This is a genomic window from Demequina lignilytica (assembly GCF_030418375.1).
Classification (GTDB): Bacteria; Actinomycetota; Actinomycetes; order Actinomycetales; family Demequinaceae; genus Demequina; species Demequina lignilytica.
On record NZ_JAUHPZ010000010.1, the window covers coordinates 1 to 56688 of the forward strand.

54 protein-coding genes (1 of these 54 only partly in view) are annotated in these 56688 nt (G+C 72.9%); 12 read left to right on the forward strand and 42 right to left on the reverse strand.

Annotation, left to right across the window (positions count from 1 at the left end):
* Positions 1-156: 156 nt before the first annotated feature.
* The gene (locus QQX13_RS11670) at positions 157-1680 is read right to left on the reverse strand and encodes a DEAD/DEAH box helicase (RefSeq protein ID WP_301118311.1); all 1524 of its coding nucleotides are present in this window, start codon (positions 1678-1680) and stop codon (positions 157-159) included.
* 272 nt (positions 1681-1952) lie between these two features.
* On the opposite strand from QQX13_RS11670, the gene QQX13_RS11675 reads away from it, so the two are divergent.
* On the forward strand, positions 1953-2231 hold the full coding sequence (locus tag QQX13_RS11675; RefSeq protein WP_301118312.1) for a hypothetical protein: 279 nt from the start codon (positions 1953-1955) through the stop codon (positions 2229-2231).
* A 12-nt stretch (positions 2232-2243) separates the two neighbouring features.
* Here QQX13_RS11675 and QQX13_RS11680 read toward each other — a convergent pair whose 3' ends face one another.
* The 9 genes from QQX13_RS11680 to QQX13_RS11720 all read right to left on the reverse strand — a co-directional run bounded on the left by QQX13_RS11680 (position 2244) and on the right by QQX13_RS11720 (position 12306).
* Positions 2244-2756 carry a hypothetical protein gene (locus QQX13_RS11680; protein WP_301118313.1) on the reverse strand — a complete coding sequence of 171 codons (513 nt, stop codon included), beginning with the start codon at positions 2754-2756 and terminating at the stop codon, positions 2244-2246.
* 35 nt (positions 2757-2791) lie between these two features.
* Positions 2792-3106 (reverse strand): Dabb family protein, encoded by a 315-nt coding sequence (locus QQX13_RS11685; protein WP_301118314.1) that lies wholly within the window; start codon positions 3104-3106, stop codon positions 2792-2794.
* Positions 3103-3681: an HAD domain-containing protein gene (locus QQX13_RS11690; protein WP_301118315.1), complete on the reverse strand. Its 579-nt coding sequence runs from the start codon at positions 3679-3681 to the stop codon at positions 3103-3105. Before QQX13_RS11690 ends, QQX13_RS11685 begins: the two co-directional genes overlap by 4 nt.
* A 51-nt stretch (positions 3682-3732) precedes the next feature.
* The gene (locus tag QQX13_RS11695) at positions 3733-4464 is read right to left on the reverse strand and encodes a hypothetical protein (protein WP_301118316.1); all 732 of its coding nucleotides are present in this window, start codon (positions 4462-4464) and stop codon (positions 3733-3735) included.
* Between the two features lie 106 nt (positions 4465-4570).
* A complete protein-coding gene (pheT, locus tag QQX13_RS11700; protein ID WP_301118317.1) occupies positions 4571-7156 on the reverse strand; it encodes a phenylalanine--tRNA ligase subunit beta in 2586 nt (861 codons plus the stop codon).
* Positions 7156-8244 carry a phenylalanine--tRNA ligase subunit alpha gene (gene pheS, locus QQX13_RS11705; RefSeq protein WP_301118318.1) on the reverse strand — a complete coding sequence of 363 codons (1089 nt, stop codon included), beginning with the start codon at positions 8242-8244 and terminating at the stop codon, positions 7156-7158. The genes pheT and pheS overlap by 1 nt, the downstream gene beginning before the upstream one ends.
* 238 nt (positions 8245-8482) lie before the next feature.
* Positions 8483-9994, reverse strand: coding sequence for a GGDEF domain-containing protein (locus tag QQX13_RS11710; protein WP_301118319.1), 1512 nt, complete (start codon positions 9992-9994; stop codon positions 8483-8485).
* Positions 9995-10099: 105 nt separating this feature from the next.
* A complete protein-coding gene (locus tag QQX13_RS11715) occupies positions 10100-10579 on the reverse strand; it encodes a hypothetical protein (protein ID WP_301118320.1) in 480 nt (159 codons plus the stop codon).
* 29 nt (positions 10580-10608) lie between these two features.
* Positions 10609-12306, reverse strand: a complete 1698-nt coding sequence (locus QQX13_RS11720; protein ID WP_301118321.1) for a sensor domain-containing diguanylate cyclase — start codon at positions 12304-12306, stop codon at positions 10609-10611.
* A gap of 142 nt (positions 12307-12448) precedes the next feature.
* On the opposite strand from QQX13_RS11720, the gene QQX13_RS11725 reads away from it, so the two are divergent.
* The gene (locus tag QQX13_RS11725) at positions 12449-14101 is read left to right on the forward strand and encodes an HNH endonuclease (RefSeq protein WP_301118322.1); all 1653 of its coding nucleotides are present in this window, start codon (positions 12449-12451) and stop codon (positions 14099-14101) included.
* A 68-nt stretch (positions 14102-14169) separates the two neighbouring features.
* Here the strand turns inward: QQX13_RS11725 and QQX13_RS11730 are convergent, their stop codons facing one another.
* The 4 genes from QQX13_RS11730 to infC all read right to left on the reverse strand — a co-directional run bounded on the left by QQX13_RS11730 (position 14170) and on the right by infC (position 16405).
* The gene (locus QQX13_RS11730) at positions 14170-15021 is read right to left on the reverse strand and encodes a TrmH family RNA methyltransferase (RefSeq protein ID WP_301153461.1); all 852 of its coding nucleotides are present in this window, start codon (positions 15019-15021) and stop codon (positions 14170-14172) included.
* Positions 15022-15032: 11 nt separating this feature from the next.
* The gene (gene rplT, locus QQX13_RS11735) at positions 15033-15413 is read right to left on the reverse strand and encodes a 50S ribosomal protein L20 (RefSeq protein WP_301118324.1); all 381 of its coding nucleotides are present in this window, start codon (positions 15411-15413) and stop codon (positions 15033-15035) included.
* A gap of 34 nt (positions 15414-15447) precedes the next feature.
* The gene (gene rpmI, locus QQX13_RS11740; protein ID WP_062294442.1) at positions 15448-15642 is read right to left on the reverse strand and encodes a 50S ribosomal protein L35; all 195 of its coding nucleotides are present in this window, start codon (positions 15640-15642) and stop codon (positions 15448-15450) included.
* Between the two features lie 91 nt (positions 15643-15733).
* Positions 15734-16405, reverse strand: a complete 672-nt coding sequence (gene infC, locus QQX13_RS11745; RefSeq protein ID WP_301118616.1) for a translation initiation factor IF-3 — start codon at positions 16403-16405, stop codon at positions 15734-15736.
* Positions 16406-16643: 238 nt separating this feature from the next.
* Between infC and QQX13_RS11750 the strand changes: the two genes are divergently transcribed.
* From QQX13_RS11750 to QQX13_RS11770, 5 genes are read left to right on the forward strand one after another with little or no spacing between them, the layout of a single operon-like run.
* Positions 16644-17021 carry a DUF1844 domain-containing protein gene (locus tag QQX13_RS11750; protein ID WP_301118325.1) on the forward strand — a complete coding sequence of 126 codons (378 nt, stop codon included), beginning with the start codon at positions 16644-16646 and terminating at the stop codon, positions 17019-17021.
* A complete protein-coding gene (locus QQX13_RS11755) occupies positions 17021-17968 on the forward strand; it encodes a hypothetical protein (protein WP_301118326.1) in 948 nt (315 codons plus the stop codon). Before QQX13_RS11750 ends, QQX13_RS11755 begins: the two co-directional genes overlap by 1 nt.
* Positions 17965-18753 (forward strand): S1 family peptidase, encoded by a 789-nt coding sequence (locus QQX13_RS11760; RefSeq protein WP_301118327.1) that lies wholly within the window; start codon positions 17965-17967, stop codon positions 18751-18753. Before QQX13_RS11755 ends, QQX13_RS11760 begins: the two co-directional genes overlap by 4 nt.
* A complete protein-coding gene (locus tag QQX13_RS11765; RefSeq protein WP_301118328.1) occupies positions 18750-19298 on the forward strand; it encodes a hypothetical protein in 549 nt (182 codons plus the stop codon). Before QQX13_RS11760 ends, QQX13_RS11765 begins: the two co-directional genes overlap by 4 nt.
* Positions 19299-19302: 4 nt before the next feature.
* The gene (locus QQX13_RS11770) at positions 19303-20007 is read left to right on the forward strand and encodes a S1 family peptidase (RefSeq protein ID WP_301118329.1); all 705 of its coding nucleotides are present in this window, start codon (positions 19303-19305) and stop codon (positions 20005-20007) included.
* A gap of 17 nt (positions 20008-20024) precedes the next feature.
* Here QQX13_RS11770 and QQX13_RS11775 read toward each other — a convergent pair whose 3' ends face one another.
* The 9 genes from QQX13_RS11775 to QQX13_RS11815 form a co-directional block, all read right to left on the reverse strand.
* Positions 20025-20750 carry an SseB family protein gene (locus QQX13_RS11775; protein WP_301118330.1) on the reverse strand — a complete coding sequence of 242 codons (726 nt, stop codon included), beginning with the start codon at positions 20748-20750 and terminating at the stop codon, positions 20025-20027.
* 46 nt (positions 20751-20796) lie between these two features.
* A complete protein-coding gene (locus QQX13_RS11780; RefSeq protein WP_301118331.1) occupies positions 20797-21324 on the reverse strand; it encodes a hypothetical protein in 528 nt (175 codons plus the stop codon).
* A gap of 44 nt (positions 21325-21368) precedes the next feature.
* Entirely contained in the window at positions 21369-21977 is a 609-nt protein-coding gene (locus QQX13_RS11785; protein WP_301118332.1) for a hypothetical protein, read from the reverse strand.
* A 52-nt stretch (positions 21978-22029) separates the two neighbouring features.
* Positions 22030-22767: a bifunctional 1-(5-phosphoribosyl)-5-((5-phosphoribosylamino)methylideneamino)imidazole-4-carboxamide isomerase/phosphoribosylanthranilate isomerase PriA gene (gene priA / locus QQX13_RS11790; RefSeq protein ID WP_301118333.1), complete on the reverse strand. Its 738-nt coding sequence runs from the start codon at positions 22765-22767 to the stop codon at positions 22030-22032.
* A 101-nt stretch (positions 22768-22868) separates the two neighbouring features.
* On the reverse strand, positions 22869-23528 hold the full coding sequence (hisH, locus tag QQX13_RS11795) for an imidazole glycerol phosphate synthase subunit HisH (RefSeq protein ID WP_301118334.1): 660 nt from the start codon (positions 23526-23528) through the stop codon (positions 22869-22871).
* Entirely contained in the window at positions 23525-24019 is a 495-nt protein-coding gene (locus QQX13_RS11800; RefSeq protein ID WP_301118335.1) for a hypothetical protein, read from the reverse strand. The genes hisH and QQX13_RS11800 overlap by 4 nt, the downstream gene beginning before the upstream one ends.
* Positions 24016-24615: an imidazoleglycerol-phosphate dehydratase HisB gene (gene hisB / locus QQX13_RS11805; RefSeq protein WP_301118336.1), complete on the reverse strand. Its 600-nt coding sequence runs from the start codon at positions 24613-24615 to the stop codon at positions 24016-24018. The genes QQX13_RS11800 and hisB overlap by 4 nt, the downstream gene beginning before the upstream one ends.
* Positions 24612-25706: a histidinol-phosphate transaminase gene (locus QQX13_RS11810; protein ID WP_301118337.1), complete on the reverse strand. Its 1095-nt coding sequence runs from the start codon at positions 25704-25706 to the stop codon at positions 24612-24614. Before QQX13_RS11810 ends, hisB begins: the two co-directional genes overlap by 4 nt.
* 115 nt (positions 25707-25821) lie before the next feature.
* Complete coding sequence (locus QQX13_RS11815) at positions 25822-27087, reverse strand: Nramp family divalent metal transporter (RefSeq protein WP_301118338.1); 1266 nt, start codon at positions 27085-27087, stop codon at positions 25822-25824.
* Positions 27088-27277: 190 nt separating this feature from the next.
* On the opposite strand from QQX13_RS11815, the gene QQX13_RS11820 reads away from it, so the two are divergent.
* Both QQX13_RS11820 and QQX13_RS11825 read left to right on the forward strand, forming a co-directional pair.
* Positions 27278-29479 carry a RecQ family ATP-dependent DNA helicase gene (locus QQX13_RS11820; protein WP_301118339.1) on the forward strand — a complete coding sequence of 734 codons (2202 nt, stop codon included), beginning with the start codon at positions 27278-27280 and terminating at the stop codon, positions 29477-29479.
* Positions 29480-29551: 72 nt separating this feature from the next.
* Positions 29552-30550 carry an NAD-dependent epimerase/dehydratase family protein gene (locus QQX13_RS11825; RefSeq protein ID WP_301118340.1) on the forward strand — a complete coding sequence of 333 codons (999 nt, stop codon included), beginning with the start codon at positions 29552-29554 and terminating at the stop codon, positions 30548-30550.
* Here the strand turns inward: QQX13_RS11825 and hisD are convergent.
* Positions 30547-31854, reverse strand: coding sequence for a histidinol dehydrogenase (gene hisD / locus QQX13_RS11830; RefSeq protein ID WP_301118341.1), 1308 nt, complete (start codon positions 31852-31854; stop codon positions 30547-30549). The genes QQX13_RS11825 and hisD overlap by 4 nt on opposite strands.
* Positions 31855-31914: 60 nt before the next feature.
* Between hisD and QQX13_RS11835 the strand changes: the two genes are divergently transcribed.
* On the forward strand, positions 31915-32055 hold the full coding sequence (locus tag QQX13_RS11835) for a hypothetical protein (protein ID WP_301118342.1): 141 nt from the start codon (positions 31915-31917) through the stop codon (positions 32053-32055).
* Between the two features lie 20 nt (positions 32056-32075).
* Here QQX13_RS11835 and dnaE read toward each other — a convergent pair whose 3' ends face one another.
* Complete coding sequence (dnaE, locus tag QQX13_RS11840; RefSeq protein ID WP_301118343.1) at positions 32076-35618, reverse strand: DNA polymerase III subunit alpha; 3543 nt, start codon at positions 35616-35618, stop codon at positions 32076-32078.
* An 89-nt stretch (positions 35619-35707) separates the two neighbouring features.
* On the opposite strand from dnaE, the gene hrpA reads away from it, so the two are divergent.
* Both hrpA and QQX13_RS11850 read left to right on the forward strand, forming a co-directional pair.
* Positions 35708-39973: an ATP-dependent RNA helicase HrpA gene (gene hrpA, locus QQX13_RS11845; RefSeq protein WP_301118344.1), complete on the forward strand. Its 4266-nt coding sequence runs from the start codon at positions 35708-35710 to the stop codon at positions 39971-39973.
* 10 nt (positions 39974-39983) lie between these two features.
* The gene (locus tag QQX13_RS11850) at positions 39984-40916 is read left to right on the forward strand and encodes an alpha/beta hydrolase (protein WP_301118345.1); all 933 of its coding nucleotides are present in this window, start codon (positions 39984-39986) and stop codon (positions 40914-40916) included.
* 171 nt (positions 40917-41087) lie between these two features.
* On the opposite strand, the gene QQX13_RS11855 is transcribed toward QQX13_RS11850, so the two are convergent.
* The 17 genes from QQX13_RS11855 to QQX13_RS11935 form a co-directional block, all read right to left on the reverse strand.
* Positions 41088-41579 (reverse strand): GNAT family N-acetyltransferase, encoded by a 492-nt coding sequence (locus QQX13_RS11855; protein ID WP_301118346.1) that lies wholly within the window; start codon positions 41577-41579, stop codon positions 41088-41090.
* A gap of 1 nt (position 41580) precedes the next feature.
* On the reverse strand, positions 41581-42498 hold the full coding sequence (locus tag QQX13_RS11860; protein ID WP_301118347.1) for an RluA family pseudouridine synthase: 918 nt from the start codon (positions 42496-42498) through the stop codon (positions 41581-41583).
* Positions 42491-43042 (reverse strand): signal peptidase II, encoded by a 552-nt coding sequence (lspA, locus tag QQX13_RS11865; protein ID WP_301118348.1) that lies wholly within the window; start codon positions 43040-43042, stop codon positions 42491-42493. The genes QQX13_RS11860 and lspA overlap by 8 nt, the downstream gene beginning before the upstream one ends.
* Positions 43039-43488 carry a TraR/DksA family transcriptional regulator gene (locus QQX13_RS11870; protein WP_301118349.1) on the reverse strand — a complete coding sequence of 150 codons (450 nt, stop codon included), beginning with the start codon at positions 43486-43488 and terminating at the stop codon, positions 43039-43041. Before QQX13_RS11870 ends, lspA begins: the two co-directional genes overlap by 4 nt.
* Positions 43489-43589: 101 nt before the next feature.
* Positions 43590-44432 (reverse strand): DivIVA domain-containing protein, encoded by an 843-nt coding sequence (locus QQX13_RS11875; protein ID WP_301118350.1) that lies wholly within the window; start codon positions 44430-44432, stop codon positions 43590-43592.
* Positions 44433-44541: 109 nt separating this feature from the next.
* Positions 44542-44829 carry a YggT family protein gene (locus tag QQX13_RS11880; RefSeq protein WP_301118351.1) on the reverse strand — a complete coding sequence of 96 codons (288 nt, stop codon included), beginning with the start codon at positions 44827-44829 and terminating at the stop codon, positions 44542-44544.
* Between the two features lie 21 nt (positions 44830-44850).
* Complete coding sequence (locus QQX13_RS11885; RefSeq protein WP_301118352.1) at positions 44851-45330, reverse strand: cell division protein SepF; 480 nt, start codon at positions 45328-45330, stop codon at positions 44851-44853.
* A 60-nt stretch (positions 45331-45390) separates the two neighbouring features.
* A complete protein-coding gene (pgeF, locus tag QQX13_RS11890; protein WP_301118353.1) occupies positions 45391-46125 on the reverse strand; it encodes a peptidoglycan editing factor PgeF in 735 nt (244 codons plus the stop codon).
* Entirely contained in the window at positions 46122-47288 is a 1167-nt protein-coding gene (gene ftsZ / locus QQX13_RS11895; protein WP_301118354.1) for a cell division protein FtsZ, read from the reverse strand. Before ftsZ ends, pgeF begins: the two co-directional genes overlap by 4 nt.
* Positions 47289-47486: 198 nt before the next feature.
* Positions 47487-48437: a cell division protein FtsQ/DivIB gene (locus QQX13_RS11900; protein ID WP_301118355.1), complete on the reverse strand. Its 951-nt coding sequence runs from the start codon at positions 48435-48437 to the stop codon at positions 47487-47489.
* A gap of 142 nt (positions 48438-48579) precedes the next feature.
* Positions 48580-49941 (reverse strand): UDP-N-acetylmuramate--L-alanine ligase, encoded by a 1362-nt coding sequence (gene murC / locus QQX13_RS11905; protein WP_301118356.1) that lies wholly within the window; start codon positions 49939-49941, stop codon positions 48580-48582.
* The gene (locus QQX13_RS11910) at positions 49938-51041 is read right to left on the reverse strand and encodes a UDP-N-acetylglucosamine--N-acetylmuramyl-(pentapeptide) pyrophosphoryl-undecaprenol N-acetylglucosamine transferase (protein WP_301118357.1); all 1104 of its coding nucleotides are present in this window, start codon (positions 51039-51041) and stop codon (positions 49938-49940) included. The genes murC and QQX13_RS11910 overlap by 4 nt, the downstream gene beginning before the upstream one ends.
* Entirely contained in the window at positions 51034-52266 is a 1233-nt protein-coding gene (locus QQX13_RS11915; RefSeq protein ID WP_301118358.1) for an FtsW/RodA/SpoVE family cell cycle protein, read from the reverse strand. Before QQX13_RS11915 ends, QQX13_RS11910 begins: the two co-directional genes overlap by 8 nt.
* A 9-nt stretch (positions 52267-52275) precedes the next feature.
* Entirely contained in the window at positions 52276-53664 is a 1389-nt protein-coding gene (murD, locus tag QQX13_RS11920) for a UDP-N-acetylmuramoyl-L-alanine--D-glutamate ligase (protein WP_301118359.1), read from the reverse strand.
* Complete coding sequence (gene mraY / locus QQX13_RS11925; protein ID WP_301118360.1) at positions 53661-54746, reverse strand: phospho-N-acetylmuramoyl-pentapeptide-transferase; 1086 nt, start codon at positions 54744-54746, stop codon at positions 53661-53663. Before mraY ends, murD begins: the two co-directional genes overlap by 4 nt.
* Positions 54743-56122, reverse strand: coding sequence for a UDP-N-acetylmuramoyl-tripeptide--D-alanyl-D-alanine ligase (locus tag QQX13_RS11930; RefSeq protein ID WP_301118361.1), 1380 nt, complete (start codon positions 56120-56122; stop codon positions 54743-54745). The genes mraY and QQX13_RS11930 overlap by 4 nt, the downstream gene beginning before the upstream one ends.
* Positions 56119-56688: the 3' portion of a UDP-N-acetylmuramoyl-L-alanyl-D-glutamate--2,6-diaminopimelate ligase gene (locus QQX13_RS11935; RefSeq protein WP_301118362.1), read on the reverse strand. The gene runs 969 nt beyond the window's last position; the window shows 570 of its 1539 coding nt (coding positions 970-1539); its start codon lies beyond the right edge, outside the window — the gene reads right to left on this strand; the stop codon is at positions 56119-56121. The genes QQX13_RS11930 and QQX13_RS11935 overlap by 4 nt, the downstream gene beginning before the upstream one ends.

Below are 56688 nucleotides of genomic sequence, written 5' to 3' on the forward strand. Positions count from 1 at the left end.
CGGCTTCCTCACACGCGCCGAGCTCGCCGCATACCTGCGGGCGCGGACCGCGGGCGACGGGTCCTGACCCGAGCCGTGTCCGGAGAGTGCACGAGGGTACGGAATCGATCGATTCCGTACCCTCGTGCACTGCTGGGGCGCAGGCGCGCGGTCGGGTCAGCGACCGCGGCGGCGGCCCCCACCGGCGGAGAACGATGCGGCGCTCGAGTGACCGCCGGCGTGGCGGTTGCGCGCGGCGCCGCCGGAGCGACCGGCACCGGAGCCGCTGCCGCCGTTGCCGCCCGAGCGACCGGCACCCTGGCCCTGGCGCGAGCCCGCATCCTGACGACCCGGACGGCCGTCGTTGGACCGAGCGTTGCCGGCACCCTGGCGGGCGGGACGCGCATCGTTCTGGTGCTGGCGACCGCGGCCGCCCTGGCGGGCGTCGTTCTGGTGCTGCGCGCCGCCGCGGCGGCGACCGCCGCCGCCGGACTGGCGACGCGGCTGGTCGGCGACCGGCGCCGGGGCGACCTTCGGAGCGACCTCGCCGATCAGCGCGACCACCTGCGAGGAGGACGCGTTGACCGCCTCGGGCCTCACCGAGATCTTCGCGCGGCTGAGCAGCTGCGCGGTGTCGCGCTTCTGCTCGGGCAGGACCAGGGTGACCACGTCGCCCTCCGAGCCCGCACGCGCGGTGCGGCCCGAGCGGTGGAGGTACGCCTTGTGCTCGGCCGGCGGATCCACGTGGACCACGAGCTCGATGCCGTCGACGTGGACGCCGCGGGCGGCCACATCGGTGGCGACCAGCACCTTCGCCTCGCCCGCCGCGAAGGCGGCGAGGTTGCGGTCGCGGGCGTTCTGGGACAGGTTGCCGTGCAGGTCGACCGCGGGGATGCCGTCGGCCGTGAGCTGCTTCGCCATCTTCTTGGCCTGGTGCTTGGTGCGCATGAACAGCACACGGCGACCCGTGCCGGAGGCGAGCGCGTGGACCACGTCCCGCTTCGCGCCGGCGTCCGCGACGTGGAACACGTGGTGCGTCATCGCCTCGACCGGACTCTCGGCCGAGTCGACCGAGTGGGTGACGGGCTGGTCGAGGAACTTCTTCACCAGGGTGTTCACGCCGTTGTCGAGCGTGGCGGAGAACAGCATGCGCTGGCCGCGACGCGGGGTCGCGGTCATGATGCGGGTCACCCCCGGGAGGAAGCCGAGGTCGGCCATGTGGTCCGCCTCGTCGAGCACCGTGAGCTCGATCTGGTCGAGGGAGACGATGCGCTGCTTCATCAGGTCCTCGAGGCGACCCGGGCACGCCACGACGATGTCGACGCCGCGGCTGAGCGCCTGCTCCTGGCGGCGCTGGTTGACGCCGCCGAAGATGGTGGTGGTGGTGAGGCCCACGGACGCCGCGAGCGGCGCGATGACCGCGTCGATCTGGGTGGCGAGCTCGCGGGTCGGGCACAGGATGAGCGCGCGGGGGCGGCCGGCCGCGGCGCGACCCTTGCGGTTCATGAGGCGCGCGACCACCGGGAGCGAGAACGCGAGGGTCTTGCCGGAGCCGGTGCGGCCGCGGCCGAGCACGTCGCGGCCCGCGAGCGAGTCGGGAAGCGTGGACTCCTGGATGGGGAACGCGGACGTCTTGCCGTCGCGCTCGAGGACGGTGGTGAGCTGCGTGGGAACGCCGAGCTCGGAGAAGGTCTGGGTCACGTCTGGTGCCTTTCGGGGCAGGGCGCCGGTCGCGCGAGGGCGCGTGGTTCTTCACCGCACGCATGAGCGTGCGGCACCGGCGATGGTGGCGAATCGCGGAGGTGTCCGCGTTCGTTCGCCGAAGAGAGGATTTCTACGAGCCGCGCGAATCTCGGGGACTGGCGCTGGCGAGAAGGAGAAGCAATCTGCGACGCATGCGCTCGCTGGGGCGGCGCACCCGGCAAGGATAGCAGGCGGTTCTGAGAGTCCCCTGGCATGGGAGGATTCTCGCCATGGCGGTGGCGAGCGAGCGCATCATCGAGAGGGCGCAGGACGACTTCGGGGCGACGGCCGCGCAGGTCCTGACCCGGCTCGAGCGGCTGGGCGTGGGGCACGAGGTGGACGCCGAGCGTGTCCAGGCGGCCGTGCTGCTGGTGGCGCGCGGCAACCGCGTGATGCTCGACGATGCGCTGGAGCACGCCCGCGACGACTGGCGGGACCTGCTGGACCGGGCCGGGCTGGCGGGCGAGGGCTGGCGGGCGCGCCTGGACGAGGCGCTCGGGCTCGGCTGACGGGACGCGGCGTCAGCGGTCGGAGCGCTGCTCGTAGCGGACGCCCTGGGACCGCAGCCACGAGCCGAGGTCGCGGAGCTGGTCCGCGCCCAGCTGATCCGCCTTGCCCAGATCCACGCGCCGCTGATCCTGCTCGATGAACATCCGGATCGAGTCGCGCGGGCCCTCGGCGATGAGGAGCACGGGGTGGTCGAGCGAGTAGCGCACCGCGCGGCCGCGGAGCCGGCGCCCGCCGTGGCGGACCTCGAGGCGACCGTCGACCAGCCGCAGGTGGGTCGCATCGTCCCACCACTGGCCCAACGTGAAGGCGAGTCCCAGCAGCGCGAACACGATCGCGGCGGCGGGAAGCACCACGTTGCCCGCGCCGCCCTGCCCGTCGCCGCTGGGCCTGCCGATCGCGATCGCGAGCGCGACCACGCCGAACACGGCGATGGCGACCAGGAAGGCGGCCCGGAGCGCGAGGGTCGCGCGGCGGCCGACGTGGAGGACCAGCTCGGGGTGCACGGGGTCGGACGGGGTGCTCACGCTCTCCACGGTAGCCGCGCCGGCCGGGTGCCCCGTCACCGGGCGGCGAGGTCGACGACTACCAGGCGCGCCGACCACGCGCCGATGATCTCGGCCGCCACCGCGTGGACGGGGTGATCGAGGTAGACATCGCGGGCGGCCGCGTCGACGAAGGCGACGACGAGCCCCCACCCGTAGCCGGCCTCGAGCCCCTCGGGACTCACGCTCGGGCCGACGGTCACCTCCGCGATCCCGGGGATCTCGGCCCTGAACAGCCCGATCTGCGTGTGCAGACGCTCGAGCTCCGCGGCGGGCATCCCGTCCCGCCAGTCGACCAGGACCACGTGCACGATGCGCCCGTCGGTCGTCATGGCGCCACGCTACCGGGGATGACGGTGTGCACGAACAGCGCCGCCTCGTCGAGGTCCGCGGGCTCGATTCCGCGGTCGGGGCGAGGCGAGATGGTGAGCAGCCGGCCGCCGGGCCAGAACTCGGGCGCCGGCTGCCCCGTCGCGGCGAGCTCGTCTCGCCACCCGTCGATCAGATCGTCGATCCAGATCACGCCGGCGTGGGTCGCGAGCGCCTCGCGGGCGCGGTCGGCCTTCCACCAGCCCTCGACGGCGAACGCTCCCCCGCCCTCACCCTCGAGGCACGGCCAGTCCTCGCCGAGGCCGATCGCCGGGCCCAGGTAGCGGGCGGCACGGAACCCCCAGGTGGTGCACCACGCGGGCTCGACGCCGGGCAGGGCGGCGATCCGGGCCAGGCGCTCGACCATCGCACCCGACCAGGTGATCTCCATGCCGAACAGCACCGGCGCGGTGCGCCAGGACGATGCGGGCCACCCCGTCCGCTCGGTGCCCGGGAGGTCGTAGGGCGCGATGACGCCGTCCACGTCGACCAGCAGGGCGACGGACGGGGGTCCCTCACGCGGGGCCGCGGCGGCCATGGTTCCGACGCTACGCCGCGGAGCACGCCGGCGCCCGGAGCGGAGCGGCGGCTACGTCCGCCGGGCCCCGGCCCAGTCGCGTGCGTGGGCCCGTGCCGCGTCGACGGCGGCTCGCCGCGACCGCAGCGTCTCCGCGTCGTCGCCTGGGCGCGTCGCGGCCTCCGCGTCGAGCGCCTGGGACAGCTCGCCCACGACGGCCAGGCCACGCTCAGCGGCGCCCCTGCGGTCGTCTGTCGGCGCCGTCTCGATGAGCCCGTGCAGCTGGCGGTCCGCATCGAGCACGCGCGGGCGCGCGGCCTGCCACGTCTGCGCCGCCTCGGCCGCGGTGGGCTTGGCGAGCACCTGCGGCACCAGCGAGTCCTCGAACCACGAGACCTCGGCCCGCGCGCGCTCCAGCTGCCGGTCCCACGACCGGCGCGCGGCCACCACGCGCCACACCAGGATGACGAGCACCAGCGCGGCGGCGCCCGCCAGCAGCCAGAGCCACCACGGCAGCGATCCGTCGTCGACATCGTCGCCCGTTGCGGGCGACGCGCTCGGGGACGCCGAGGCGGTCTCCGAGGGCGCCGGCGCCTCGGTGACTGTCTCGGTCGGCTGGGCGACGGGCGCCTCGGTCACGGTCTCCGTCGGTTGCGGCTCCGCCGTCTCGCTCGGTCGGGCGGGGAGCGAGATGTCGGGGAGCCGGGACACGTCGATGTCGGGCAGGCTGTCGCAGGCGGACACGCCCAGGACCGCTGAGGCCCCGATGACGCCCGCGACGAGCCCCTTGACGATGCGTCTCACGGTCCGCCCCCTTCGTCGGCGTGCTTCTCGCGAGCGTAGCGGACGGGTGCGACGCGGCGACGATCGCCGCCCCGCGGGAGTCCGCGGCACGACGATCGACGCCGTCTCAGCGCAGCACGGCCCCGAACTTCTCGGAAGCCGCCGCGATGATCGCGTTGCGCACCTCGAGAACCTCATCCGCCGAGAGCGTGTGGTCCGCGTCGCGCATCTTGACGTTGATGGCGAGGCTCTTCTTGCCCTCGCCGATCTGCTCGCCCGTGTAGACGTCGAACACGCGCGCGTCCTCGACCAGGCCGTCGCCCGCGGCGAGGACCACGTCGACGAGCGCACCCGCGGGCACGTCGGAGGCGACCACGAACGCGAAGTCCTCTTTGGCCAGCACCTGGCCGGACACGGGCGAGGCCGTGACCAGCACGCCCTCGCTCTCGTCGATCATCGGGTCGAGGCGCATCTCGAACGCGACCGTGCGCGCCGGCAGGCCCAGGTTCTCGCACACCTTCGGGTGCAGCTCGCCGGCCAGGCCCACGAGCTCGCCCTCCAGCCAGTACACGGCCACGCGGCCGGGGTGGAACGGCGCCGTGGTGATCGCACCGTGCGCGTCGGGCGTGATCTCGAGGACCACGCCGCAGGCGCGCTCGACCCTCTCGGCCATCGCCATCGCGTCGGTCCACTTCCACGGCGTGGCGTGACCGTCCCAGCCGGCGGCGACCTTGTTGCCGGTCATGATGCCCGCCACGCGGCGGATCTGGCCCGGCAGAGCCTCGTTGAGCGCCTCCACGTCGTCGGGCGTGATGCCCTCGCCCGAGAACGTGCTGGGCACCTTGCCGATGCGCGACTGCAGGTAGGCGCGGCCGGTCTCGTAGACGGCCACGTCCTGCGCGCCGCGCCCGAGGTTCACCTTGACGGCGTCGACCAGCGAGGCCAGCAGCCCGGGACGCATGAGCGGAAGCTCGGCGCTCAGCGGGTTGGCGAGGCGCACCACCAGGTCGCGCCGCGCATCGTCCGGCGGCAGCAGCAGGTCGTCCAGCCGCTTCTCGGAGATGAAGGGGTAGGAGAGCACCTGGGTCAGCCCGGCCTCCGCGAGCGAGCGCGCGACCGACTTCCGCACCAGCTGCGAGTGCGTGTAGCCGCGGCCCGGGGGCGCGATCGGCAGCACCGACGGCAGGCCCTCGTACCCCTGCAGGCGCGCGACCTCCTCGACCAGGTTGATCCGACCCTCGAGATCCGCGCGCCAGGTCGGGCGCGTGACGATCAGCACCTCGCCGTCGCGCTCGACGGCGCAGCCCACCTCGGTGAGCGAGTCGATGACCTGCTCCGCGGTGTACGGCACGCCCACGATCCGGGCCGGGTAGTCCCAGTCCATCTCGATCTCGGCGATCGTCGGAACGTCGTCCACGTCCGTGTAGACGTCCTCGACGACTCCCCCGCCGAACTCGACCAGGAGGTTCAGCGCGCGCTGGACCGCGACCGGCGGCAGCGCGGTGTCGACGGCACGCTCGAACCGGCGGGACGCCTCCGAGCCGAGCTTGTGGCGCCGCGCCGTTCGCGCGATGGTGATGGGGTCGAAGTGCGCGGCCTCGAGCAGGATGTCGGTGGTGGTCTCGGAGACCTCCGTCGACGCGCCGCCCATGACGCCGGCCATGCCGATGGGCCGGGCGCCGTGCCCGCCCTCGGAGTCGGTGATGAGGAGGTCCTCGACGTGCAGCGCGCGCTCCGCGTCGTCGAGCGTGACGATGCTCTCGCCGGACGATGCGCGGCGCACCACGATCGGCGCAGTGACCTTCGCGAGGTCGTAGGCGTGGAGGGGCTGGCCCAGCTCGAGCATGACGTAGTTGGTGACGTCCACGGCGAGCGAGATCGACCGCATGCCGGCGGCCTCGAGCCGCTGCCTCATCCACGCGGGCGGCGCGGCGGTCGGGTCGAAGCCGCGCAGGATCCGCGCCACGAAGCGGTCGCAGCCGACGGTCCCGCGCACGGGCGCGGCGTCCTCGATCAGCACCTCGAAGCCGGCGCCGGCGGCGCCCGACACGGGCAGCGCGGCGGGGTCGGTGAAGGCCTGACCGGTGGCGTGGGCGTACTCGCGCGCCACGCCGCGGATCGAGAACGAGTAGCCGCGGTCCGGCGTGACGTTGATCTCGATGGTCGACTCGTCGAGCCCGAGCAGCGCGATGGCGTCCTGGCCGGGGGTCAGGTCGGCGGCGTCGAAGCCCATGTCGGTGAGCACGATGATGCCCGTGTGGTCGTCGCCGAGCCCGAGCTCGCGCGCGGAGCAGATCATGCCGTCCGACCAGTGGCCGTACGTCTTGCGCCCCGAGATCGGGAACGGCCCGGGCAGCTCGGCGCCGGGCAGCACCACGACCACCCAGTCGCCCTCGACGAAGTTGTGCGCGCCGCAGACGATCCCGCGCGAGGACGGGTACTCCACCTTGTTGTCGGGCTTGCGGCCCGGACCGGCGGGGTCGTTGTGCTCGCCGACGTCGACGCGGCAGTAGTTGATGGTCTTGCCGTTGGACTGCTCCTCCTTGACCAGCGACATGACGCGGCCGACCACGAGCGGGCCCTTGACGCCGGAGCCGTGGATGCCCTCCTCCTCGAGCCCGATCCGGGCGAGGGCGGTGACCACGTCCTCGGGGGTGGACCCGGGCACCAGGTCGACGGACTCCGCGAGCCACGTGAGCGGAATCTTGGGCATCAGATCTCCATCCCGAACTGCTGAGAGAAGCGCACGTCGCCCTCGACCATGTCGCGCATGTCGGTGACGCCGTGGCGGAACATCAGGGTGCGCTCGATCCCCATGCCGAACGCGAAGGCCGTGTACTTGTCGGGGTCGATCCCCGCGGCGATGAGGACGTTGGGGTGCGTCATGCCGCAGCCGCCGAGCTCGATCCAGCCGGTGCCCCGGCAGGTGCGGCACGCCGCGTCCTCGCCGTTGCACACGAAGCAGCGCATGTCCATCTCCGCGCTGGGCTCGGTGAAGGGGAAGAAGGACGGGCGCAGGCGCGTGACCGCGTCGGGGCCGAACATCGCCTGGACGAAGTGGTCGAGCGTGCCCTTGAGGTGCGCCATGGTGAGGCCCTTGTCGATCGCGAGCCCCTCGAGCTGGTGGAACACCGGCGTGTGGGTCGCGTCGAGCTCATCGGTGCGGAAGGTCTTGCCCGGGCAGATGACGTAGATGCCGTGGCCGTGCTCCTCGAGGGCCTCGCGGCGCTCGAGGGCGGCGCGCACCTGCACCGGCGAGGTGTGGGTGCGCAGCAGCAGGCCCGAGTCCGGCGGGTCGATGAAGAACGTGTCCTGCATCTCCCGCGCCGGGTGGTCGGGGTCGAAGTTGAGGGCGTCGAAGTTGAACCACTCCGCCTCCATCTCCGGTCCCTCGGCGACCTCCCAGCCCATGGACACGAACACGTCGCACATGCGGTCCTGCATGGTCTCGATCGGGTGGCGGGCGCCCACGGAGGCGCGGTTCACGGGAAGCGTGACGTCCACGGCCTCCTCGATCAGCACGCGCGCGTCGCGCTCGGCCTCGAGCTCCTCGGTGCGGGCGGCCAGCGCCCGGCCGATCGTGGCCCGGGCCGCGCCCATCGCCTTGCCCGCGGCCGCCTTGTCGGCGGGCTCGAGGTCCTTGATGCCTCGGTTCGCGAGCGTCAGCGCCGCCTTGTCGCCCGTGTGGGCGATGCGCGCGTCCTTGAGCTCGTCGAGCGTGGCGGCCTGCGCGAACGCGGCGAGCGCCGCCTGCACGGCGTCCTCGACGCCGACGGCGTCGAGCGGGGAGAGATCAGTCATGAGCGACCCTTCACAGCCTGGAAAAACCTACGGAAGTCTATCGGTCGCGCGGGGCTCTCCGGCCGGCGATGCTGCGGGTGGCACGGCGGTGGGACGATGCGGGCGCGAGCGCGGGTCAGGCCCGGGGGTCCTCCCCGGGCCTAGATAAACAGACGCACGGCGGCGCGCGGCAGGCGGCGGCTCGGACTCGTGGTCATGACCTCACCGTACCAGCCGTCTCGATGCGCCGGCCGGCCCGTCAGAGCCGGCGGCTCTCGTAGGCGACGCCCTTCTCGACCACGCGCCCGGAGACCAGCGCCTCGTCGGCGGCGACGATCCAGTAGCGGAGACGATGGTCGGCTCCCGTCGCCTCGACCCAGCCCGCGCTGACGCCCACGTCGAACTCGGCGCCCACCGCATCGTCCAACGCCCGGGCGGCGGAGCGGCGCATGCGCTCGACCGCCACGGCCGGATCCTCGTCGTCGTCGAGCAGGAGGACCGCCGCGAACTCGTCGCCGCCGAGGCGACCCACCAGGTCGCGCGGCCCGGCGCCGCGCACCAAGCCGTCCGCGACCGCCGCGAGCGCCGCGTCGCCGCTCTCGTGTCCCGCGCCGTCGTTGACGGACTTGAAGTGGTCGAGGTCGAACACGGCCACCACGGAGCGGGCGCGCTTGCGCCGGGCCGTGTAGAGCATCGTCGCGCCGGTCGCGTCGAAGTGATGCCGGTTCGCCAGGCCCGTCAGCGCATCGGTACGCGCCCGCAGCGACATCTCGCCCGCGGGGCGACGCAGCACCCAGAGCACCAGGGCGAGGATGCCCGTGATGCCGATGATCGCGATGGTGAAGAACGTCATGGTGCGATCCACGGCGGCGACCGCGGGCAGCACGTCGGCGCTTTCGATCTGGACGGTGAGGACCCACGGGATGTCGTCCGACACCGGCCGCTCGTAGGACACGAGCGACTCCTCCACGCGCACGATCCCGTTCTCGACCTCGACCGTCTCGGCGTCCGCGGGCATCGCGATGTCGGCATCGCCCGCGAGCAGCGTGCCGTCGGCCCCGGACAGGCGCGCCGCGCCGTAGCCGGCCGCGGGCGACTGCGCGAGCATGCTGGTGAGCATCGCGGAGTCGAGCCGCACGACGGCGATACCGCTGGGCTCCGCCCCCGGGACCGTCACGACCATGGCCGCGGTGATCGTGGTGCGACCGCCAGGGGTGACGACCGGGTCGGCCCACTGCACCCCCGGTTCCGAGACGTCCGCCTGCTCCCACACGACGTCGCTCACCGGCGGCGGCGGGCGCAGGCCCTCGGGGGCATCCGTCGGCTCGAGGGCGGCGTCCAGCAAGGTGGTGGCGACGGACCCGTCCGACGTGGTGACCGAGTATGCGTAGCCGTCCTCGACGCGGGCGAGGTCGTGGGCCGTGCCGTCGGCCGACGCCACCGTCAGGCCGGTGATCGCCTGCTGCGACTCCATCGCCGAGGCGAGCGCCTCCAGCACCCGATCGGCATCGCCCAGCGCGTCCGGCGTCGAGCCCAGCAGCACCGTCATGGACCGCAGCGCGGTCTCCGCGGGACGGGTCGCGGCGGCCACCTGGACCGCCGTCGCGTCGCCGACCAGGGCCACGCCCTCGACGGACACGCGACGCGAGTCCGCGTCGACGCTCGCGCGCACCACGATCGAGATCATGCCGATCAGCGCCAGGGCGCCCAGGACGATCCCGAAGACCCACGCGAGGGGATCGCTGGCCCCGCGCAGCGTGTAGCGCGACATCAGCTCCCCACCGCCATCGCTGCTCCGTCCCCCAACGTACGCCCCCCGACGTTTGCGGTGGAGCCTAGCAGGGGCTTTGTGCGATTTGGGAGGATGTGACCAGCGTCACCACCGAGTGCCGAACAGCACCAGCAGCGCGAGGATGATCACCACGGTGTTGACGGCCGGCATGGCGACGCGCAGGCCCGTGGGGATCGTGGGGTTCTTCACGAACACGATGTTCATGAGGAACATGAAGAAGGCGAGGATGGTGGTGATCGAGAGGACCACCACCGGGATGCTGCCGACGAGGGGCCAGAGCAGCAGCAGCACCGGCGCGAACATCGTGATCTTCGCGCGGGTGGGCACGTGGGCGCCCATCTTGAGGATCGGCTTGCCGTCGAGGTACAGCGTCTGGAAGCCGGGGATCACGCCGTTGGCGGAGAGCTTCGCGACCGACCCGTTGCGCATGGGGATCTGCCACGCGCCCTTGCGGCGCTTCACGACGGTGCCGTCGATGCGCACCTTGTACAGCAGCCCCAGGACTCCGACGACCTCGACCTTGCCACGCGCTCCGGGGATCTCCAGCACGCGGGTGTTGTCCATCGGTCCTCCTCGGTTCGCCGGGGCCGCGCTCAGCGCCGGTCCCCGGGGAGACTACCAGCCGGCGCGCGGCCGTCCTCCCCGCCCGCGGCATCGTCGACCCGCACCACCGGGACCTGCCCGGTGGTGCCCGCGACGTGGCCGAACGCGTACGTGCGGCCCTTGTGCGCGCGCTTGCCCGTGACGAGGGCCTCGTCGGCCGCGCTCACGAGCGCATCGGGGTCGTAGCCACATTCGGCCGTGGTGGCGAAGCCCGCGGTGACGCCCACCACCCCGGCGGCGCGGAGCGACTCGTGGATGGCGATCTCGACGTCGTCGCGGAGCCGGCGGGCGACCTCGACCGGGGACCCCCGCTCCGCGAGCCGGAGCACCGCGGCGAACTCGTCGCCGCCCAGGCGAGCGGCGACGTCGCGGGTACGCAGGGAGGCGAGCATGGCGTCGCCGACCGCCGCGAGCACCACGTCGCCAGCGTCATGGCCCTCCGCATCGTTGAGCCGCTTGAAGTCGTCGAGGTCGAGCGCGACCACCATGACGGTGTCGCCCTGGGTCCTGGCCGAGGCGACGATGCCGCGGAGCCGCCGCGGGAACTCGTACCTGTTCGCCAGGCCCGTGAGCGCGTCCGTGCTCGCGCGGTGCCGCATCGTCCTCACCGGACGCCACATCTGCCAGGCGAGGATCGACGCGACGGCGACGAGCGCGAGGCTCACGGCCGCGATCGTGAAGGTCGCCGTGCGGAAGCTGGCGAGGCCGGGCGCGAGATCGCGCGCGTCGGTCTCGAGGTGGAGGATCCAGTCGAGACCCGTCGCGGGATCGAGCGACCGCTCGAGCGTGACCACCGTGTCGCGGGTCGCGAACACGTCGCCGCCGTCACCGCCCGGCGTGGGGGCGGTGCTGGGAAGCCCGATCTCGCCGGCCAGGGGAACCTCGCCGGTCTCGGACAGGACGTCGCGGACCAGGTCCCGGGATCCCGCGGGAGCGGCGATCACCCGGCGGTCGCCGGTCAGGATGAAGGCGCCGGCGTCCTCGCCGATCGGGATGTCGTCCAGCAGCGCGCCGAGGGAGTCCGGGTCGAGGTCGGCGCCGACGACCAGGATCGAGCCGCCATCGCCGGACAGCGCCTGCACCGGCGAGACGACGAGCTCCCCGGTTCGCACCGAGATGTACGGATCGGTCCACGTGAGGCCCGCGCCGTCGACCGCCGCGTCGTACCAGGGGCGGGTGTCGAGGTCGTAGGCGCCGTCCTCCGCGTCGATCGCCGTGATCGCGTGGTCGGGGCCGAGCTCGGACCGCTCCACGTGGGCCCGCCCGGGATCTCCGTCGATCGGGGTGATCTCGTAGACGGTGTAGCCGGCGTCGGCCGTCGCGACGGCGAGCACCTCGCCCGAGGGCCAGCCGATGAAGATCGAGCCGACGCCCGGCTCGCGGTCGAGCCGGTCCGCGAGCGCGCCGATCAGGTCGGCGGTGTCGGGCACACCCCGCCTGTCGAGCTCGGAGACCGTGCCGCGCACCACGTCCGAGGCGGAGTCGAGCGCGGTCGCCACGCGCTCCGTCATCAGGTCGCCGACGTACGAATAGGTGTCGCGCGCGGCGGCCTCCGCGCCCCGATCGGCGACCACGACCGCGGTGACGGCGATCAACGCCTGGACCACGAGGATCGCGACGACCGCCACGGCGGCGACGAGCATGCCGCGCAGGCGCGAGACGCGCAGGCGGAGCTTCCGGATCCTCATGGACCCAATTGTCGGCCGTGCGGGGACGTGCCTGGTGCGACGGGAGGCGTGGACTTGGTCACATGGGGGTTCCTCGCGGGTTGTCCCCGGCCTTCGTGTCCGGTTTGTCGGGAATGTCAGAGGGTGCTGATGGGATGGTCCCATGTTGATCTCGGCGGACCGGGTGGCGCCCCTCGCGGATGCGGTGGGACGCCTCGACGCGCGCGAGACGTCGGACCTGCGGCGCCCCGAGGTGCTCGAGGCGCTGGAGGCATGCGGGCGGCTCGCCGCGGCGGCGCGGCTCCCGCTGGCGATCATGGCGGCGGAGGTGGCGGCGCGCTCCCCGCGCGACGCGTCGAGCCTCGCGCGGCGCGAGGGGTACTCGTCAGCCGAGCGGCTGGTCGCGGCGCGCTGCGGGGTCTCGATCGCCGAGGCTATCCGGCTCATCGAGGCGGGGCGGGCCTTCATGACGCCGGACGATGCGGGCCCCGGAGGCGGCGGAGAACCCGAGGGCGGCGGCGGTCCGGAAGGCGGGCCGGATGACGGCGGTGGCGGGCCGGGCGATGGCGGCGGGGGTCCGGGCGATGGCGGTGGCGGGCCGGATGGCGGAGGTCCGCCGCCTCCTCCGCCCCCTCCGCTCGGGCCGGTCGCCGCCGCGCTCCGCGACGGGCGCATCGGCACCGACGCAGCCGCCCTGATCCGCGAGACCCTGCGAGCGCTGTCGGACCCGGCCCTCCCGGGAGCGCTCGGGCGGGAGGCGCGGCTCGCGATGGAGCGCGACCTGGTCGCCCGCGCGTGCACGCTTGACCTGCGTGATCTGCGGGCGTGCTGCGCGCGGCTCCGCGCCAGCCACGACGCGCGCAGCCGTGCGGAGCGCGAGCGGCGCCTGCGGGCGCAGCGGCATCTCACCTTCACCGAGCAGTCGGACGGGATGGTGCTGCTCCAGGCTCGGCTCGATCCCGAATCCGCGCTGCCCGTACGCGCGTGGTTCGACGCGCAGGTCAAGCGGACCCTGCAGGCGGCGAAGGAGTCGGACGTGCCGGACTCGCGCTCCTCGGGGCAGATCAGGGCGGACCTGATGGTGCAGCTCGCGAACCACGGACTTCGCTGCGGCAGCCCGGGCGACCGCGCCCCGGCTCAGGTGATCGTCCACGTCGAGCTGGAGTCGCTCCGGAGCGGCCTCGGCGAGGTGCGTCCCGAGACCGCGGGGCTGCCGCTCAGCGTCGAGTCGGTGCGCCGGATGTGCGCCGACATCGAGATCATCCCCGCGGTCCTCGGATCCCGGTCGCTCCCGTTGGACGTCGGGAGGCGGGTGCGGCCGTTCTCAGCCGCCCAGCGACGGGCGTTGGCGGCGCGGGACGGGGGCTGCGCGTGGTGCGGGGCGCCCGCCGCGTGGTGCGAGGCCCACCACATCGTGCCGTGGGCCCGGGGCGGCGGGACCGATCTGTCGAACGGCGTCCTGCTCTGCCGTGGATGTCATCTGCGGATCCACGACACGCGCTGGGAGGTCGAGGTGCGCGGCGAGGAGGTCGTCTTCATCCCTCCGCCCGAGGTCGACGCTGGGCGTGAGCCGCGTCCGGCAGCGCGACAACGCACGGCGGCACCCCGAGGCGGCCGCGACCGAGGCGGCCCGGCGGGAGGAGTCCCGACCGAGCAGGCCCGCCACGCCGTGACCGTCCACGTGTCGACGCGGGACGGCGGAGACGACGGCGAGGACGGCGCGGCAGGTGAGAGTCCCGCGGGAGTGCCACATGACCGGCGGATCGACGACGACGCGACGACGACGCCGCAACCGGGCGCGGGAGCGCTCTGGTGACGGCTCCGCGGCGGCGAGGTGACGCTGGGTACAGGTTCCCGCGTGCCAATGTGCCGCGAGGTACAGGTTCAGGCGTGCTGTGCCGACGCGGAGGCGTACAGGCACACCGTGGCCGCCGTCGCCAGGTTCAGGCTCTCCGCCCGACCGTAAATGGGGATGCGCACCACGGCGTCGGCGAGCGCGAGCTCGTCCTCGCTCAGGCCCCAGGCCTCGTTGCCGAACACCCACGCTGTCGGCGACGCGAGTGACTCCGCTCCCCCGGCGCCCGCGCCGGCCTCGGGATCGCCCAGGAGGTCCTCGCCCGAACCGTCGGCGGCCAGGACCGTCAGCCCCGCCGTGCGGAGCGCCTCGACGGCTTCGCCCAGCGGAGCGCGCGCGACCGGGAGGTGGAAGAGCGAGCCCGCCGTCGAGCGGATCACCTTGGGGTTGCCCGGGTCGACCGACTCCCCCGCGAGCACCACCGCGTCGGCGCCCGCCGCGTCGGCCGCGCGGATCACGGCACCGGCGTTGCCGGGGTCGCGCACGTTCGACAGCACCGCGACCAGGCGGGGGCGGGCGGCGACCACGTCGTCGAACGAGACGCCCGTCGAGGCGAGGACGGCGACCACGCCCTGCGCGTCCGCGCTCATCGCGCCGAGCACCTCGGGAGTGCCCAGATGCACGTACAGCCCCGCCGCGATCGCCTCCGTGGCGATCTCGGGGTGACGCGCGTGCGCATCCTCGGTGAGGTAGACGTCATGCACGCGATCGGCGGCGTGACGCACCGCCTCGCGGACCGACTGAGGCCCCTCGACCAGGATCACGCCTGCCCGGGAGCGTGCAGAACGCCCCGCCAGTGCCGCGACTCTCTTGAACCGCTCGGCCCTCGGATTCGAGAGCGTGACGGAGAGGTCTGCAGGCCCGGCGGGGCGTTCCGACATGGTGGCCGTGCTTACGCGGCGGGCGCGTTGACGTCGGCCGGGAGGGCCTTCTTCGCCACCTCGACGAGCGCCGCGAAGGCAGCCTCGTCGTTCACCGCGAGCTCGGCGAGCATGCGGCGGTCAACCTCGATCTCCGCGGCCTTGAGGCCCTGGATGAAGCGGTTGTAGGTGATGCCGTTCGCGCGGGCGGCGGCGTTGATGCGCTGGATCCACAGCTTGCGGAACTCGCTCTTCTTCGCGCGACGGTCGCGGTACGAGTAGACGAGGGAGTGGGTGACCTGCTCCTTCGCCTTCCGGTACAGGCGCGAACGCTGACCGCGGTAACCCGCGGCGCGCTCGAGGGTAGTCCGGCGCTTCTTCTGGGCGTTGACCGCCCGCTTGACGCGTGCCATTTCAGTTCTCCTAGGTACGTGTGTCGGGGCGGGCTTACTTGCCCAGCAGCTTCTTGATCTTCTTCGAGTCGGCGTCCGACAGGATCTGGTCCTGCGCGACACGGCGCTTGCGCGAGGAGTGCTTCTCCTCGAACTTGTGCACGTTCATGGCCGAGGCGTGCTTCACCTTGCCGGTGCCGGTGAGCTTGAAGCGCTTCTTGGCACCCGAGTGGGTCTTGTTCTTCGGCATTGCTGCCACTCCTTCTAGGTCTGGCTGGGACCGGTGGGACCCAGCACGTTTCACGGGCGGCCAGCGCCCGACATCTGTATGAGGCCTCCGCCTACTCGGCGGCCGGCTCCTCGACCTCCACGGCCTCCGGCTCGGCGCCCTCGGTCTCCGCCTCCTCGGCGGCTCCCCTCGGTGCCTTGCGGTGCTCGCGGGCCTCGGCCTCGGCGGCCTTGCGGGCCTCGCGGGCCTGGCGCTGCTCCTCCTTGGCCTCCGCCTTCTTCTTCAGCGGGCCCAGGACGAGCGACATGTTGCGCCCCTCCTGCGAGGGCATGTTCTCGACGACCCCGTACTCCTCGAGCTCGGCCGCCAGCTTCAGCAGCAGGCGACGGCCCATCTCGGGACGGGACTGCTCACGACCGCGGAACATGATCGTGACCTTGACCTTGTCGCCGCCCTTGAGGAAGCGGATGACGTGGCCCTTCTTGGTCTCGTAGTCGTGCTCGTCGATCTTGAGACGGAAACGCATCTCCTTGATCTCGGTGTTGGCCTGGTTGCGACGTGCCTCGCGTGCCTTCACCGCCGCCTCGTACTTGAACTTGCCGTAGTCCATCAGCTTGACGACGGGAGGACGCGAGTTGGGCGCGACCTCGACCAGGTCGAGCTCGGCGTCCTGCGCCAGACGCAGGGCATCCTCGATGCGGACGATGCCGACCTGCTCGCCCTTCGGACCGACCAGGCGGACCTCGGGGACCCGGATGCGCTCGTTGATGCGCGGCTCGTTGATAGCGGCTCCTTACCGTTGCTCTCGGACCGCCTCTCAGGCCGCCCCTCCCCGACAACGAGAAAGGCCCCTGCTCGAACGCGAGCAGAGGCCACCGCAGCACACGGCCCCCACCCCGCGCGGACGCGTGGCTGACGCCGTGACCGTGAACCCTGGTCCGTGAGGTCCGAGGGTGGGAGGTGGACTCCGCTTGCGCGTTGCGACGTGTGCCGCAACCGGTCGATGGACAAGAATAGCAACCATGAGCGAAGAAGACCAGGCCACACGTCCCGACACGCCGCGCGGCCCCTCCGGGTCGGACGATGCGGCGCGCGACATCGCCGAGGTGTCCGCCGTGGAACTTATCACCACCGTGAGCGTTCATCTGTTGAGCGCTGCGGCGCTCCGGTGCGGGCTGGCCGAGGAGGGTGAGGAGCACAAGGACCTCGACGAGGCACGTGCGATCATCACCGCCCTGGCGGGTCTCGTCACCGCTGCGGCACCTGACCTCGGCGACACGCATGCGCGGGCGTTGAGGGATGGGCTGCGGAGCGTACAGTTGGCATTCCGGGAGGCGTCGGTGATCCCGGACCGGCCCGGAGACGGGCCCGGTGAGAAGTACACGGGGGCGGTCACGTAGTGGCACAAGGGGACGACACCACCCGCGAGGAGACCCAGGTCCGCACGGACCTGGGTTCGCGCGGGCCTGAGGGCGAGCAGGTCTCGCCGGGTGACGTCCCCGACGGCGCAGCCGTCACCGCTCCCAACGACGATGCGGACACGGCGACCGACGAGCTCGCGACGGTGGCCGACACAGCAGACACGGCAGACGCGACCGGGGCCGACGATGCCTCCCGGCGGCCCTCCGTCCTGCCGCCCGACGTCGCCGCCGCTCGCACCGCGATGCACCGGCGCACCACCGAGATCCCGATCGTCACGTCCCGGTTCGCACCAGTCGTGGCGACCGGCTTCGGGGAGGACGATGCGGCGGACCCCCTGGTCGACTCCGACGCCCCGGCCTCCCCCGAGCCCGCCCCGAGCTCGGGCGCGCATCACCGACCGCATGTGGTCATCGAGCGCCGCGCCGGCCTGTGGTTCGCGATCGCGCTGCTCACCGTGCTGCTGATCGGCATCTCGACGCTTGCGGCCTACCTGTGGCATGTCTCGGACGAGTGGAGGGCGCAGGTCGAGGAGCTCACCGACGTGAGCTATGGGCTGGGCGACGACCTCGCGGCCGAGCGCGAGACGCTCGCCGCCGCCGAGGAGCGGATCGACCTCCTCACGGACCAGCTCGCCACCTCGAAGGACACCGTGAGCCGCCTCCAGGCCGAGAACGCGCGGTGGGGCGACGACGCCGCCTTCGCCCAGGAGCAGATCGGCCAGCTCGAGGACCTGATCGCCACCGGCACGGCCGCGACGAGCTCGCTCAACCGCTGCATCGAGGCGAACGACCAGCTGGTCGCCTACCTCGAGGCGCCCGACGACTACGACCCGGAGGAGATCGTGGCCTTCGAGGAGTCCGTCGCCGAGCTGTGCACGGAGGCCAACCGGGCCGCCCAGGAGTTCACCACGGCGGCGGCGCAGTGAGCGCTCGGCGGGTCCCGCGTCGCGCGATCCTCGCGGTCGCCCTCGCCATGGGGGCGGCCGGCTGCGGCGTGATCCCCCAGGCTCCCGACCCGATCCCCAGCGACTTCGTGCCGAGCCCGTCAGCCGAGCCCGGCGACGGACCCGGCGCCCTGTCCCCCGACGGCTTCACCGCGGCGCAGCGGATGACCGTGCGCGTGCGCAGCGTCGGATGCTCCGGCACCATCGTGCTGTCGACCGGCACCGGCTTCGCGCTCGACGAGCACACCCTGGTGACCAACCGCCACGTGATCGCGAACAGCAAGCGCATCACCATCACGACCTACGACGGACGCACCATCAACGTGACCGCCGCGACCACCTCCACCGCCGCCGACATCGCCGTGATCACCACCGAGGAGTCGCTCGGCAACGCCTTCGCCCAGACCGCCGAGGCGGATCCCGAGGTCGGCGACCTCGTGACCGTCGTGGGCTACCCGAACGGCGGACGGCTCACCACCTCCTCCGGCGTCGTGCTCGGCGCGACCGCCGACCCGCTCGGTGGCGCCGTCGACTCGGTCCTCGCCACCAGCGCCACCGTCAAGGTCGGCTCCTCCGGCTCCCCCGCGCTCGACGAGGACGGCCGCGTGATCGGTGTCGTCTACGCCAAGAACATCTCGGACCAGAGCTTCATCGTCCCCGTGTCGACCCTCAACGCCCTCCTCGAGGAGCCCGCCCTGTTCGTCCCCGAGTCCGCGTGCGCGGCCGACGCCGACGCGTCGTCCAACGCCTCGGCGTTCCTGCCATGACGACCCCCGACATGGATCCCGGCGGCCCCTGGCAGCCCACCGCATCGTCCGTGCCCGAGCCCGTCCCCGCGGAGCCCGCCGCGCGGGCGCCTCGCCGCGTCGGGATCGTCGTCGCGCTCGTGCTCGCGATCGTGGTCGCCCTCGGCTTCGCCGCGGCCTTCGCCTGGCAGTCGCTGGCGCGCGCGAACTGGGAGGCGCAGAACGACGCGCTCCGCCTCCGCGTCGAGGACCTCACCCTCACCCTCTCCGATCAGAACGCCCGGATGGCCGAGCTGGAGGAGGCCGAGTCCCAGCTCGAGACGCTCAAGGAGGAGTACTCCGCCGCGGTGAACACGGGCGCGAGAAGCACCGAGGTCGTGACCGAGCTCGAGCAGATCGTCGACGCCTACGGGCAGTGCGTGGAGGCGCAGCAGGAGCACTTCGAGGTCCTCAGGAACGCCGATCGCTACGTGGCGTCCTCGATCGTCAGCTCGGAGCGATCGATCGTCGAGTTCTGCGACCAGGTGCACCAGAGCTATGTCGCCTTCCGCGCCGAGAACGGCTGACGGCGTGACGCGCACCCGCCTGGCCGCGAGCCTCGGGATCGGCGTGCTCGCCGTCGCGGGGTGCGCTCCGCTGACGCCGCCGCCGTACACGACGCCGGTGCCCGTCGAGGTCTCCGCCGCCCCCGCCGTCGGCGACGGCTTCACCGGGGCCGAGCTGGTCGCGCTCCGGGTCTGGACCACCACCTGCGACGCGTTCCTCAACGGCAGCGCCTGGATGCTCGACGAGTCCCACGCGGTCACCAACCGCCACGTGGTCGAGGACGGCGCCGAGATCGAGCTCACCGACTACCAGGGCAACGAGTACCACGGCGTCGCCGCGGAGATGTCGCTCACCGACGACCTCGCCCTGGTCACGATCGAGGGCTCCTTCCCCCGGGCCGCCACCGTCGGCACGGAGGAACCCGCCCCCGGCGACACCCTCAGCGTGTCGGGCTTCGCGCTCGGCGGACCCCTCGCCACCGTCACCGGGCGCTACCAGGGGCTGATCGAGAACCACCTCGACCCCGACGGCGCCGCCATCTACTCGATCGCCGTCGAGGTGCGCGAGGGCAACTCCGGGTCTCCCGTGACGGACGAGGCCGGCGCCGTGGTCGGCGTCATCTTCTCCTCGGACGGTGCGACGATGGGCGGCGCCGTCAGCCTGGACCGGCTGATGGCCTTCCTCGACGGCGACACCGACCGCGCGGACGCGATGACCACCTGCGGCTGACGGGGCCCGCGGCGTCGTCAGGCGGTGGCGAGACGCAGCTCGAGGCTGTCGACCCGCTGCGCGACCACGGGCGACTGCGCGAGCTGGTGCTGAACCCGCCTCACGACGGAGTCCACCTCGGGCTGCGTGAGCCCGGGCACCAGCCTGAGCACCACGGCGACCTCCGCCGACCGCCCGGCGACGGCCTCGACGGCCACCAACGCATCGTCCACGGGCACCGCCTCGGCGACCGCATCCCTGACGTCGTCGGCCACCATGCCGTCACGCACCGCCGGCCGCCATGGCTCGCCCTGCCCGAGCGCCCACACCGCGGGACGCGGGATGAGGACCGTCTCCATCCCGGGGTTGACCACCAGGGTCGACCACTCCTCGTTGATGGCCGCCAGGGCGGCGCGCGGCCCCTCCGCAGGGATCGGGCGGGCGCGCTCGCTCCACGCCTTCATCGCGTCGACGTCGGTGAACACGGGCAGCGCGGTGCGTCCGTCCGCCATCTCGACCGCGACCACGCCGGTCGAGGCGACCGCGTCCTGCTTGAGCCCGTGCGCCCCGACGATCCGCTTCTCACCGCTCGCCATCACCGGGATCAGCACCCGGGCGTACGCGAGCGCATCGACCACGTCCGTGAGCGGCGCCTTGCCACGCGAGTGGCGGATGAGGGCCTGGGCGAGGCGGGCGTCCGCGCTGCCGTCGTCATCGGCGAAGATCGACTCGGGGATCTCCTTGCGCGGCTCGGACTCGCTCATGCCCCCCAGACTAGGGGCACGCGGCGACGACGCCGCGGAGCGACCGTCAGAGTCCGGCGAGGTCCTCGAGCTCCGCGACCATGTCGCGGGACCCTCCGAACAGGCCGTCGTAGCCGTCGATCGTCACGAACCTGCACCCGTACGACTCGATCACCAGCCGCGTGGCGGAGGCGCCGTCGGCCAGCACCAGCAGGTACCGGGGACCGGCCTCGAGGGTGCATCCCTGGGACGTGTCCGCCGGCCCGATCCCGTCGAGCAGCGCGCCGAGCCGATCGAGGTCCTCGATCTCGGCCGGACCGCTGCTCACCGGGCTGCCGTCGCCGATCGGGTACACGCAGATCCACGCCGCGTCGAACCTCCCCAGCTCAGCAGCCGCCGCCGCAGCCTCGAACGCCCCTCCCGGGCTCTCCAGCGCCTCGTCGCATGCGGGCTCGAGCGCGACGGCGGAGTCGACCACGGTCGGCGCAGGGCCGGAGGCGCCCGGGCCCGTCGACGCGTCGTCGGAGGTCCCGCCTCCGGTGCAGCCCGCCAGCAGCAGCGGGAGGCCGGCCCACGCGACAGCGGCGGTACGCACCAGGGGTCGCCCGCTCAGCGCCGCACGCCGCATCGTCGCGCGCCTCATCGTCCCCCGCCGATCCCGCTGAGGTCGCGCACCACCGAGGCCGCGTCGACCCCGTCCGCCATGAGCACCCCCGCGGGGAGGTCCGGGTCGCTCGGCGAGCCCGGTGGGGACTCCCGGGGGTCCTCGGTCAGCCGGATCTCGCGGCACCCGTACTCGTCGATGGTCATCGCGACCTGCCGATCGCCGGTGACCGCGACCAGCAGCAGCCGCGGACCGAGGTCGTCCGTGCAGGCGCGGTCGGCCGGCGGCACGTCGACCGTCGCGAGCAGGTCGCCCAGCTCGACCAGCGCATCGTCCGGCACCTCCGCGAGGGCCGCGTCGGTCCGGCGCCACTCGTACAGGGCGCCGCCGTCCGGGTCCGGGTCGCCCGTGTCCTCAGCGACGTACTCGCACACCCAGGCGGCCTCCGGGACGCCCAGCTCGGGCACGGACGTCGCCGCGTCCTGCGTGCCGAAGCCGTGGTGCGGCGGATCCGCCTGCACCAGCACGTCGGGACACCCCGTGGAGGGCTCCACCGCGCTCGCCGTCGACGGCCCGGCGCCACCCCCGCTCGCGCACCCCGCGAGCAGCATGGCCGCCGCCGCGATCGCCAGCGCTCCCCGCATCGTCGCCCCCTCTCGAGAGGTTCAACGTACCGGGGAACTCGGAACGTTGGGGCTAGGGGCGACCCGCGATGTCGAGCGCCTGCGGCAGGGTGAAGTTGCCGTTGTAGAGCGCCTTGCCGACGATCGCGCCCTCGATCCCGACCGGCGTGAGGGTGCGCAGCGCCGCGATGTCGTCGAGCGAGCTGATGCCGCCCGAGGCGACCACGGGAGCCTGGGTGGCCTCGCACACCTGGGTGAGGAGCTCCAGGTTCGGACCGGAGAGCATGCCGTCCTTCTTGACGTCGGTGACCACGTAGCGCGAGCAGCCGGCCCCGTCGAGGCGGGCGAGCACCTCCCACAGGTCGCCGCCGTCGCGGGTCCAGCCGCGACCCGCGAGCGTGGTGCCGCGCACGTCGAGGCCCACCGCGATCCGGTCGCCGTGGGTGTCGATCACGCGGGCGGTCCACTCGGGGTTCTCGAGGGCGGCCGTGCCGAGATTGACGCGAGCGCAGCCGGTGGCGAGGGCGCGCTCGAGCGACTCGTCGTCGCGGATGCCGCCCGACATCTCGACCTTGACGTCGACCGCCTTCACCACGTCTGCCAGGAGGGAGGCGTTGGAGCCGCGCCCGAAGGCGGCGTCGAGGTCCACCAGGTGGATCCACTCCGCTCCACCCTTCACCCAGTCGAGGGCGGCCGACAACGGGTCGCCGTAGCCGGTCTCGGATCCCGCCTCGCCCTGCGTGAGGCGGACGGCCTGGCCGTCGGCGACGTCGACGGCGGGGAGCAGCTCGAGGCGGGGGGTGTCGGTCATGGTCTCGCTTTCGGGTGGGGCAGGCACGGTGAGGCGTCGCGGCGCTGGCGACGATGCGGGCTCCAGGGTATCGCTGTCATGCCCCGCGCCGTGCGCCGGGGTCAGAGCGACTCGACCCAGTTGCGGAGCAGCTGGAGCCCCGCCTCGCCCGACTTCTCCGGGTGGAACTGGGTGGCCGCGAGCGGGCCGTTCTCGACGGCGGCGACGAACCGGTCGGAGTCGTCCCCCGCGCCCGCGGTCGACCAGGTCACCAGCGGCGCGGCGAAGCGGCCCGTGTCCTCGGTGGTGCCGAGCGGGAACTCGCGGGCCCCGTAGGAGTGCACGAAGTAGAAGCGCTCGTCCTCGACCCCCGCGAACAGCCGGGTGCCCTCCGGCGCCTCGACGTGGGCCCAGCCCATGTTCGGCACGACGGAGGTCTGCAGGAGCTCGACGGTGCCGGGCCACTGGTCCAGGCCGGCGGACTCGACGCCGTGCTCGACGCCGCGCTCGAACATCACCTGCATGCCGACGCAGATCCCCAGCACGGGTCGCCCGCCCGAGAGCCGCCGGCCCACGATCTGATCGCCGCGGGCCTCCTGGAGCCCCTGCATCACGGCCGCGAAGGCACCGACGCCGGGCACCACCAGGCCGTCCGCGTTCTCCGCGATCACGCGGTCGGAGGTGAGCTCGACGCGTGCACCCACGTGCTCGAGCGCGCGGGTGGCGGAGCGGACGTTGCCGAAGCCGTAATCGAAGACGCAGACCAGCGGCGAGCTCATCATCCCTGCTCCTTGCGCAGCCGGCGGGTCTCCTTGAGCAGCTCGCGGTACGCGGCGAAGCGGCTCATCGTGGCCTCGTGGACCTTGTCGGGGTGCGTCGCCGCGATCTCGTCGAAGCTCTGCGCGCCCGTCACCAGCGTGGTGAGCACGCCGGGGGCGTCGTTGAGCGCGAGGCCCGCGGGAACGTCCTTCGCGACCTGGCCGCCCAGCCAGATCTGCGCGGTCGCCTGACCGCCGCGGTTGACCACCAGCATGAACTCGGCGCGCGCGACGAAGGCCGAGACCGTCTTCGCGGCCTTCGCGACGGCCTCCTCGTCCGTGTCCGTCAGCACCGCCACCGGGCCGCCGCTGGTCGACAGGATCCGCGCGTCGACCTTGTTGAGAGCGCACAGCGCCGTGAGGAAGCGCGGGCTGGGGATCGGCGAGAGGATCGCCGCGAAGTCCCGGGTGCCGGGCTCCTGCGGGGCTGACGCCTGCTCCGCTCCCTCCGTCACAGCGCTCCCTTGGTGGACGGGATGCCCTCGACCCGCGCATCGTCCGCCACCGCGAACCGCAGCGCGCGCGCGAGCGCCTTGAACTGGGCCTCCACGATGTGGTGGGGGTCCCGACCCGCGAGCACGCGCATGTGCACGCAGATGCCCGCGTGGTGCGCGATCGACTCGAGCGCGTGGCCCGTGAGGGAGCCCGCGAAGTTGCCGCCGATGAGGTGGGTGGCCTGACCCACCGGCTCGCCGGTGTGCACGAAGTAGGGACGTCCGGAGACGTCAACCACGCACTGCGCGAGGGCCTCGTCGAGCGGCACCAGGGCGTCGCCGAACCGCGAGATGCCGGCCTTGTCGCCCAGCGCCTGCTTGAGCGCCTCGCCGATGCAGATCGCGACGTCCTCCACCGTGTGGTGGCTGTCGATGTGGATGTCCCCCGTGGCCTGGACCGTGAGGTTCATCAGCGAGTGCTTGCCCAGCGCGGTCAGCATGTGGTCGTAGAACGGGACCCCGGTCGAGATGTCGGTGCGGCCCGTGCCGTCGAGGTCGAGCTCGACCAGGACGGAGGACTCGGACGTGGTGCGCTCGATGCGACCGGTGCGGCTCATGACGTGACCTCCAGCAGCGCGCTGCGGAACAGCGCCATCTCCTGCGGCGTGCCGATCGACACCCGCAGCCAACCCTCGGGGCCCGTGACGCGGATCAGCACCCCGCGCTCCAGCAGGCCCTGGAACACCCTCTCACGGTCCTCGAACGGTCCGAAGAGGGCGAAGTTCGCGTCCGTGTCGGCGACCGTCCACCCCTGGGCACGGAGCCACTCGACGGTGTCGTCGCGCTCCGCCCGGATCTCGTCGACCTGCGCCTGCAGGGCGCGGTGGTGGGCCAGCGCCGCACGCGCCGTCGCCTGCGTGACGGCGCTCAGGTGGTACGGCAGGCGGACCACCTTGAGGACGTCGATGAAGGTCTCGTGGGCGATGAGATAGCCGAGGCGCGCGCCCGCGAACGCGAACGCCTTCGACATGGTCCGGCTCACCGCGAGGTTCGGGTGCTGCGGCACCAGGCTCGCCGCGCTCGGGGTGCCCCAGCGGCGGAACTCCGCGTACGCCTCGTCGACCACCACCACGCAGCCCCCGGGGACCTCGTCGGCGGCGCGCATCAGGGCGCGGACCTCGTCCAGGCTGAGCGCGGTGCCGGTCGGGTTGTTCGGGCTCGCGACGATCACCATCACGGGGTGCTTCTCCCGGATCGCGGCGACCGCGGCGTCGACGTCGAGCGTGAAGTCCTCCTTGCGCGGCACCGTCACGTACTCCGTGAACGTGTCGCGCGCGTACTCGGGGTACATCGAGTATGTCGGCGCGAAGCTCAGCACCGTCCGCCCCGGGCCGCCGAAGGCCTGGTGCAGGTGGAGCATGACCTCGTTGGAGCCGTTCGCCGCCCAGATGTTCCGGGGCTCGACGAAGTCGACGTGGCTCTCCTGCGCGATGTACGCCGCGAGGTCCTGGCGGAGCCCCGCGAAGTCGCGGTCCGGGTAGCGGTTGAGGCCCTGCGCCGCCTTCCGCACCGACTGCGCGATCGCGTCGACCACCGCGTTCGGCGGGGCGTACGGGTTCTCGTTCACGTTGAGGCGCGCCCGCACGTCGAGCTGGGGGGCGCCGTAGGGCTTGAGGCCCTGCAGGTCCGGACGGATCGGCAGTGTCATGGGAGAAGTCTAGTGAGCGCGAACACGGCGTGATGCCGCCCGGGTCCCGCCCTCCCGACGGCACCTGGTGCCGTCCGTGGGCGCCCGGGCGGCCGGCGCATCGTCCCGTCCGGCGTCAGACCTGGCCCGTGAACGTCAGCACCAGGAGCGCCAGGTTCAGGGCGACGATCGACGCGACCACCGTCCACGCGATCACCTTGGTCGTCGTGGAGTTCGCATGCTCCCCCATCACCGCCTTGTCGGAGGTGAGGCGGACCAGGGGGATCACCGCGAACGGGATGCCGACAGACAGCACCACCTGCGAGATCACGAGCGCCCAGGTGGGGTTCGCGCCGACGCCGAGGATCACCAGCGCGGGGATCAGCGTGATCGAGCGGCGGATCCACACGGGGATGCGGCGGTGGAGCAGGCCGCCCATGATCGCGGCGCCCGCGTAGCAGCCCACCGAGGTCGACGCAAGTCCCGACGCGAGCAGCCCCACCGCGAAGGCCCCCGCGATGATCGGGCCGAGCGCCGTGCCGATCGCGTCGTACGCGCCCTCGATCGAGTCCGTGCCGGCGACGCCTCGCAGGCTGCCGGCGGCGAGCAGCAGCATCGCGATGTTGACCGAGCCCGCGATCACGAGGGACACGGCGACGTCCCACTTGGTGGCGTGGAGCAGGTGGCGCAGGCGGGGCTTGTCGTGGCCGACGCCGTGACGGTCGCGCGCGAGGGAGCTGTGGAGGTAGATGACGTGCGGCATGACCGTCGCACCGAGCATCGACGCCGCGAGCAGCACCGTCGACGGGCCGTCGAAGCGCGGGATCAGACCCTCGGCGGCGCCGCCCCAGTCGGTGTCCGACACGACCAGGCCCGCCATGAAGCCGATCGCGATGATCGCGAGGAGGCCCATGATGACGAATTCGAAGTGCCGCTGTCCGCGCCGGTTCTGGATCATCAGCAGCGCGAGCGACACGACGCCGACGATCAGGCCCCCGAGCACCAGCGGGATGTCGAACAGGAGGTAGAGGGCGAGCGCTCCGCCGATCACCTCGGCGAGGTCCGTCATGGCCGCCACCACCTCGGCCTGCGCCCAGTAGGCGAGGCGGCCTCGCGTGCGGAGGCGGCCACGCAGCAGCTCCGGCATCGAGCGCCCGGTCACGAGCCCGAGCTTGGCCGACGTGTACTGGATGAGCACCGCCATGAGGTTCGACGCGACGAGCACCCACACCAGCAGGTAGCCGTGCTCGGCGCCCGCGGTGAGGTTCGCCGCGACGTTGCCGGGGTCGACGTAGGCGACGGCGGCGACGAAGGCCGGGCCGAGCAGCGTGACGATGCGGCGGACCGGTCCGCGGTTGCGCTCCGCGCGCTCGCGGTTGCGCTCGACCAGCGTCTGCGTCACGTGGGCTCCCTCCGCCGTCGACGGGGCGTCGGGCAGCCGCGTCGCGTGGAAGTTAGGCTAGCCGAACTTCCACCGGTGTCCAGCCCATGGCGCCCCGCGTCGCACCGATCCGCGGCATCGGCGGCGCCGATGCCGGCGGCCCGGGGGACGGCCGCGCCGCCGTGTCGGACGGGCCGCGTAGGGTCGTCGCATGCCGACCCCGCAGCGCTCCGACGTCGATCTCCGCGAGGCCGCCGAGGGCGCCCTGCGCCGCCTGGTCGGGAGGGACGATGCGCGGCTGCGGGACGACCAGTGGACGGCGATCGAGGCGCTCGTGTCCCGTCAGGCGCGAGCGCTGGTGGTGCAGCGCACGGGGTGGGGCAAGTCGGCGGTGTACTTCGTCGCCACGCGCCTGCTGCGCGACGCGGGCGCGGGACCGACCGTGATCGTGTCCCCCCTGCTCGCACTCATGCGCGACCAGATCGCCGCCGCGGCGCGCGCGGGGATCCGCGCCGTGACCGTCAACTCGTCCAACGTCACCGAGTGGGATCAGGTCCACGCCGCGATCGCCGCGGGCGAGGTCGACGTGCTGCTGTGCTCGCCCGAGCGGCTCAACAATCCGCAGTTCCGCGACCAGGTGCTGCCACGGCTGGCAGCGGACGCGGGGCTCGTCGTGATCGACGAGGCGCACTGCATCTCCGACTGGGGCCACGACTTCCGGCCGGACTACCGCCGCATCCGCACGCTGCTCGCGGACCTGCCGACCGGCATCCCCGTGCTCGCCACCACCGCGACCGCGAACGCGCGCGTGACGGAGGACGTGGCCGAGCAGCTGGGCGTCGCCGGCGACCGGCGGAGCGCGGAGGTGCTCGTGCTGCGGGGCGCCCTCGACCGGGAGTCCCTCCACCTCGCGGTGCTCGACCTGCCCGACCCCGCCGCGCGCGTCGCCTGGCTGGCGCAGTCGCTCGGCGAGATGGACGGATCCGGGATCGTGTACTGCCTCACCGTCTCGGCGGCCGAGGAGGTCGCGTCCCAGCTGCGGGCCGCCGGGCTCGAGGTGGGCGCCTACACGGGACGGACCGACCCCGCCGAGCGCGAGCGGCTCGAGCAGGACCTCAAGGACAACCGGGTCAAGGCGCTCGTGGCGACCTCCGCGCTCGGGATGGGCTTCGACAAGCCCGACCTGGCGTTCGTGGTGCACCTCGGGGCGCCGTCGTCGCCGATCGCGTACTACCAGCAGGTCGGGCGTGCGGGCCGCGGGGTGTCGCGTGCGGTGGTGGCGCTGCTGCCGGGCCGCGAGGACCGCGCGATCTGGGAATGGTTCGGGAGCCAGGCGTTCCCGCCGGAGGACACCGTGCGGGCAACCCTCGCCGCGCTGTCCCCCGAGCGGCCGACGACCGTGCCGGCTCTCGAGGCGGTCGTGGACCTCTCCCGCTCCCGGCTCGAGGCGATGCTCAAGGTGCTCGACGTCGACGGCGCGGTGCGCCGCGTCCAGGGCGGCTGGCTCGCGACGGACAGGCCCTGGGAGTACGACGCGGATCGGTACGCGCGGGTCGCGGCGACGCGGGCCGCCGAGCAGCGGACGATGCTCGAGTACCAGTCCGCGACCACCTGCCGGATGGCGTTCCTGCGACGGGTCCTCGACGACCCGGAGCTGGCGGACGGGTGGACGTGCGGCCGGTGCGACGCCTGCGGCGGCGTGGCGCTTCCGGCGGCACCCACCGCGGAGGCGGTCTCGTCGGCGCAGGCCGGGCTCGACCGCGTCGGCATCGAGGTGGTGCCGCGGCGCCAGTGGCCGAGCGGCGTGGACACGCTCGGAGTCCCGCTCAAGGGGCGGATCTCCGGCGGCGAGATGGCCGAGACGGGACGCGCGATCGCACGCCTCGACGGGCTCGGGTGGTCGGGGTCGCTACGCGACCTGTTCGGGGAGCGGGACGAGGCCGGAGCGCCGGTCGATGCCGAGCTCCCGGTGCCGCTGCGCCACGCGGCCGTGCGGGTGCTCGACGACTGGGAGGACCTGTGGACCGTCGCCGGGGGCGCGCACCAGGCGACCGTCGCCGGCGTCGTCGGGGTCGCCTCCGCCACCCGACCCACGATGGCCGCGCACCTCGCCACCGGTCTCGCGCGCTACCTCGGCGTGCCCGTGCTCGGGACGGTCGCGCCCGTGCCGGGCCGCGACGAGCCGAGCCGGCATGACGTGAACTCGGCCCAGCGGCTCGCGGCCGTCGCGCGACGCCTCGGGCTGGTCCCCGCCCGCGACGCGACCACCGGCGAGGCCGCGTCGCTCGACGGCGCGCGGGTGCTGCTCGTGGACGACCAGATCGACTCCGGCTGGACCGTCACCGTCGCCGCACGGCTGCTGCGGCGCGCCGGCGCCGAGGCGGTGCTGCCCTTCGTGCTCGGGGTGCGGTGACGCGTCCCGATCCCGTTCCGCCCGTGGCGAACCCCGATCCCGCAGCTGCCGTCCGCCCGTTGTGATGGACGCATGAACCTCCTCATCCTCGGCGGCACCGCCGTCCTCGGCCGCGCGGTCGCGACGCACGCCCTCGCACGCGGGTACGCCGTCACCTGCGCGGCCCGCGGCAGCGCCCCGGCGCCCGCGGGCTGCACGTTCGTGCCTGTCGACCGCGACGATGTCGACGGCCTCGCGCCCGTGGCCGACCGCCGGTGGGACGCGGTCGTCGACCTGTCACGCGATCCGCGCCACGTGGCGCGCGCGGTGAACGACCTCGACCCGGCCCATTGGGTGCTCGTGTCGACGGCCAACGTGTACGCACGCTTCGACAGCCCCGAGCAGGCGGAGGCGTCCCCCACTCTCGCCCCTCTCGAGCACCTCGACGACGCCGCGGACTACGGGCGCGCGAAGGTCACCTGCGAGGCATCCGTGCGCGGGGCCCGCGCGTCGTCCACGGTCATCCGCTCCGGCCTCATCGGCGGGCCCGGGGACACGACCGGCCGCAGCGGCTACTACCCGTGGCGGTTCGCCCACCCGACGGGCGCCGACGTCGTCGTCCCCGACGCGCCCGACATGCCCGTCGCCATGATCGACGTCGACGACCTCGCGACCTGGATCGTCGACGTGGCGCAGCGACGCCTGCACGGCGTCTACAACGCGACCGGCACCACCACGACGCTGCGCGAGGCGCTGAGGATCTCGGCCGAGGCGGCGCGCAGCGCCGCGACACCCCTGTGGGTGGATCCGCTCACGCTCGCCGAGGCGGGCGTGGCCCCCTGGATGGGAGAGGCATCGCTGCCGCTGTGGATCGACGACCCGACGTGGCGGTGGTTCGCCACCCTCAACACGACCGCGGCGCGTGCTGCGGGGCTCGCGACGCGGCCGCTCTCCGCGACCATCGCGCGTGCGCTGGCGTACGAGCGGTCGCGCGCGGTGCTGCACGGCCGGTCCCCCGACCGCGCGGGGCTGTCCGACGACGACGAGCGACGCGTGCGAGCGCTCGCCCTCGGTGGGGCTCGCGGTCGCTAGCTCTCCTCGAGGCGCGCCCGGATGGCCTCGCCGTGCGCCGGGAGGTCCTCCGCATCCGCGAGCGCCACCACCTTGTCCCCCACCGCGCCCAGCGCGTACGCGCCGTAGTCGATGTAGGAGACGGCCTTGAGGAAGCTCGTGACGTTGAGGCCGGAGGCGAACCGCGCGGTGCCGCCCGTCGGCAGCACGTGGTTGGAGCCCGCGAGGTAGTCCCCGAGCGGCACCGGCGAGAACGCGCCGATGAAGATCGCACCCGCGTTGCGGATCCGGCCCGCGACCTCGTGCGCGTCCTCCGTCTGGATCTCGAGGTGCTCCGCCCCGTAGGCGTCGGCGACGGCGACCGACTGGTCCACGTCGTCCGTGAGGATGATCGCGCTCTGCCTCCCGCCGAGCGCCGTGTGCGCGCGCTCGGAGTGCTTGGTCGCGGAAGCGAGCGCCGCCAGCTCCACGTCCACCTTGTCCGCGAGCTCCTCCGAGTCGGTGATGAGCACCGAGCCTGCCATCGGGTCGTGCTCGGCCTGGCTCAGCAGGTCCGCGGCCACGAAGCGCGCATCCGCCTGCGCGTCCGCGATCACGGCGATCTCGGTGGGCCCCGCCTCGGAGTCGATGCCGACCAGCCCGGTGACGGCACGCTTGGCCGCCGCGACGTAGACGTTGCCCGGGCCCGTGATGACGTCCACGGGGTCGCACAGCCCGTCCGCCCCGAGCGCGAGCATCGCGACCGCCTGAGCGCCGCCCACCGCGTAGACCTCGTCGACCCCCAGCAGCGCGCACGCGGCGAGGATGGTCGGGTGCGGGAGGCCGCCGAACTCCTTCTGCGGGGGGCTCGCCACAGCGATCGACGGCACACCGGCGGCCTGCGCGGTCACCACGTTCATGACGACGGAGCTCGGGTACACCGCGAGCCCGCCGGGGACGTAGAGCCCCACGCGCCCCACGGGCACCCAGCGCTGGGAGACGGTGGCCCCCGGCGCGAGCTCGACGCTCACCGGCGGCGGCACGGTCGCCACGTGGAAGGTGCGGACGCGGTGGATCGCCTCCTCGAGGCCGGCGCGCACCGCATCGTCCAGCGTCTCGAGCGCGGCCTCGATCCGGCCGACCGGGACGCGCAGGTGCTCCGGGGTGACGCCGTCGAAGCGGGCGCCGAGCTCACGCAGGGCGTCGGCGCCGCGGGTGCGCACGTCCTCGATGATCGGCTCGACCACCGCGAGGGCGTCGCCCACGTTCACGTCGGCACGCGGGACGATGGACAGCAGCTCGCGGGCGGTCAGGTCCTGGCCACGCAGATCGATCCGGTTCAGCACGCGACCACTCTAGTGCGCGGGCGCGTCCGACCCCCGCACGGGAGATGGCATCCTGGAGCCATGGAATGCGTCGAGTGGGAGGAGCGCGCCCGCGCGGGCGAGCCCGCGACGCCGGCGCGGTCGAGGCGCTCCCGCGCGGTCCTGCTGGTCGTGATGGGATTCGTCGGCGTGGTCGCTCTGGCGGTGGTCACGGCGCTGTGATGCTCAGCGCGCCGTCCTCCTCACACGCCGGCGAGGCAGCTCGGTCCGAGCGCGGCCTTGAGGTCTCCGTAGAGGGCCGAGGAGCGTGACACCCGGAACTCGTCACCGAGCCGCATCGTGAGCGGCCGGTCCGGGCCCGTCAGGACCATCCGCACCTCGATGGTGCCCGGGTGCGCCCGGAGGATCCCCTTGACCTGCTCGACGAGCGGCGGGGTGACCCGCGCCGCCGGCACCGTGATCGCCACGGGCGACGTGTCCTGCTGGTTGAGGTTGGGGATCCGCACGTCGACGGCCGAGAACTGCAGCCCGCCGTCGCCACGCTCGCGACAGCGCACCTTCATGGCGAGCACCGAGTCCTCCGCCAGGTCCCGCGCGAAGGTCTCGTAGGTCTTGGCGAAGAACGAGACCTCGGTCTCGCCCGTCATGTCCTCGAGGGTGACGATCGCGTACGGGTTGCCCGACTTCGCGATGCGCCGGTCGACCCGCGTCACCAGGCCGGCGAGCACGATCTGCGAGCCCTCCTGCACCCCGTTGGTGGGCGTGGCGTTGAGGATCTGGTGCGAGGCCTCCGACCGGATGATGTGGTCGAGCCCCGACAGCGGGTGATCCGAGACGTACAGGCCGAGCATGTCCCGCTCGAGGTTGAGCTTGGTCTTCTTGTCCCACTCCTCGAGCGTGGGCACCTCGACCGTCACCCCGCCACCGATGTCCTCGGCGTCGGCGAACAGGTCGAACTGCCCCGTCGCCTCCTGGCGCTTGACCCCGATCACCGAGTCGATCGCCTGCTCATGCACCGCATTGAGCGCGCGGCGCGAGTAGCCCAGCGAGTCGAAGCCGCCCGCCTTGATGAGCGAGTCGATGGTGCGCTTGTTGCACACCGTCGCCGGCACCTTGTCGAGGAAGTCCGCGAAGGACGTGAACGCGCCCTTCTCCTGCCGCGTCCTGACGATCTCGGCGACCACGTTCGAGCCGACGTTGCGCACGGCCGTGAGACCGAAGCGGATGTCGGTGCCCACCGCCGAGAACGTGGCCTTCGACTCGTTCACGTCCGGCGGCAGCACGGTGATGCCCATCCGTCGGCACTCCGCGAGGTACAGGGCCGACTTGTCCTTGTCGGTGCCCACCGAGGTGAGCAGCGCCGCCATGAACTCCGTCGGGTAGTGCGCCTTCAGGTAGGCGGTCCAGAAGGACAGCACCCCGTACGCCGCGGTGTGGGCCTTGTTGAACGCGTAGTCGGCGAACGGCAGCAGCGTGTCCCACAGCGCCTTGATGGCCGCGTCCGAGTAGCCGTTCGCCTTCATGCCGGCGCTGAAGGGCTCGAACTCCTTGTCGAGGATCTCCTTCTTCTTCTTTCCCATCGCGCGGCGGAGCAGGTCCGCGGCGCCCAGGGTGTAGCCGGCGACGATCTGCGCGATGCGCTGCACCTGCTCCTGGTACACGATGAGGCCGTAGGTGATGCCCAGCACCTCGCGCAGCGGCTCGTCCAGCTCCGGGTGGATGGGCGCGATCGCCTGCCGCCCGTTCTTGCGCTCCGCGTAGTTGGTGTGCGAGTTCATGCCCATCGGGCCCGGGCGGTACAGCGCGAGCACCGCGGAGATGTCCTCGAAGGTGTCGGGCTTCATCTGCCGCAGCAGCTGGCGCATCGCCGTGCCGTCGAGCTGGAAGACGCCGAGCGTGTCGCCGCGGCCCAGCAGCTCGAACGCGCCCTCGTCGGCGAGCGGCAGGTCCTCGAGGACCAGCGGCTCCTTGCCGTTGTCGACGATGTTCTCGAGGGCGTCGTCGAGGATCGTCAGGTTCCTCAGGCCCAGGAAGTCCATCTTGACCAGGCCGAGCGTCTCGCAGGTCGGGTAGTCGAACTGGGTGATGACGGCGCCGTCCTGCTCGCGGCGCATGATCGGGATGATGTCGATCAGCGGGTCCGAGGACATGATCACGCCCGCCGCGTGCACGCCCCACTGGCGCTTGAGGCCCTCGAGGCCCTGCGCGAGCTCGAACACCTGCTGCGCGTCGGGGTCCGCCTCGAGCACCGCGCGGAAGTCCTGGCCCTCGTGGTGGCGCGGGTGGGTCGCGTCGTGGACGCCGACCAGGGGCATGTCCTTGCCCATGATCGCCTCGGGGTACGCCTTGGTGAGCTGCTCCCCGAGCGAGAACGGCTTGCCCAGCACGCGCGTCGAGTCCTTGAGCGCCTGCTTGGCCTTGATGGTGCCGTACGTGACGATCATGGACACGCGGTCCTGGCCGTACTTGTCCGTGACGTACTGGATCACCTCGCCGCGCCTGCGCTCGTCGAAGTCCACATCGAAGTCGGGCTTGGACTCGCGCTCGGGGTTGAGGAACCGCTCGAAGTAGAGCTGGTGCTCGATCGGGTCGATGTCCGTGATCTTCATCGCGTACGCGGCCATCGAGCCGGCACCGGAGCCGCGCCCCGGCCCGACGCGGATGCCGTTGTTCTTCGACCACTGGATGAAGTCCGCGACCACCAGGAAGTAGCCCGGGTAGCCCTTGCCCGCGATGACCTCGATCTCGTAGTTCGCGCGCTCCTGGACGTGGCCGGGGATCTCCTCGCCGAAGCGCTCGTGCAGGCCCTTCTGGACCTCCTTCACGAACCACGAGTGCTCGTCCTCGCCCGGAGGGCAGTCGAACACGGGCATGTAGTCGGCCCTGGTGTTGAACTCCACCTCGCACTGCTCGGCGATCGCGACCGTGTTGGTGAGGGCTTCCGGGTACTCGCCCCAGAGGTCCCACATCTCCTGGCTCGACTTCACGTAGTAGCCGTCGCCGGAGAACGCGAAGCGCTTGCCGCCGTTGTCGTAGGTCGGCTCGTTCAGTGTCGAGCCCGACTGGACGCAGAGCAGCGCCTCGTGCGCGTGGGAGTCCTCGCGCTTGGTGTAGTGCAGGTCGTTGGTCGCGACCAGGGGCGCGCCGATCGCCTTGGAGATCCGCAGCAGGTCCTCGAAGACCCGCTTCTCGATGTCGAGGCCGTGATCCATCAGCTCGACGTAGTAGGAGTCCTTGCCGAAGATGTCCTGGAACTCCGCCGCCGCCTTCAGGGCCTCCTCGTACTGGCCCAGCCGCAGGCGGGTCTGCACCTCGCCCGACGGGCAGCCCGTGGTCGCGATGATCCCCTTCGAGAAGCGCTGCAGCAGGTCGCGGTCCATGCGCGCCTTGTAGAAGTGGCCCTCGAGCGAGGCGTAGGACGCGAGCCGGAACAGGTTGTGCATGCCCGCGGTGTCCCGCGCCCACATGGTGGCGTGGGTGTACGCGCCGCCCGCGCTGACGTCGTCCGACTCCTGACCGCGGTCGCCCCAGCGCACGCGGCTGCGGTCGCCGCGCGCGGTGCCGGGCGTGAGGTACGCCTCGAGCCCGATGATCGGCTTGATGCCCGCGGCCTTGCCCTTGGTCCAGAACTCGTAGGCGCCGAACAGATACCCGTGGTCGGTCGTCGCCATCGCGGGCTGGCCCAGGCGCTCGGCCTCCTGGAACAGGTCGCCGATCTTCGCCGCGCCGTCCAGCATCGAGTACTCGGTGTGGACGTGGAGGTGGACGAAATCCTTGCCTGGCATGGCGACGATTCTAGGCGTCCCGGCAGACATCGCGGGAGACGCGTTCCGGCCCGGCGCGGGGTGTCGGTCGGGCCTGGGAGAATGTCCCGGTGAGCGAGGAGTCCCGGCCCGAGCGCGCCCCGCGGCGCGGCCGTCGCGGACCCCGGCGGGGCGCCTCCGGAGGGCGACGGGACGATGCGCGGGGCACCCGGGCGCCGCATCGTCCCCGCGTCAGCGCCAGGGCCCTGGAGGCCGCCGCGGACGCCCGGGCGGCGGTCGCCGTCCCCGAGATCCTCTACCCGGCCGAGCTCCCCGTCAGCGCCAGGCGGGAGGACATCGCCGCCGCGATCCGCGACCACCAGGTGGTGATCGTCGCGGGCGAGACGGGCTCGGGCAAGACCACGCAGCTGCCCAAGATCTGCCTCGAGCTCGGCCGCGGCCGGGCGGGTCAGATCGGCCACACCCAGCCGCGCCGGATCGCCGCGCGCTCGGTCGCGGACCGCATCGCCGAGGAGATCGGCACCCCGCTCGGCGAGATCGTCGGCTACCAGGTGCGCTTCACCGACCAGTCCTCGGACCGGACCCTCGTCAAGGTGATGACGGACGGCATCCTGCTGGCCCAGATCCAGCGGGACCCCGACCTGCTCGCCTACGACACGCTCATCATCGACGAGGCGCACGAGCGCAGCCTCAACATCGACTTCCTGCTCGGCTACCTCACCAACCTGCTGCCCCGCCGCACCGACCTCAAGGTGATCATCACCTCCGCCACCATCGACTCCGAGCGCTTCGCGCGGCACTTCGCCCGCGGGGGGCCGCTGCCCGACGATGCGGATGGGGACGATCAGCGCCGCGCCCCCGTGGTCGAGGTCACGGGCCGCACGTACCCGGTCGAGATCCTCTACCGCCCGCTCGAGGGCGAGCGGAAGGGCGACGAGAAGGACCTCGACACCGGGATCGTCGAGGCGTGCGCCGAGCTGATGACCTGGGGCGACGGCGACATCCTCGTGTTCCTCTCGGGCGAGAGGGAGATCCGCGACGCGGCCGACGCGCTGGCCGCGTCGCTCGGCGACCGCGCCCGCGACCCCCGCCACCCGCGCCGGGTCGAGATCCTGCCGCTGTACTCGCGCCTGTCCGCCGCCGAGCAGCACCGGGTGTTCGAGCGGCACGCGCACCGCCGCATCGTGCTGTCGACGAACGTCGCCGAGACCTCGCTCACCGTCCCGGGGATCCACTACGTGGTCGACCCCGGGACGGCGCGGATCTCGCGCTACTCGAAGGCGACCAAGGTCCAGCGGCTGCCCATCGAGCCCATCTCGCAGGCGAGCGCGAACCAGCGCTCGGGCCGCGCGGGACGCCTCGCGGACGGCATCGCGATCCGCCTGTACGCGCAGGACGACTTCGAGACGCGCCCCGCCTTCACCGAGCCCGAGATCCTGAGGACGTCGCTCGCGAGCGTGATCCTGCAGATGATCGCGGTCGGCGTGGTCTCCTCCCCCGAGGACATCGCGCGCTTCCCGTTCGTCGAGCCGCCGGACACGCGCGCGATCCGCGACGGCGTTGCCCTGCTCGCGGAGCTGGGGGCGGTCGCCACCGCCGACGGCCGCACCGCGCTGACCCCCGTGGGGCGCCAGCTCGCCCGCCTCCCCATGGATCCCCGCCAGGCGCGCATGATCGTCGAGGGCGCGAAGCACGGCGTAGGCTACGAGGTCGCGGTGATCGCCGCCGCGCTGTCGATCCAGGACCCCCGCGAGCGCCCCGCCGAGCGCCGCGAGGAGGCGGACCTCCTGCATCGTCGCTTCGCCGACCCCTCCTCGGACCTGCTCGCCTACCTCAACCTGTGGGAGCACGTCCGCGAACGCCAGAAGGCGCTGTCGGACAACCAGTTCCGCCGCGGGCTCAAGGCGGAGATGCTGCACTTCCTGCGCATCCGTGAGTGGCAGGACGTCATGACGCAGATCCGCGCGTCCGCGAAGGAGCTCGGCATCGAGCTGGTGCGACGCGATGCGAGGCCCGTGCCCGACCGCGGCGACACCCTCAGGCACCTGTGGGACGAGGACGCGATCCACCGCAGCGTGCTGGCCGGCCTGCTGTCGCAGATCGGCGCGCAGGACGTGCTCCAGCTCAAGGCCTCGAGCTTCACCCACCTCCGGGGCGAGGCGCGCGCGAAGGAGATGAGGAAGGCCCGCAAGCGCTCCTCGAACGAGTACCTGGGCGCCCGCGGCGTGCGCTTCGCCATCAACCCGGGCTCGCCGCTGTCGAAGAAGCCGCCGGAGTTCGTGATGGCGGCCGAGCTGGTCGAGACCTCGCGGCTGTGGGCGCGCGACGTCGCACGCATCGACCCCGCGTGGGCCGAGGAGCTCGCGGGCGACCTCGCCAAGCGCACCCACTCGGAGCCGCACTGGTCCTCGAAGCGCGGCGCCGCCATGGCGACGGAGAAGGTGCTCCTGTACGGCGTGCCGATCGTCGCGGACCGGCCGGTGCTGTGGGGCCGCATCGACCCGGAGGGCGCGCGCGACCTGTTCATCCGCCACGCCCTCGTGCAGGGCGAGTGGACCACCCACCATCGATTCTGGCGCGACAACCAGCGGGTGCTCGAGGAGGCCGCCGAGATCGAGGCGCGCTCCCGCACGCGCGGCGTCATCGCCGACGAGGAGACCCTGGTCGGGTTCTACGACGCCCGCCTGCCCGAGACGATCGTCTCCGCGCGGCACTTCGACCGCTGGTGGAAGGAGGCCCGGGTCGCCGATCCGGACCTGCTCACGCTCACGCTCGAGGAGCTGGTCCCCGAGCACGCCGCGATCGACCCCGCGCTGTTCCCGGACTCCTGGCCTCAGCTCGACCTCGAGCTCCCGCTCACCTACCAGTTCGAGCCCGGCACCGCCGCCGACGGCGTCACCGTCCATGTGCCGCTCGGGGTGCTGCCCCGCGTGCTCGGAGACGGCTTCGACTGGCTGGTCCCCGGGCTCCTGCCCGAGCTGGTGACCGCGACCATCCGCGCGCTGCCCAAGGCGGTGCGACGTCTGCTGGTGCCGGCGCCGGACGCGGCGCGGGACATCGTCGCGTGGTTCGAGGCGCATCTGCCCGCGTGGTCGGACGTCGCCCGGGCGGGCGACATGGCCGAGCCGTTCCGAGCCGCGTTCACCCGCGCCGTGCGGGACCTCCGCGACGTGGAGATCGGCGACGAGGCGTGGGACGGCCTGGACGAGCGTCTTCCCTCCCACCTGCGCATGACGTTCCGCGTGGTCGAGCGGGTCGGGCGCGACACCACGGTGCGGGGTGAGAGCCACGATCTCGCGATGCTGCAGCGGCAGCTGGCGCCCCAGGCGCGCGCGGCCGTGCGCACCGCGGTGCAGCGGGCGGCCGATGCGGCGGCGTCGGGGCGCGGGGGCACGCGGGGCGGCGCGGGTGGAGACGCCCGGCCCGGCGCGACGGACGCCGGGGCGCGGGACGGTGCGGCGCTGCCGCGCCCCGCGAGCGCCGCGATCGCCGAGGTGGATGAGCTCACCGCGTGGCCCGACGTCGACGTCCTCCCCGACGAGGTGGAGGGGACGGTGCACGGCGTCGTCGCGCGCGGCTTCCCCGCCATCGTGGCCGAGGGCGAGGGAGTGAAGGCTCGGGCCGCGCTGCGGGTGCTCGCGGAGGCGGGCGACCGCGACGCCCGCCACGGCGAGGGCGTGCGCCGGCTCCTGCTCGCGGAGGTCGGGCTGCCGGTCAAGCGCGTCACCACCCGCTGGTCGACGCAGGAGGCGCTCGCGCTGGGCGCCTCTCCCTACACGTCGACCGAGGCGCTGGTCGACGACCTCCAGCTCGCCGCGATGCGGACGCTCACCCCGGGCGCCGGCGCCGTCAGGGACCGCAGCGCCTACGAGGCCCTGCGCGACTCCGTCCGCCCCGCCCTCGAGGACCAGGTGCTCGAGGTCGCGCGCCGTGCCGCCGGCGCGCTCGCCGCCGCCCGAGAGCTCGACGTGGAGGTGCGGGGCAGCAGCTCGCTCGCGCTCCTGTCGACGCTCCAGGACCTGCGCGAGCAGTCCGCCGCGCTCGTGGGCGACGGCTTCGTCCGCCGCACGCCGGCCGGCCGGCTTCCTCATCTGGAGCGCTACCTCAAGGCGGCCGCGCATCGTCTGGAGAAGGCGCAGTCGGATCCGTCGAAGGACGCCCAGCTCGCCTGGCAGGTGTCCCAGGTGGCCGAGGCGTACGAGACGGTGCGGACCGCTCGCCTCAAGGGCCGGCCGGACGCGGCGACGCGCGCCGCGCTCGACGAGGTCCGGTGGATGCTGGAGGAGCTGCGGGTGTCGCTGTTCGCGCAGCGGCTGGGGACCGACGGCCCGGTCTCCGAGCAGCGCATCCGCAAGGCGCTCGCCGCGATCGGCTAGCGTCGTCCGCATGGTCCGCATCCTCCCCTGGTTCTCCCGCGGCATCGCCGCCGTCGCGCTCGCCGTGGTGGCCTGGGCCGCCCTCAGCTCGTGGGGGGCCGTCAGCCACGGCCACCCGGCGTATGCGATCTGGCTCGCGTTGACCGCCGCCGCGGCGATCGCCTCGATCATCGGATCGTTCGTGCGGGCGCCGCGCGGTGGGTGGCGGGCCGTGCTGCGGGTGATCGGGATGTTCGGGGCCGTGGTGTGGGTGGCCGGGACGGCGTGGCTCCGGCCGGCGACGGCGATCGAGCCGGCGCTGGCGGCGATGGAGTCCGACGAGGCGGTCACGGTGACGGAGACCGCGACCTCGATCACGCTGGCACCGGCCGGCGAGCGGGCGCCGACCGCGGTCGTCTTCGAGCCCGGGGCGCTGGTCGAGGCGCGCTCGTACGCAGCGGTGCTACGACCGCTCGCGGAGGCCGGCCACCTGGTCGTCATCACCAAGCCGGCCCTGGGGATCGCGTTCCTCGACACGGGGGCGCTCGAGTCAGCGCGTGGGGCCCACCCCGAGGTCGACGGCTGGGTGGTCGGCGGGCACTCGCTCGGCGGCGTCGTGGCCGCCGTGCTGGCGGACCGCGACGACTCCCTCTCGACCGCCCCCGCGGTGGGACTGCTCCTGTTCGCCTCCTATCCCGCGAGCGACATCAGCGGCAGCCTGACCGCCGCGGTCGAGTCGATCTCCGGGTCCGAGGACGGGCTCTCGACGCCGGAGGCGATCGAGCAGTCACGGTCGATGCTGCCCGCCGGCTCCTCGTTCACGGTCATCGAGGGCGCCGTGCACGCCCAGTTCGGCGACTACGGCCCGCAGGCGGGAGACGGGACGGCGACCCTCTCCGACGACGAGGCGCGCGAGCAGATCAGCGCCGCCGCGCTCGCCTTCGTCGACTCGCTCGGCGGCTGACGCCCCACGCCTGCCCCGCCGCTGCCCGGCGCCGCCCCGCCCTCCCCTCCGGACAGCACGCACGGATCTCGGCGCGACACCCCGGTGATCCGCGCCGAACCGAGCCCGACACGCCGCCGACCCGGGACCGGCTCCGTGCGGAGTGTCCGGAGGTCGGGTGGGGCCGGGTCGTCAGGGGGCGGTGAGGTCCACGTACGCGTCGTGGTGCGGGATGCCCTCGTCGAGGTAGCCCTCACCGTGCGCGACATATCCCAGCCGCGCGTAGAACGGCATCGCCTGGTCCTGCGCGCTGAGCTCGACCCGCACGCGCCCGTCCACGGCGTAGCGCTGTCGAGCGGCGTCGTGGAGCGCCTCCATCAGCACGCGGCCGGCGCCCGTCCCCCGCGCCTCGGCCACCACCGCGAGCCGCCCGATGTGAGGGGTCGCGGGGTCCATCGCGCCGTGATCGGCGTGGAACTCGTCGGTATGGGGCGCCAGCAGCCGGCCGGTGCCGAGCGGCTCGCCCGAGTCGGCGTACGCGATCACGTGGACGGTGCGAGGGTCGTCGTCCTGGGCGTCTCGCTCGACCTCGGGGCTCACCCCCTGCTCGTCGACGAACACGGCGAAGCGCACCCGCATCGCGTCCTCGAGCTGCGCAGCCGTCGCCACCGGGTGGACCCGCACGTCAGCCCCGCAGGATCGCGAGGGCCGCCGCGAGGTCCTCGGGGTAGTCGGAGGTGACCCGCACCTCGCGTGCCTGCGTGGGGTGCTCGAACGCGAGCTCGCGCGCGTGCAGCCACTGGCGCGACAGGCCCAGGCGCTGGGCGAGGGTCGGGTCCGCTCCGTAGGTGAGGTCGCCTGCGAGCGGATGGCGCATCGCGGCCATGTGGACCCGGATCTGATGCGTGCGACCCGTCTCGAGATGGATCTCGACCAGCGACGCCGCGGGGAACATCTCCAGCACCTCGTAGTGCGTGACCGACGGCTTGCCGCCCTCGACCACCGCGAACTTCCAGTCCGAGTGCGGGTGGCGGCCGATCGGCGCGTCGATGGTCCCCGCCGTCGGGTCGAGGTGCCCCTGCGCCACCGCGTGGTAGATCTTCTCCACCGTGCGCTCCTTGAAGGCGCGCTTCAGGTGCGTGTAGGCGGCGTCCGAGCGCGCGACCACCATGAGGCCCGAGGTGCCCACGTCGAGCCGGTGGACGATGCCCTGGCGCTCGGGCGGACCGTGCTGGGACAGCCGGTACCCGGCCGAGGCGAGCGCGCCCACCACCGTCGGGCCCGTCCACCCCGGCGACGGGTGCGCCGCGACGCCGACGGGCTTGTCCACGACGACCACGTCGTCGTCCTCGTACAGGATGGCCAGGCCGCCGGGCACCTCCGGCTCGGGCGCCGCCTCGCGCTCCTCCGGCAGGTCCACGGCGACGATCCCGTCGGCGAGCCGGTCCGACTTGCCGAGCGTGCGGCCGTCCTGGAACAGGCCGCCCGCCTCGATCACGTCGGCTGCGCGGGCCCGGGAGAGCCCGAGCATGCGTGCGAGCGCCGCGTCGGCACGCTCGCCGACGAGCGCGTCGGGCACGGGCAGGTACCGGGTCTCAGGCACGGGCCTCGCCCGAGCCGTCCCCGGAATCGTCCGTCGCGTCGTCCGCCGGAACCGCCGCATCGTCCTCCGTGACCGCGGCGGCGAGCACGGGCGTCGACCCGAGGCTGGCGAGGATCAGCACGATGGCCGCCCCGACGATCGCGATGTCCGCGACGTTCCCGACGAACAGGTCCCCGTAGTTGATGAAGTCGACGACGTGGCCCTCGCCGAACGCGGGGTCGCGGAACAGGCGGTCGATGAGGTTGCCGAGCGCGCCGCCGAGCGCGGCGCCGAAGATCCACACCGCGAGCGTGCTCTGCGCACGGCGTGCGTACACGACGATGCCGACGCTCACCGCGACGGCGACCAGGGTCAGGATCCACGTGAAGGCGTTGCCGAGCGAGAACGCCGCGCCCGAGTTGAACACGAGCTGGATCGACAGCAGGTCGCCCAGCACCTCGTGCTTCTCACCGGGCTCCAGCGTCTCCAGCACCCACTGCTTGGTGGCCTGGTCGATCGCGACGACACTGCCCGCGATCAGCCAGAAGGCAGGCCTCCAGGTCAACGACGCTCCTCGCGCTGCTTGCACGTCACGCAGAGGTTGGCGCGCGGGAACGCCATGAGGCGCGCGCGACCGATGCCCTGGCCGCACGACTGGCAGGCGCCGTAGGTGCCGACCTTGATCCGGCGCAGCGCGTCCACGCTCTGCTCGAGCATGTCGCGGGTGTTGTTGACGATCGACATCTCCTGCTCGCGCTCGAGCGCGGTCGAACCGGCGTCCGCCTGGTCGTCACCCGCACCCTCGGACGTGTGCAGCAGGTCGTCCAGCTCGTGCTCCGTGACGCCCAGCTCGGTCACGAGCCGCTCCACGTCCTCGTTCAGGCTCGTGACGATCTGCCGCAGGTCCGCGAGCTTCCAGGCGTCGTCGCCCGGTCGCACAGGAAGCTGCTTGGCATCGGCCGGCTTCAGCTCTGAAGGGTCGACCACCACGATGGTGACTTCGGTGCTCATGACTGTCCTCGTCTCTGGCTGGTGCAGTGAGAGTAGTCCCGACGCCTCCGCAAGGCAAAGCGCCGCGCCCGTGGGCGCGGCGCTTCGTCCAGGGGTTTCTCTCAGGCGCGGGGTTCTGCGTCCCCGTCAGCCGTGGGCGCCCACGGCTGCTGGGGGGTGTACGACCCGCCGAACTGCGTCGTCGGCGGCGTGTACGGGGTGCCGAGCGCCGGCGAGGAGGTGGACTCCTCCTCCGGCTGGTCCTCGGCGGGTGCGTCGGCCTCCGCGGCGGGCTCCTCGGAAGCGGGAGCCTCGTCGACCGGCTCGTCGGCGGGGGTCTCCTCGCCGAAGCTCTCGACGGTCTCCTCGACGGCGGGCTCCTCGATGAGCTCCTCGCCCACGAAGGGCGCGGCCGGCGCGGGGGCGGTGCCCTCGGCGTGGTCGAGGTCGTCGAGAAGGTTGCTCAGGTACGACTTGAGGCGCGAGCGGTAGTCGCGCTCGAAGCGGCGCAGGTCGTCGATCTTGGTCTCGAGCAGCGCGCGCTCGGAGTTCAGCTGGTCCATGCGGGCCTGCGCGTCGTTCTCGGCACGCTCGACGATGGACTCGGCCTTCGCCTTGCCCTCCTCGACCAGGCGCTCCTTCTCCTCCTCGCCGGCGGCCACGTACTCGTCGTGGAGCTTCTGCGCCATCGCGAGCATGCCCGTCGGGGTCGGGGGGTTCGGGTCGGTCGCGGCCTGGAGCAGGCCTGCGTCGGTGGCCGGGGCCTCGGCGGCCGGCGCGGCGCCGCCGCCCTGCTGGACCTCGCGCAGCCGCGCCGCGAGCTCGTCCCGCTCCGCGGTGAGCTGCGAGATGGAGTGCGCGACCTCGTCGAGGAAGTCGTCGACCTCGTCCTGGTCGAAGCCCTCCCGGTACTTGGTCTTGGAGAAGGCCTTGTTGAGGACGTCCTCGGCGGTCAGCAGTGCCATGTCGACTTCCACCTCGAGTCTGATCGGGGCCGGTAGAACCGGCCATGCTGTCAATCTGTCACTTTACCCATTGCAGTATCGGCACGCACTTGAGAGCCGTGCGCGGGCGTCAGGCGAGCAGGCTCAGGTACCACCGCAGCATCATGGTCCCGAGCATCACGATCATGATCCCGAGGTCCAGGCGGAGGCCGCCGATGCTGAGCGGTGGCACGATCCGACGCACGAGCTTGATCGGCGGGTCGGTGACGGTGAGGACCGACTCGACCGCCACGAGGCCCGCGCCGGTGGGCTTCCAGTCGCGCACGATCGACGCGACCATCATGATCACGAAGCGCGCGAACAGCAGCATCAGGAACAGCGTCAGGATGAAGATCAGGACGTCGATGATGAGGCTCACGGGGCGAGCCTACCCCGGGCCTCAGGCCTGGTTGTAGAACGCGTGGTCCTGCGCGGGCTCCTCGTCGATGCCGATCTCCACGTGCGCCGGCGAGAGCAGGAACACCGAGGTGGTGACGCGCTCGATGGAGCCGTGCAGCCCGAACGACAGTCCCGCGGAGAAGTCGACCAGGCGCTTCGCGTCCGCGTCCGACATCTCGGTGAGGTTCATGATGACCGGCACGCCCTGGCGGAAGGCCTCGCCGATCAGGCGGGCGTCGTTGTAGGTGCGCGGCTTGATGGTCTGGATGCGGCGCAGGTCGGTCGCCTGGGCCGTCGACGCGGCATGCTCGCGAGCCGGCCGCGCGTGCTTGACCGCGCCGGTGCGAGGACCGGACTGCTTGACCTCGGACACGTCGTGCAGGTTCGTCACGGGCGCGAGCTCGGGCTCGGCGTAGTCGTACTCCTCCTGCTCGTTGACATCGAAGCCGAGGTACTGGATCGCCTTGCGCAGTGCGCTCATTCTGACCCCCTGTGGTGCGGACGAATCGTTGGCTTCACGGTACGGCCGCCGCGCGGCCCATCAGCGGAGCGACACGCCGGGCCCCGCGCACACGATCACGCCCGCGATCCGGCCGGTGACGCCGTCGCGGCGATGGGAGAACAGGCCGGGCTCCTCGCGCGTGCACTCGGGTCGGCGGATGACCTCGCGGAACCCCAGCTCGCCCAACCGGGTCTCGATCGCGCGCGGGAGGTCGAGCGACGGGGTGCCCGTCCGGGTCATCGCGCGGGCCGTCGGGTGGCGGCCCGCGACGCGCGCCTGCATCTCACCCGGGACCTCGTAGCAGCGCCCGCAGATCGCGGGTCCGATCGCGGCCCGGAGCGTTCCGGGCTCCCGACGCGCCGGACCCAGGTCGAGGAGAGCCGCCACCGCGGCGTCGATCGCACCGAGGTACAGGCCCTCGCGGCCCGCGTGGACGGCCGCGACCGCTCCGGTGAGCTCGTCGTGCATCAGCACCGGCACGCAGTCGGCGGCGATGGCGGCGATGGCGAGCCCCGGGACGCGGGTCACCAGGACGTCGGCGGGCCCCGGATCCTCGCGGGGCGCGGACACCTGGGCGACCGCGATGCCGTGCTCGGCCGTGAGGAATGTCACCGGGGCGTCCGCATGCTCGGCCACGATCGAGCGGTTGCGCGCGACGCATGCCGGGTCGTCCCCGACGTGCGTCGCGAGATTGAGGGAGTCGTACGGCGGCGCCGAGGTCCCCCCGTCACGGGTGGTGAAGAAGGCCCGGACGGGGAGACCGGCGTCGATCACCGCAGGAAGTCGGGGACGTCGAGCGTCTCCGCGGACTCCCTGGTGGGCACGGCGCGGATGGTGTCGGTGGCCGGCCCCGCATCCGCGGTGGCGTAGGGGCTGGCCGGGATGACGTCGGTCTCGACCGGCGCGTCGACGGGCTCGAGCTCCTCGGCCTTCGGCGCGGGCGAGGACTCGATCGAGCCCAGCGCGCCTTCGTGCGCGCGTCGCGTCGGGGCGCCTCCGTCGAAGCCCGCCGCGATGACCGTGATGCGGAGCTCGTCGCCCAGCGAGTCGTCGATCACCGTGCCGAAGATGATGTTGGCCTCGGGGTGCGCCGCCTCGCGCACCAGGCGGGCCGCGGTCTCGACCTCCTTGATGCCGAGGTTCGAGCCGCCCGAGATCGACAGCAGCACCCCGTGGGCGCCCTCGATCGAGGCCTCGAGCAGCGGGGACGCGATCGCGCCCTCGGCGGCCTCGAGAGCGCGGGCCTCGCCGCGCGCGCTGGCCACGCCCATGAGCGCCGTGCCCGCGCCCTGCATGACGGACTTCACGTCGTTGAAGTCGACGTTGATGAGGCCGGGCGTGGTGATGAGGTCGGTGATGCCCTGCACACCGCCCTGGAGGACCTGGTCCGCCGCCGCGAACGCCCCGAGGACGCTGAGCTGCGCGTCGGAGATGTCCAGGAGACGGTCGTTGGGGATGACGATCAGGGTGTCGACCTCGTCGCGCAGCGTCGCGATGCCCGCGTCGGCCTGGTCGGCGCGGCGCCGGCCCTCGAAGCCGAACGGGCGCGTCACCACGCCCACGGTCAGGGCGCCGAGCGACCGCGCGATGCGCGCGACCACGGGTGCGCCGCCGGTGCCGGTGCCGCCGCCCTCGCCCGCGGTCACGAACACCATGTCGGCGCCCTGGAGCGCCTCCGCGATCTCGTCCTCGTGGTCCTCGGCGGCCTTGCGCCCGACCTCCGGGTCGGCGCCCGCACCGAGGCCGCGGGTGAGCTCGCGACCGATGTCGAGCTTCACGTCCGCGTCGGACATCAGCAGCGCCTGCGCGTCGGTGTTGATGGCGATGAACTCGGCACCCTTGAGACCGACGTCGATCATGCGGTTCACGGCGTTCACGCCGCCGCCGCCCACGCCGACGACCTTGATGTGCGTGATGTAGTTCTGCGGTGCGGCCATGTGCGTTCCCTTTCAACCTTAACCCTCTAGTTGAGAGTTATAGTTATGTCAAGTCGTTCAAGGTCGAAGTTACGGGCCGTCGCGGCGCTTGCCGCGCGCGACACGCGCGGCGTGCCGATAATCGCTCGCCGCGCCCCGCCGACCTCGGTGCCGCGCGTCCGGGAACCGCCCCGTCGCGCCACGGGCGGTGGCGACCGGTCAGCTCCTGGTGATCGGCAGCGTCGGCGCGGAGACGTCGATCACGGTCGCGCCGTCGGCCTGGCCCGAGTCCAGCAGCACCTGCAGGACCTCGGCCTTGAGCGCCGAGTCCTCCGCGCTCCCCCACTCGACTCGCGGCCCGTCGCGGAGCTCGAACGTGACGGTGTCCTCGGTGCCCGCGCTGACGTCCTGGACCCGGTCCCGCAGCTCCACCGGCAGCTGGTTGATCACCCCGAGCACGGCCGCGAGCACGCGCGTGTGGTCCTCCCCGACGGGGATGGTCACCACGGGCAGGTCGTCGGGCGCCTCGTCCGCGCGGCCGACCGTGGTGGCCTCGGAGTCGACGAACGCGTAGCCGTCCTCGACAGGGACGGCGGCGACGGGCTCGCGCGAGGTGAGCTCGATGAGGAGGCCCGCCGGCCACACGCGCTCGATGGCCGCATCGCGGACCCCGGGGATCTCGCGCAGCGCATCGGCGAGCCTCGAGGTGCTCAGGGTCGCGAGCGACTGCCCCTCGAACTGCGCGACCGTGGCGCTCACGTCCGCCGGCTCCACCACGGTGCCGTACCCGGTGGTCTCGACCTCGGCGGGATCGAGCGCGAACACCGGCGACGCGAGCACGAGCCACGCGACGAGGCCGACGATCGCGAGGTAGCCGGCCCTGCGGGCCCACACCACGGCGGACAGGCGGCGCTGCGCACGGGCACGCTCCCGCAGGCGCGCCTGCAGCCGGGTGGTGACGGTGCCGACGCGCGCGCCGGCCGCGTCGACCATGGGGGCGGCGCGTCGTCGCCCGACGTGGAGGGCGGACGCCACGCGGGAGCGCACCGACGGGCCCGCGTCACGCGCCTCCGGCGCGGCGGGGGCCGTGCGGGCGTCGGCCGGGCGCGCGCGCCGCTCGCCGTCGCCCCGTCGCCAGGGCGCCGCCAGGGACTCGTGCTCGGCCGTCACCGAGACTCCGCTGCTGCGAGGACGCGGGGACGGGCCCGGCTTCGCCGTCACCGCAACGGCCTCGGACGCGGGTCGGCCCGATGCGGGTGCCGCGCGGCGCGGGGCCGGCGGGCGTGCCGTGGCGGGCCGGGGAGGACGCCGCTCAGCCATCGCCGCCCTCGCGGGCGCGGATCCGGTCGAGGATCCAGTCGGCGGCGAGGGTCACGGTGCCGGACCCGACGGTGAACACCGTGTCTCCGGCTCGCGCCCGGTCGGCCGCGAGTCGCGCCGCGTCCTCGAGATCCTCGGCGAGGGTGAGGGTCGAGCCCGCAGGCAGGTCGACGTGCGCCGCGATCGAGGCCGAGGAGACCCCGGGGATCGGGTCCTCGCGGTCGCCGTGGACGGGTGCGAGCACCACGTCGGCGTCCGGGACGGACAGCGCGCGCCCGAACGCCTCGGCGTGCATCTGCGTGCGCGTGAAGAGCGCCGGCTGGAACAGCACCACCATGCGTGCCACTCCCCCGTCGCGCGCGGCACGCATGAGGGCCGCGACCTCGGTGGGGTGGTGAGCGTAGTCGTCGATCACCGTGACGCCATGGGCCTCGCCGCGGTGCTGGTAGCGCCGACCGGTGCCCGCGAAGCTCGCGAAGGCCGCGGCGGCGTCGACGGGGTCGGCGCCCATCTCGATGGCCGCGAGCCACGCGGCGGTGGCGTTGAGGCGGTTGTGCGCGCCGGGCGCGCTCACGGCGAGCGGGACGCGGAGGTCGCCGCGCGTGATGCCGGCGGCGTCCACCACCGCATCGGCGTCGGCGGACGTGCCGTACGTGATCACCGTCGTGCCGCCGGCGCGGGCCGCGTCGGCGAGCCGCCGCACCACCGGGTCGTCGACGCACGCGATGACGGTCCCCGACTGCGCCGCGAAGTCCGCGAAGGCGCGGTGCAGGTTCTCGACCGTGCCGTGGTGATCCAGGTGGTCGGGCTCGATGTTGAGCAGGATCGACACCTCGGGGCGGTACCGCAGGAACGAGCCGTCCGACTCGTCCGCCTCGAGCACCGAGATCCCCGCGGTCCCCGCATAGCCGCCTGCGACCGCGCCCTCGATGCCGAACACGCGCGCACCGACGGCGAAGCCCGCATCGATCCGGCTGGAGTGCAGCGCGTGCGCCACCATCGCCGACGTGGTGGTCTTGCCGTGCGAGCCCGCGACGGCGACCAGCCGCTGACCCTCGAGGGCCCGCACCAGCGCCTCCGACCGGTGCCACACGGGGATGCCGAGCTCGCGCGCACGCGCGAGCTCCACGTTGGTCTCGCGCACGGCCGTCGACACGACGACCGCCGCCGCGCCGTCGACGAGGGCGGCGTCGTGGCCCAGCTGCACGTCCATGCCTGCGTCGCGCAGCGCCTGGAAGTAGGCGGTCTCCGCGAGGTTCGTGCCGCTCACCTCGTAGCCTCGCGCCGCGATCAGGCGCGCGACCGCGGACATCCCGGAGCCGCCCACGCCGATGAAGTGGATCCGCTCGCTCACAGCGCGCCTTCGATCAGCGCGGCGAGGCGCGCGGCGCCGTCCGCGATCCCGATCCCGCGAGCCGCCTCGCGCATGGCGCCGCCGTCCAGGACGATGCGCGCGGCCTCCCGCGCGAGCCTCGCGGGCTCCAGCTCGGCGTCCGGGATGAGCGTCGCGGCCCCCGCGCCGACGGCGGCGCTCGCGTTGAGCGCCTGCTCGCCGTTGCCGTGCGCGAGCGGCACGTAGAGAGCCGGCAGCCCCAGCGCGCCGATCTCGCACACCGTGGCGGCGCCCGAGCGGCACACCACCGCGTCGGCGGCCGAGAACGCCGCCGCCATGTCGTGCGAGTACTCGGCGACGTCGTACCGCGCGGCGAGCTCCGCGGGCAGCGCCGCGCGCGCTCCGAGCGCGCCCTCGGACTTGCCGCGCCCGGTCAGGTGGATCACGTGGATGCCGCGGCCGACCAGGTCGGCGATCGCGCCCGCGAGAGCGGCGTTGACGCTGGCGGCGCCGAGCGAGCCGCCGAACACCAGCAGCACGGGGGCGTCGGCCGCCCAGCCGCGAGCCTCCCTCGCGGTCGCGGCGGCGGCGGCGCGGGCGTCCGCGTCGGCGAACACCTCGGCGAGCTCCTCGAGCTCGCGTCGCAGCGGCAGGCCCGTCACCGTGGCATGACGCAGCGGGGTGCCGGGGAACGTCACGGCCACGTGGTCGGTGAGGCGGGCTCCCAGACGGTTCGCGATGCCCGGACGCGCGTTCGCCTCGTGGACGATGATCGGGATCCCGCGGCGGCGGGCGGCCCAGTAGACCGGAGGCGACGCGTAGCCGCCGAAGCCGACCACCGCATCGGCCCGATGCGCCTCGATGGCGGCCTCGCAGTCGCGGATGGCGCGCCGCAGCCGCCCGGGGAAGCGCAGCGCGGCCCCGTCGGGCCGGCGCGGGAACGGGACCTTCTCGATCTCGACCAGCTCGATCCCGGCGCGCGGCACCAGGTCCGCCTCGAGACCGTCGGGCGTGCCGACGGCCGCCACCTGGTGGCCGCGCTCGCGCAGCACCGCCGCGGTGGCGAGCAGGGGGTTGACGTGGCCGGCGGTGCCGCCGCCGGCGAGGAGCAGGCTAGCCACGCCGCCGTCCCTTCATGCGTCGGGTCCCCTTCGCGACCACCGCGAGCGAGCGGCGCACGACGGACGGCCGCGCCTTGAAGGCCTCCTGCGCCCCCGGCTCGTGGCGCGCGAGCGACATGAGGACGCCCACGGCGGTGAGGGACAGGATCAGCGACGATCCGCCCGACGACACGAGCGGCAGCGGCACGCCCAGCACGGGGAGCAGCTGGAGCACGACCGCGATGTTCACGCACGCCTGGACCACGAGCCACGCGCCGATCGCGGCGGCGGCGATCTGCGTGAAGCGGTCCGTGCTGCGGGTGACGATCCGCGTCACGGCGATCAGCAGCATCGCGAACGCGACCAGCACCACGACCGTGCCGACGAGCCCGAACTCCTCACCGATGATCGCGAAGATGTAGTCGTTGTCGGCCGCCGGCAGGTAGCCCCACTTCTCGCGGCTCATGCCGGGGCCGAGCCCCCACAGCCCGCCCGAGGCGAGCGCCCACGTGCCGTGGGTCTGCTGCCAGCACTCGTTGACGTCGCTGCAGGACCCTTCCGCCCACGCGACGATGCGGGCGATGCGGGTGGTGCCGGTGTTGACGAGCGCGAGGACGCCGAGCCCGACGAGCGCGCCGGCGATGCCGAAGAAGCGGGCGGGGGCGCCCGCGACCCAGAAGGCGACCGCGACCACGACGCCCATCATGAGTGCGGTGCCCAGGTCGCCGCCGACGAGGACCAGCCCGATCACGCCGAGCGCCACCAGGCCTCCCGGCACGAACACGTCACGCAGGTTGGTGAGCTTGTGGCGGAACCGCGAGAGCACCACGCCCAGGTAGAGAGCGAGGCCCAGCTTCGCGAACTCCGAGGGCTGGAAGCTGAAGCCGGCGACGTCGATCCAGGCCTTGTTGCCGCCGACGGTGCGGCCGCCGGCGAGCACCATCAGCAGCAGACCGATCGACGCGAAGAGCACCCACGGCGCGATCCGCTTCCAGAACATCACGGGCATCCGGGACCCGACCACGAGCGCGACCACGCCGACGACGAGCGCGATCACCTGCACGATGAACCCGGAGTACGCGCTGCCGGAGCCCGAGCGGATCGACGAGATGGACGAGCTCGAGAGCACGACCGCGAGGCCCAGCAGCACCAGGATCGTGGTCGCCGCGACCAGCAGGTAGTAGCTGGTGGCCGGCGACCGGAAGGCGGTGACAGCGCTCTGCGGCCGGGACTCGGTCGCGGTCATCGTCACCTCCTAGCGGTCCATCGCCTCCACCGCCGCGGTGAACGCTTCCCCTCGGTCCGCGTAGCTGCGGAACTGATCCATCGAGGCGCATGCGGGTGACAGCAGGACGGTGTCGCCCTCATGCGCGAGCCCGCGGGCGGCGATCACCGCCCGTCGCATCACATCCTCCCCCGGCTCGATGCGGACCACCGGTATCTCGGGCGCGTGTGTCGCAAGCGGCTCGAGGAGCGCGTCGGGATCCACGCCGATCACCACGGCTGCGCGCACCCGCGGCGCGATCGCCCGCACCAGGGCGTCGAACGTCTGCCCCTTGGCGAGCCCGCCCGCGATCCACACCACCGACCGGTCGGCGCGGCCGCCGAACGCCGCCTCCACCGCGTGCGCGTTGGTGGCCTTCGAGTCGTCGACGTAGGACGCGCCGTCGAGGTCGCGGACCCACGCCGAACGATGGTGGTCGAGCCGGAACCCCCGGAGCCCGTCCCTCACCGCCTCGGGGGGCACCCCGACCGCCCGGCACAGCGCCGCCGCGGCGAGCGCGTTCGTGGCGAGGTAGGGCGGGACGTCGCCGGCGACCAGGTGGGCGAGGTCCGACACCTCGCCGAGCTCGGCCGCCTGGCGGTGGCGGTCGGCGACGAAGGCCCGGTCGAGCAGCAGCCCGTCGACGATGCCGAGCTGGCTCGGGCCCGGCGGTCCGAGGGTGACGCCGACGGCGCGGGCGCCCTCGACCACCTCGGCCTCCGCGACCATCGCCTCGACCCGCGCGTCGGCGGCGGGATACACGCAGGCGACCCGCACGTGCTGGTAGACCTTCGCCTTGTCCGCGCGGTACGCCTCGAGGCTGCCGTGCCAGTCGGTGTGATCGTCGTCGGCGTTGAGGCACACCGCCGCGTGCGGGGAGATGGTGTGGGCGAAGTGCAGCTGGAGGCTCGCGATCTCCACCGCGACCAGGTCGGACTCCTCGCGGCCCGCATGGATCACCGGGATGCCCATGTTGCCGCACACGCGCACGTCGAGCCCCCCGGCCGCGGCGATGGCACCCACCATCTGGGTGGTCGTGGTCTTGCCGTTGGTGCCCGTCACGAGCACCCACGGGATGCCGGGACGCCGGACGCGCCAGGCGAACTCCATCTCGGACCAGATCGGCAGACCTGCGGCCTCGCACGCGCGGACCGCGTCGGAGTGCGGAGGGAAGCCCGGTGAGGACATGACGACGTCGAAGGAGCCGAGGTCGACCTCGGACACGTCGCGGTGGTCCGCCGCGCCGTTGGCGTCCACGGTGACCGCGGTGCCGCCGAGCTCCTCGGTCACCTCGGCCGCGGCCCGGCCGGCCACGCCGACCCCCAGCACGAGGACCCGGGTGCCGGCGCCGATCTCGACGTCGTGGCCGGGATCGGTCACTGCGAGGCCACCCACTCGGCGTAGAACAGGCCCACGCCGAGCGCGCTGAACATGCCGGCGATGATCCAGAAGCGCGTGACGATGGTCACCTCGCCCCAGCCCATCAGCTCGAAGTGGTGGTGCAGAGGCGCCATCTTGAACAGCCTCTTGCCGCCCGAGATCTTGAACCAGCCGATCTGCAGGACGGAGCTCGCGACCACCAGCACGAACAGGCCGCCCACGATCACGCCGAGCAGCTCGGTGCGGGACAGGATGGTCATGCCGGCGATCGCGCCGCCGAGCGCGAGCGATCCCGTGTCACCCATGAAGATCTTCGCCGGGCTCGTGTTCCACCACAGGAAGCCCAGGCTGGCGCCGGCGATCGCCGCCGCGAGGATCGCGAGGTCCCAGGGGTCGCGGACGTCGTAGCACTTGACCGCGGAGTCCGCGATGCCGCACTTCTGGTTGATCTGCCAGGTGGAGATGAGCACGTAGGCGCCGAAGAAGATGACGGCGGCGCCCGAGGCGAGGCCGTCGAGCCCGTCGGTGAGGTTCACCGCGTTGGACCACGCGGTGATCAGGAAGTTCGACCAGATGACGAACAGGATCAGCGCGACCGTCGGGCCCCACACGGCGAGGTCGACGTAGGTGTCGCGCAGGAACGTGATCGCGGTCGAGCCGGGCGTGAGCCCGTCGGCGTCCGGGAACTGCAGCGCCAGGACGCCGAAGGAGATGCCGACCACGGCCTGCCCGAGGATCTTCCAGCGCGCCTTGAGGCCGAGCGAGCGCTCCTTCGAGATCTTGATGCTGTCGTCGAGGAAGCCCACCAGCCCGAGCCCCACCATGAGGAACACCGCGAGCATCGACGAGACGCTCGGCGCCCGTCCCACGAAGAGGTTGCCGCCCAGCCAGGCGACCAGCACGGCGAAGATGATGACGATGCCGCCCATGGTCGGCGTGCCGCGCTTGGTGTGGTGGCTCGCGGGTCCGTCCTGGCGGATGAACTGGCCGAACTGCTTCTTGGTGAGGTACCGGATCAGGAGCGGCGTGAGCAGCATGGAGACCAGGACGCCGAGCCCTCCGGCGAAGATCACCGCCTTCATCGCGCTCCTCCCACCAGGTCGTCGGCCAGCTCCCACAGGCCCGAGCCGTGCGACGCCTTGACGAGCACGGTGTCGCCCGGGGCGAGCATCCGATCGAGGACCTCGCGGGCTTCGCCGATTGTAGCGACGAACAGCGCCTCGTCCCCCCACGAGCCCTCGCGCACCGCCGCGACGTACGCGGGCCGGGCGCCGTCGCCGACCACGATCGTGTGGTCGATGCGGAGCCTCACCACGTCCACGCCGAGCGAGTCGTGGATCGCGATCGACTGGTCGCCCAGCTCGAGGATCTCGCCGATCACCGCGAAGGTGCGGCCGCCGTCGGCGACGTGCTTGAGCGCCCGGAAGGCCGCACGCATCGACTCGATCGACGCGTTGTACGAGTCGTCGAGGATCACGACGCCGTCGGCGCGCTCGGTGAGCGCCATCCGATGGCCCGAGATCGGTCCGGCGGCCGCGACGGCCGCCCATGCCCGCGCGGGCTCGATGCCGCACTCGAGGGCGACCGCGAGAGCGGCGAGGGCGTTGGTCACGTGGTGCTCGCCGACGAGCGCCAGGGTGCGCCGCTCGAGGACCTCGCCGTCCGCGCCCCCGAGCCGGACCTCGAACGAGGCGCGACCGCGGTCGTTGCCCAGGTCGAGCGCGGCGACGTCCCCCTGGCCGATGCCGAACATCACCGCGCGCGAGGCGAGCGACGCCATCGCCGCGACCCGCGCATCGTCCGCGTTGAGGACCGCGACACCGCCCGGCATGAGACCACGGACGATCTCGCTCTTGGCCACCGCGACATCGTCCGGCGACGCGTACTCCCCCATGTGCGCGGTGCCCACGATCAGGCCGACCGCGACGTCGAGCGGCGCGATGTCCGTGAGGTAGGCGATGTGACCGAGGCCGCTCGCGCCCATCTCGAGCACGAGGTGACGGGTGGTCGCGTCGGCGCGGAGCACCGTGAGCGGCAGCCCGATCTCGTTGTTGAAGCTCCCGACGGGCGCGACCGCGTCGGGCAGCACCTGGGCGAGCAGATCCTTGGTGGTGGTCTTGCCGTTCGAGCCGGTGATCCCGATCACGGTGAGCGGCTGCTCGGCGCGCAGCAGCGCCAGGTAGGCCCGCGCGAGCCGGCCCAGCGCCGCGGTGACGTCGTCGACGAGCACGTGAGGTCCGTCGACCGGCCGCGACACCAGGCTCAGGACCGCGCCGTTCGCGACGGCCTGGGTGATGAAGTCGTGGCCGTCGACGCGCTCGCCGATGAAGGCGACGTAGAGCCATCCGGGGTGGATCTCGCGGGAGTCCTTCTCCACCCCGATCACGAGCGCGTCGACGTCGGCCGCGAGCTCGCCGCCGACCGCGTTCGCGATCCACTGCGCGGTGACGGGCCTCATGCGCGCTCACCCCGGACGGCCTCGAGGGCGGCGAGGAACGCGCCGGCGTCCGTGTACGGGTGGTGCACCCCGTCGATCTCCTGGGTGGTCTCGTGCCCCTTGCCCGTGGCGATCACCGTGTCCTCCGGACCGGCCATGCGGATCGCCGCCTCGACCGCCGCCACGCGCGGGAAGATCTCGAGGACGTCGTGGCGGTCGGGGCGCTCGGCGTCGACGCCCTCGAGGATCCGGGCGCGGATGTGATCGGGCGGCTCCGTGCGGGGGTTCTCGTCGGTGACGACGACCACGTCGGCGTGGGCCGCCGCGGCGCTGCCGAGGCCGGGCCGCTTGGAGTCGTCGCGAAGCCCGTCGCAGCCGAAGACGATGATGATCCGTCCGGGGGTCACCAGCCGCATGGCCTCGAGCACGCTCGCGATGCCGTCGGGGGTGTGGGCGTAGTCGACCACCGTCATGGGCGTGGTCGCGTCACGGACGGTCACGATCTCCGTGCGGCCGGGCACGGGGCGCGCGGTCTCGACCCCGCGGATCGCGTCAGCCAGCGGCACGCCCGCAGCGTGCGCGGAGAC

Coding starts and splice junctions, on each gene's coding strand:
- QQX13_RS11885 (WP_301118352.1), bottom strand. CDS start 45,330: ATGAGCGCACTGCGCAAGGCGATCCAGTACCTCGGCTTCGATGTCAAC.
- QQX13_RS11715 (WP_301118320.1), bottom strand. CDS start 10,579: ATGGACAACACCCGCGTGCTGGAGATCCCCGGAGCGCGTGGCAAGGTC.
- QQX13_RS11675 (WP_301118312.1), top strand. CDS start 1,953: ATGGCGGTGGCGAGCGAGCGCATCATCGAGAGGGCGCAGGACGACTTC.
- QQX13_RS11720 (WP_301118321.1), bottom strand. CDS start 12,306: ATGAGGATCCGGAAGCTCCGCCTGCGCGTCTCGCGCCTGCGCGGCATG.
- mraY (WP_301118360.1), bottom strand. CDS start 54,746: ATGAAGGCGGTGATCTTCGCCGGAGGGCTCGGCGTCCTGGTCTCCATG.
- rpmI (WP_062294442.1), bottom strand. CDS start 15,642: ATGCCGAAGAACAAGACCCACTCGGGTGCCAAGAAGCGCTTCAAGCTC.
- QQX13_RS11750 (WP_301118325.1), top strand. CDS start 16,644: ATGAGCGAAGAAGACCAGGCCACACGTCCCGACACGCCGCGCGGCCCC.
- QQX13_RS11915 (WP_301118358.1), bottom strand. CDS start 52,266: ATGACCGCGACCGAGTCCCGGCCGCAGAGCGCTGTCACCGCCTTCCGG.
- QQX13_RS11730 (WP_301153461.1), bottom strand. CDS start 15,021: ATGTCGGAACGCCCCGCCGGGCCTGCAGACCTCTCCGTCACGCTCTCG.
- QQX13_RS11835 (WP_301118342.1), top strand. CDS start 31,915: ATGGAATGCGTCGAGTGGGAGGAGCGCGCCCGCGCGGGCGAGCCCGCG.
- QQX13_RS11785 (WP_301118332.1), bottom strand. CDS start 21,977: ATGCGGGGAGCGCTGGCGATCGCGGCGGCGGCCATGCTGCTCGCGGGG.
- hisB (WP_301118336.1), bottom strand. CDS start 24,615: ATGAGCCGCACCGGTCGCATCGAGCGCACCACGTCCGAGTCCTCCGTC.
- QQX13_RS11870 (WP_301118349.1), bottom strand. CDS start 43,488: ATGAGCACCGAAGTCACCATCGTGGTGGTCGACCCTTCAGAGCTGAAG.
- QQX13_RS11690 (WP_301118315.1), bottom strand. CDS start 3,681: ATGGCCGCCGCGGCCCCGCGTGAGGGACCCCCGTCCGTCGCCCTGCTG.
- QQX13_RS11875 (WP_301118350.1), bottom strand. CDS start 44,432: ATGGCACTGCTGACCGCCGAGGACGTCCTCAACAAGGCCTTCTCCAAG.
- QQX13_RS11775 (WP_301118330.1), bottom strand. CDS start 20,750: ATGAGCGAGTCCGAGCCGCGCAAGGAGATCCCCGAGTCGATCTTCGCC.
- QQX13_RS11810 (WP_301118337.1), bottom strand. CDS start 25,706: ATGACACTGCCGATCCGTCCGGACCTGCAGGGCCTCAAGCCCTACGGC.
- QQX13_RS11710 (WP_301118319.1), bottom strand. CDS start 9,994: ATGTCGCGCTACACGCTGCGCGGGGCCAGCGATCCCCTCGCGTGGGTC.
- pheT (WP_301118317.1), bottom strand. CDS start 7,156: ATGCCCAAGATTCCGCTCACGTGGCTCGCGGAGTCCGTCGACCTGGTG.
- QQX13_RS11825 (WP_301118340.1), top strand. CDS start 29,552: ATGAACCTCCTCATCCTCGGCGGCACCGCCGTCCTCGGCCGCGCGGTC.
- rplT (WP_301118324.1), bottom strand. CDS start 15,413: ATGGCACGCGTCAAGCGGGCGGTCAACGCCCAGAAGAAGCGCCGGACT.
- QQX13_RS11765 (WP_301118328.1), top strand. CDS start 18,750: ATGACGACCCCCGACATGGATCCCGGCGGCCCCTGGCAGCCCACCGCA.
- QQX13_RS11850 (WP_301118345.1), top strand. CDS start 39,984: ATGGTCCGCATCCTCCCCTGGTTCTCCCGCGGCATCGCCGCCGTCGCG.
- QQX13_RS11685 (WP_301118314.1), bottom strand. CDS start 3,106: ATGACGACCGACGGGCGCATCGTGCACGTGGTCCTGGTCGACTGGCGG.
- dnaE (WP_301118343.1), bottom strand. CDS start 35,618: ATGCCAGGCAAGGATTTCGTCCACCTCCACGTCCACACCGAGTACTCG.
- QQX13_RS11820 (WP_301118339.1), top strand. CDS start 27,278: ATGCCGACCCCGCAGCGCTCCGACGTCGATCTCCGCGAGGCCGCCGAG.
- QQX13_RS11725 (WP_301118322.1), top strand. CDS start 12,449: ATGTTGATCTCGGCGGACCGGGTGGCGCCCCTCGCGGATGCGGTGGGA.
- QQX13_RS11930 (WP_301118361.1), bottom strand. CDS start 56,122: ATGAGGCCCGTCACCGCGCAGTGGATCGCGAACGCGGTCGGCGGCGAG.
- ftsZ (WP_301118354.1), bottom strand. CDS start 47,288: ATGGCCGCACCGCAGAACTACATCACGCACATCAAGGTCGTCGGCGTG.
- pheS (WP_301118318.1), bottom strand. CDS start 8,244: ATGACTGATCTCTCCCCGCTCGACGCCGTCGGCGTCGAGGACGCCGTG.
- hisH (WP_301118334.1), bottom strand. CDS start 23,528: ATGATGAGCTCGCCGCTGGTCTGCGTCTTCGATTACGGCTTCGGCAAC.
- priA (WP_301118333.1), bottom strand. CDS start 22,767: ATGACCGACACCCCCCGCCTCGAGCTGCTCCCCGCCGTCGACGTCGCC.